58 protein-coding genes and 3 pseudogenes (2 of these 61 cut by a window edge) are annotated in these 55,216 nt (G+C 63.6%); 34 read left to right on the top strand and 27 right to left on the bottom strand.

Translation table 11 applies throughout. The features are described from left to right. Positions 1-675: pseudogene (locus NKI95_RS09150) on the top strand (GNAT family N-acetyltransferase); it begins 5 nt to the left of the window's first position. Between the two features lie 100 nt (positions 676-775). Here NKI95_RS09150 and NKI95_RS09145 read toward each other — a convergent pair. Then, positions 776-2,767: a PhoX family protein gene (locus tag NKI95_RS09145; RefSeq protein WP_352716088.1), complete on the bottom strand. Its 1,992-nt coding sequence runs from the start codon at positions 2,765-2,767 to the stop codon at positions 776-778. Between the two features lie 199 nt (positions 2,768-2,966). Here NKI95_RS09145 and NKI95_RS09140 point away from each other — a divergent pair, with 199 nt between their 5' ends. The 4 genes from NKI95_RS09140 (at position 2,967) to NKI95_RS09125 (ending at position 6,497) form a co-directional block, all read left to right on the top strand. Beyond that, positions 2,967-3,305 (top strand): hypothetical protein, encoded by a 339-nt coding sequence (locus NKI95_RS09140; RefSeq protein WP_023679017.1) that lies wholly within the window; start codon positions 2,967-2,969, stop codon positions 3,303-3,305. Between the two features lie 14 nt (positions 3,306-3,319). After that, positions 3,320-4,021, top strand: coding sequence for a phosphatase PAP2 family protein (locus NKI95_RS09135; RefSeq protein WP_352716085.1), 702 nt, complete (start codon positions 3,320-3,322; stop codon positions 4,019-4,021). Between the two features lie 312 nt (positions 4,022-4,333). Beyond that, entirely contained in the window at positions 4,334-4,603 is a 270-nt protein-coding gene (locus NKI95_RS09130) for a helix-turn-helix domain-containing protein (RefSeq protein WP_292656925.1), read from the top strand. Positions 4,604-4,784: 181 nt separating this feature from the next. Then, the gene (locus tag NKI95_RS09125; RefSeq protein ID WP_352716082.1) at positions 4,785-6,497 is read left to right on the top strand and encodes a SulP family inorganic anion transporter; all 1,713 of its coding nucleotides are present in this window, start codon (positions 4,785-4,787) and stop codon (positions 6,495-6,497) included. Positions 6,498-6,513: 16 nt separating this feature from the next. Here the strand turns inward: NKI95_RS09125 and NKI95_RS09120 are convergent, their stop codons facing one another. Then, a complete protein-coding gene (locus NKI95_RS09120) occupies positions 6,514-7,374 on the bottom strand; it encodes an SMP-30/gluconolactonase/LRE family protein (protein ID WP_352716080.1) in 861 nt (286 codons plus the stop codon). Between the two features lie 115 nt (positions 7,375-7,489). On the opposite strand from NKI95_RS09120, the gene NKI95_RS09115 reads away from it, so the two are divergent. Beyond that, on the top strand, positions 7,490-8,293 hold the full coding sequence (locus NKI95_RS09115) for a helix-turn-helix domain-containing protein (protein WP_352716077.1): 804 nt from the start codon (positions 7,490-7,492) through the stop codon (positions 8,291-8,293). A 126-nt stretch (positions 8,294-8,419) separates the two neighbouring features. Here NKI95_RS09115 and NKI95_RS09110 read toward each other — a convergent pair whose 3' ends face one another. Genes NKI95_RS09110 through NKI95_RS09100 form a run of 3 tightly spaced genes read right to left on the bottom strand, consistent with a single transcriptional unit; the run spans position 8,420 to position 10,679 of the window. After that, positions 8,420-9,220 carry a C40 family peptidase gene (locus tag NKI95_RS09110; protein WP_352716076.1) on the bottom strand — a complete coding sequence of 267 codons (801 nt, stop codon included), beginning with the start codon at positions 9,218-9,220 and terminating at the stop codon, positions 8,420-8,422. A 41-nt stretch (positions 9,221-9,261) separates the two neighbouring features. After that, positions 9,262-10,209 (bottom strand): CHAD domain-containing protein, encoded by a 948-nt coding sequence (locus NKI95_RS09105; protein WP_352716074.1) that lies wholly within the window; start codon positions 10,207-10,209, stop codon positions 9,262-9,264. Further along, entirely contained in the window at positions 10,206-10,679 is a 474-nt protein-coding gene (locus NKI95_RS09100) for a CYTH domain-containing protein (RefSeq protein WP_352716072.1), read from the bottom strand. Before NKI95_RS09100 ends, NKI95_RS09105 begins: the two co-directional genes overlap by 4 nt. A gap of 88 nt (positions 10,680-10,767) precedes the next feature. Here NKI95_RS09100 and NKI95_RS09095 point away from each other — a divergent pair, with 88 nt between their 5' ends. The 4 genes from NKI95_RS09095 to NKI95_RS09080 are packed head-to-tail and all read left to right on the top strand — an operon-like array spanning position 10,768 to position 14,496. Then, positions 10,768-11,484 carry a CerR family C-terminal domain-containing protein gene (locus NKI95_RS09095; protein ID WP_352716070.1) on the top strand — a complete coding sequence of 239 codons (717 nt, stop codon included), beginning with the start codon at positions 10,768-10,770 and terminating at the stop codon, positions 11,482-11,484. Further along, positions 11,481-12,434, top strand: coding sequence for an HlyD family secretion protein (locus NKI95_RS09090; RefSeq protein ID WP_352716068.1), 954 nt, complete (start codon positions 11,481-11,483; stop codon positions 12,432-12,434). The genes NKI95_RS09095 and NKI95_RS09090 overlap by 4 nt, the downstream gene beginning before the upstream one ends. Further along, on the top strand, positions 12,431-13,351 hold the full coding sequence (locus tag NKI95_RS09085; RefSeq protein WP_352716066.1) for an ABC transporter ATP-binding protein: 921 nt from the start codon (positions 12,431-12,433) through the stop codon (positions 13,349-13,351). The genes NKI95_RS09090 and NKI95_RS09085 overlap by 4 nt, the downstream gene beginning before the upstream one ends. Positions 13,352-13,359: 8 nt before the next feature. After that, positions 13,360-14,496 carry an ABC transporter permease gene (locus NKI95_RS09080; RefSeq protein ID WP_292656995.1) on the top strand — a complete coding sequence of 379 codons (1,137 nt, stop codon included), beginning with the start codon at positions 13,360-13,362 and terminating at the stop codon, positions 14,494-14,496. 32 nt (positions 14,497-14,528) lie between these two features. Here the strand turns inward: NKI95_RS09080 and NKI95_RS09075 are convergent, their stop codons facing one another. The 3 genes from NKI95_RS09075 to NKI95_RS09065 all read right to left on the bottom strand — a co-directional run bounded on the left by NKI95_RS09075 (position 14,529) and on the right by NKI95_RS09065 (position 16,758). Beyond that, positions 14,529-15,167, bottom strand: a complete 639-nt coding sequence (locus NKI95_RS09075) for a glutathione S-transferase family protein (protein ID WP_352716063.1) — start codon at positions 15,165-15,167, stop codon at positions 14,529-14,531. Between the two features lie 92 nt (positions 15,168-15,259). After that, positions 15,260-16,237, bottom strand: coding sequence for a threonine/serine dehydratase family protein (locus tag NKI95_RS09070; RefSeq protein WP_352716061.1), 978 nt, complete (start codon positions 16,235-16,237; stop codon positions 15,260-15,262). 203 nt (positions 16,238-16,440) lie between these two features. Beyond that, complete coding sequence (locus tag NKI95_RS09065) at positions 16,441-16,758, bottom strand: hypothetical protein (protein WP_292656954.1); 318 nt, start codon at positions 16,756-16,758, stop codon at positions 16,441-16,443. A 181-nt stretch (positions 16,759-16,939) separates the two neighbouring features. Between NKI95_RS09065 and mbfA the strand changes: the two genes are divergently transcribed. Then, positions 16,940-17,923, top strand: coding sequence for an iron exporter MbfA (gene mbfA / locus NKI95_RS09060; protein WP_352473594.1), 984 nt, complete (start codon positions 16,940-16,942; stop codon positions 17,921-17,923). A gap of 6 nt (positions 17,924-17,929) precedes the next feature. On the opposite strand, the gene NKI95_RS09055 is transcribed toward mbfA, so the two are convergent. The 3 genes from NKI95_RS09055 to NKI95_RS09045 form a co-directional block, all read right to left on the bottom strand. Then, the gene (locus NKI95_RS09055) at positions 17,930-18,274 is read right to left on the bottom strand and encodes an antibiotic biosynthesis monooxygenase family protein (protein WP_352716056.1); all 345 of its coding nucleotides are present in this window, start codon (positions 18,272-18,274) and stop codon (positions 17,930-17,932) included. After that, positions 18,271-18,603 (bottom strand): NIPSNAP family protein, encoded by a 333-nt coding sequence (locus NKI95_RS09050; protein ID WP_023679000.1) that lies wholly within the window; start codon positions 18,601-18,603, stop codon positions 18,271-18,273. The genes NKI95_RS09055 and NKI95_RS09050 overlap by 4 nt, the downstream gene beginning before the upstream one ends. 98 nt (positions 18,604-18,701) lie before the next feature. After that, positions 18,702-18,917 (bottom strand): YjiS-like domain-containing protein, encoded by a 216-nt coding sequence (locus NKI95_RS09045; protein WP_352716053.1) that lies wholly within the window; start codon positions 18,915-18,917, stop codon positions 18,702-18,704. Between the two features lie 68 nt (positions 18,918-18,985). On the opposite strand from NKI95_RS09045, the gene NKI95_RS09040 reads away from it, so the two are divergent. After that, positions 18,986-19,660, top strand: coding sequence for an ArsR/SmtB family transcription factor (locus tag NKI95_RS09040; RefSeq protein ID WP_352716050.1), 675 nt, complete (start codon positions 18,986-18,988; stop codon positions 19,658-19,660). Positions 19,661-19,882: 222 nt separating this feature from the next. Here the strand turns inward: NKI95_RS09040 and ligD are convergent, their stop codons facing one another. The 3 genes from ligD to NKI95_RS09025 form a co-directional block, all read right to left on the bottom strand. After that, positions 19,883-22,381, bottom strand: a complete 2,499-nt coding sequence (gene ligD, locus NKI95_RS09035) for a DNA ligase D (protein WP_352716047.1) — start codon at positions 22,379-22,381, stop codon at positions 19,883-19,885. A gap of 9 nt (positions 22,382-22,390) precedes the next feature. Continuing rightward, on the bottom strand, positions 22,391-23,242 hold the full coding sequence (gene ku, locus NKI95_RS09030) for a non-homologous end joining protein Ku (RefSeq protein WP_352716044.1): 852 nt from the start codon (positions 23,240-23,242) through the stop codon (positions 22,391-22,393). A 126-nt stretch (positions 23,243-23,368) separates the two neighbouring features. After that, on the bottom strand, positions 23,369-23,875 hold the full coding sequence (locus NKI95_RS09025) for a YciE/YciF ferroxidase family protein (RefSeq protein ID WP_352716042.1): 507 nt from the start codon (positions 23,873-23,875) through the stop codon (positions 23,369-23,371). Positions 23,876-24,283: 408 nt separating this feature from the next. On the opposite strand from NKI95_RS09025, the gene NKI95_RS09020 reads away from it, so the two are divergent. From NKI95_RS09020 to NKI95_RS09010, 3 genes are all read left to right on the top strand, one after another. Beyond that, entirely contained in the window at positions 24,284-24,430 is a 147-nt protein-coding gene (locus NKI95_RS09020) for a hypothetical protein (protein ID WP_023718851.1), read from the top strand. A 257-nt stretch (positions 24,431-24,687) separates the two neighbouring features. Further along, a complete protein-coding gene (locus NKI95_RS09015) occupies positions 24,688-25,068 on the top strand; it encodes a thiol-disulfide oxidoreductase DCC family protein (protein WP_352716393.1) in 381 nt (126 codons plus the stop codon). Between the two features lie 50 nt (positions 25,069-25,118). Next, positions 25,119-26,870, top strand: a complete 1,752-nt coding sequence (locus NKI95_RS09010) for a saccharopine dehydrogenase family protein (protein ID WP_352716040.1) — start codon at positions 25,119-25,121, stop codon at positions 26,868-26,870. Here the strand turns inward: NKI95_RS09010 and NKI95_RS09005 are convergent. The 3 genes and pseudogenes from NKI95_RS09005 to NKI95_RS08995 form a co-directional block, all read right to left on the bottom strand. Beyond that, on the bottom strand, positions 26,759-27,142 hold the full coding sequence (locus tag NKI95_RS09005; protein WP_352716037.1) for a DUF1850 domain-containing protein: 384 nt from the start codon (positions 27,140-27,142) through the stop codon (positions 26,759-26,761). The genes NKI95_RS09010 and NKI95_RS09005 overlap by 112 nt on opposite strands. Next, complete coding sequence (locus NKI95_RS09000) at positions 27,139-29,235, bottom strand: TRAP transporter permease (RefSeq protein ID WP_352716034.1); 2,097 nt, start codon at positions 29,233-29,235, stop codon at positions 27,139-27,141. Before NKI95_RS09000 ends, NKI95_RS09005 begins: the two co-directional genes overlap by 4 nt. 164 nt (positions 29,236-29,399) lie before the next feature. Further along, positions 29,400-30,359: pseudogene (locus NKI95_RS08995) on the bottom strand (TAXI family TRAP transporter solute-binding subunit). Positions 30,360-30,614: 255 nt separating this feature from the next. On the opposite strand from NKI95_RS08995, the gene NKI95_RS08990 reads away from it, so the two are divergent. Continuing rightward, entirely contained in the window at positions 30,615-30,968 is a 354-nt protein-coding gene (locus tag NKI95_RS08990) for a YciI family protein (protein WP_023718846.1), read from the top strand. Further along, positions 30,968-32,224, top strand: coding sequence for an RNA polymerase sigma factor (locus tag NKI95_RS08985; RefSeq protein WP_352716033.1), 1,257 nt, complete (start codon positions 30,968-30,970; stop codon positions 32,222-32,224). The genes NKI95_RS08990 and NKI95_RS08985 overlap by 1 nt, the downstream gene beginning before the upstream one ends. Positions 32,225-32,239: 15 nt before the next feature. On the opposite strand, the gene NKI95_RS08980 is transcribed toward NKI95_RS08985, so the two are convergent. The 6 genes from NKI95_RS08980 to hrcA form a co-directional block, all read right to left on the bottom strand. Next, positions 32,240-32,863, bottom strand: coding sequence for a glutathione S-transferase family protein (locus NKI95_RS08980; RefSeq protein WP_352716031.1), 624 nt, complete (start codon positions 32,861-32,863; stop codon positions 32,240-32,242). A gap of 446 nt (positions 32,864-33,309) precedes the next feature. Continuing rightward, a complete protein-coding gene (gene cysK / locus NKI95_RS08975; RefSeq protein ID WP_023718844.1) occupies positions 33,310-34,290 on the bottom strand; it encodes a cysteine synthase A in 981 nt (326 codons plus the stop codon). Between the two features lie 167 nt (positions 34,291-34,457). Next, the gene (locus NKI95_RS08970) at positions 34,458-35,075 is read right to left on the bottom strand and encodes a LysE family translocator (protein WP_352716028.1); all 618 of its coding nucleotides are present in this window, start codon (positions 35,073-35,075) and stop codon (positions 34,458-34,460) included. A gap of 87 nt (positions 35,076-35,162) precedes the next feature. Further along, positions 35,163-36,518 (bottom strand): PQQ-dependent sugar dehydrogenase, encoded by a 1,356-nt coding sequence (locus NKI95_RS08965; RefSeq protein ID WP_352716026.1) that lies wholly within the window; start codon positions 36,516-36,518, stop codon positions 35,163-35,165. A 99-nt stretch (positions 36,519-36,617) separates the two neighbouring features. After that, positions 36,618-36,815 (bottom strand): hypothetical protein, encoded by a 198-nt coding sequence (locus NKI95_RS08960; RefSeq protein ID WP_254818005.1) that lies wholly within the window; start codon positions 36,813-36,815, stop codon positions 36,618-36,620. Between the two features lie 32 nt (positions 36,816-36,847). Next, the gene (gene hrcA / locus NKI95_RS08955; RefSeq protein ID WP_502909130.1) at positions 36,848-37,960 is read right to left on the bottom strand and encodes a heat-inducible transcriptional repressor HrcA; all 1,113 of its coding nucleotides are present in this window, start codon (positions 37,958-37,960) and stop codon (positions 36,848-36,850) included. A 131-nt stretch (positions 37,961-38,091) separates the two neighbouring features. Between hrcA and rph the strand changes: the two genes are divergently transcribed. From rph to NKI95_RS08930, 5 genes are read left to right on the top strand one after another with little or no spacing between them, the layout of a single operon-like run. After that, complete coding sequence (gene rph, locus NKI95_RS08950; RefSeq protein WP_292658263.1) at positions 38,092-38,808, top strand: ribonuclease PH; 717 nt, start codon at positions 38,092-38,094, stop codon at positions 38,806-38,808. Positions 38,809-38,841: 33 nt separating this feature from the next. After that, positions 38,842-39,252 (top strand): VOC family protein, encoded by a 411-nt coding sequence (locus NKI95_RS08945; protein ID WP_352716022.1) that lies wholly within the window; start codon positions 38,842-38,844, stop codon positions 39,250-39,252. Further along, on the top strand, positions 39,252-39,914 hold the full coding sequence (gene rdgB / locus NKI95_RS08940; RefSeq protein ID WP_352716019.1) for an RdgB/HAM1 family non-canonical purine NTP pyrophosphatase: 663 nt from the start codon (positions 39,252-39,254) through the stop codon (positions 39,912-39,914). Before NKI95_RS08945 ends, rdgB begins: the two co-directional genes overlap by 1 nt. Further along, entirely contained in the window at positions 39,911-41,074 is a 1,164-nt protein-coding gene (gene hemW, locus NKI95_RS08935) for a radical SAM family heme chaperone HemW (RefSeq protein ID WP_352716017.1), read from the top strand. Before rdgB ends, hemW begins: the two co-directional genes overlap by 4 nt. A gap of 4 nt (positions 41,075-41,078) precedes the next feature. Further along, complete coding sequence (locus tag NKI95_RS08930) at positions 41,079-41,402, top strand: low molecular weight protein tyrosine phosphatase family protein (RefSeq protein ID WP_352716015.1); 324 nt, start codon at positions 41,079-41,081, stop codon at positions 41,400-41,402. Between the two features lie 72 nt (positions 41,403-41,474). On the opposite strand, the gene NKI95_RS08925 is transcribed toward NKI95_RS08930, so the two are convergent. Together NKI95_RS08925 and NKI95_RS08920 are read right to left on the bottom strand one after the other, a co-directional pair. Then, positions 41,475-41,660, bottom strand: coding sequence for a hypothetical protein (locus NKI95_RS08925; protein ID WP_352469082.1), 186 nt, complete (start codon positions 41,658-41,660; stop codon positions 41,475-41,477). A 7-nt stretch (positions 41,661-41,667) separates the two neighbouring features. Further along, complete coding sequence (locus tag NKI95_RS08920) at positions 41,668-41,853, bottom strand: hypothetical protein (protein WP_352469083.1); 186 nt, start codon at positions 41,851-41,853, stop codon at positions 41,668-41,670. Between the two features lie 174 nt (positions 41,854-42,027). Here NKI95_RS08920 and rsmI point away from each other — a divergent pair, with 174 nt between their 5' ends. From rsmI to NKI95_RS34425, 5 genes and pseudogenes are all read left to right on the top strand, one after another. Continuing rightward, on the top strand, positions 42,028-42,954 hold the full coding sequence (gene rsmI / locus NKI95_RS08915) for a 16S rRNA (cytidine(1402)-2'-O)-methyltransferase (protein ID WP_352716012.1): 927 nt from the start codon (positions 42,028-42,030) through the stop codon (positions 42,952-42,954). After that, positions 42,947-43,324, top strand: coding sequence for a YraN family protein (locus NKI95_RS08910; protein WP_352469370.1), 378 nt, complete (start codon positions 42,947-42,949; stop codon positions 43,322-43,324). Before rsmI ends, NKI95_RS08910 begins: the two co-directional genes overlap by 8 nt. Then, positions 43,276-44,625, top strand: coding sequence for a complex I NDUFA9 subunit family protein (locus NKI95_RS08905; RefSeq protein WP_352716009.1), 1,350 nt, complete (start codon positions 43,276-43,278; stop codon positions 44,623-44,625). Before NKI95_RS08910 ends, NKI95_RS08905 begins: the two co-directional genes overlap by 49 nt. 83 nt (positions 44,626-44,708) lie before the next feature. Further along, complete coding sequence (locus tag NKI95_RS08900; RefSeq protein WP_352913167.1) at positions 44,709-44,945, top strand: metallothionein; 237 nt, start codon at positions 44,709-44,711, stop codon at positions 44,943-44,945. Between the two features lie 94 nt (positions 44,946-45,039). Further along, positions 45,040-45,186: pseudogene (locus NKI95_RS34425) on the top strand (PDDEXK family nuclease); the annotation flags it as partial. Between the two features lie 67 nt (positions 45,187-45,253). Here NKI95_RS34425 and NKI95_RS08895 read toward each other — a convergent pair. Together NKI95_RS08895 and NKI95_RS08890 are read right to left on the bottom strand one after the other, a co-directional pair. After that, positions 45,254-46,504: a flavin-containing monooxygenase gene (locus tag NKI95_RS08895; protein WP_352716006.1), complete on the bottom strand. Its 1,251-nt coding sequence runs from the start codon at positions 46,502-46,504 to the stop codon at positions 45,254-45,256. 94 nt (positions 46,505-46,598) lie between these two features. Further along, positions 46,599-47,405, bottom strand: a complete 807-nt coding sequence (locus NKI95_RS08890; RefSeq protein ID WP_352716003.1) for an undecaprenyl-diphosphate phosphatase — start codon at positions 47,403-47,405, stop codon at positions 46,599-46,601. 160 nt (positions 47,406-47,565) lie between these two features. On the opposite strand from NKI95_RS08890, the gene NKI95_RS08885 reads away from it, so the two are divergent. The 7 genes from NKI95_RS08885 to dapB form a co-directional block, all read left to right on the top strand. Beyond that, the gene (locus NKI95_RS08885) at positions 47,566-48,258 is read left to right on the top strand and encodes a glutathione S-transferase family protein (protein WP_352476844.1); all 693 of its coding nucleotides are present in this window, start codon (positions 47,566-47,568) and stop codon (positions 48,256-48,258) included. Beyond that, positions 48,239-49,399, top strand: coding sequence for a tRNA epoxyqueuosine(34) reductase QueG (gene queG, locus NKI95_RS08880; RefSeq protein WP_352716000.1), 1,161 nt, complete (start codon positions 48,239-48,241; stop codon positions 49,397-49,399). The genes NKI95_RS08885 and queG overlap by 20 nt, the downstream gene beginning before the upstream one ends. Then, entirely contained in the window at positions 49,396-50,304 is a 909-nt protein-coding gene (locus NKI95_RS08875) for an SDR family oxidoreductase (RefSeq protein ID WP_352715997.1), read from the top strand. Before queG ends, NKI95_RS08875 begins: the two co-directional genes overlap by 4 nt. A gap of 56 nt (positions 50,305-50,360) precedes the next feature. Then, positions 50,361-51,455, top strand: a complete 1,095-nt coding sequence (mepA, locus tag NKI95_RS08870) for a penicillin-insensitive murein endopeptidase (protein WP_352715994.1) — start codon at positions 50,361-50,363, stop codon at positions 51,453-51,455. A gap of 121 nt (positions 51,456-51,576) precedes the next feature. After that, positions 51,577-52,602 carry a glucokinase gene (locus tag NKI95_RS08865; protein WP_352466604.1) on the top strand — a complete coding sequence of 342 codons (1,026 nt, stop codon included), beginning with the start codon at positions 51,577-51,579 and terminating at the stop codon, positions 52,600-52,602. Positions 52,603-52,720: 118 nt separating this feature from the next. Continuing rightward, a complete protein-coding gene (locus NKI95_RS08860) occupies positions 52,721-54,580 on the top strand; it encodes an ABC transporter ATP-binding protein (RefSeq protein WP_352715991.1) in 1,860 nt (619 codons plus the stop codon). Continuing rightward, positions 54,577-55,216, top strand: partial view of a 4-hydroxy-tetrahydrodipicolinate reductase gene (gene dapB / locus NKI95_RS08855; RefSeq protein WP_352715989.1) — the 5' portion only. It continues 194 nt past the right edge of the window; only the first 640 of its 834 coding nucleotides appear in the window; its start codon is at positions 54,577-54,579; its stop codon lies beyond the right edge, outside the window. Before NKI95_RS08860 ends, dapB begins: the two co-directional genes overlap by 4 nt.

Below are 55,216 nucleotides of genomic sequence, written 5' to 3'. Positions count from 1 at the left end.
GCACCTGCTTGACCGCCCTATCTGGAGCGCGCTTCAGACGCGACATCGGGCCTTCGCGGAGGGTGACAACCTCGCCATGCGATACCGGCCGTCAATCGTCCCTTTCGCCGCCACCGGGGCGGACGACGCGGATAACTTGCAGGCGCTCGGAAAGCTTGTTCCCCAGGCGAGAGTGTCATTCTGCTTCAGTCGGACGCCATTGATCTGCCCGCGGGGCTTTCCGCGACTTCGACCGCAGCCGGGGTTCAGATGATTGCCGAGCAGCCGTTGCAAACCGTGTCTGACAAACGCGTGCAACGTCTGACGCGAGACGATGCCGCTGAGATGCTCGCCCTGGCATTGCTCACCAAGCCTGGCCCATTCACGCTCGAAGCCTTGAGCCTGGGCGATTTTTGGGGTGTGAAAATCGAGGGCAGGCTTGCGGCGATGGCCGGCGAGCGCATGAAGCAACCCGGCTATACCGAACTCAGCGGGGTATGCTCACATCCGGAATTTCGGGGCGGCGGCCTGGGCAAGCTGCTGTCCCTGTTCGTGGCAAACCGGATAGTGGCGCGCGGCGAAGTTCCCTATCTCCACGCCTATGCCAGCAACGCCACGGCCATAGGACTATACAAGTCCATTGGCTTCAGGTTGCGAAGCACAATGAATGTGGCCGTGGTTCAGCGCACCGAATAATTCGTCGGCGCATGATGGGCAGCATGGATGCGTGTATCAGGAAAGGAAGGATTTCGTATCGCCGAAATCCTTCCTTGAGACTGCAAGACCTGGCTGCGCGTCAGACCGCGATCTTGCCGCCACCTTGCCTGGTGATGGCAACGACCGCCGGGCGCACCGGGATGTCCGGCTTGAAGTCGGGCCAGCGGGTCGACAAATCCTCATAATAGGATGGACGGCCGAAAGCCTCCCAGTCCTCGCCGCCGTCGCCCGGATGCTGGACGGCAACGAAGGCGGTCTGGTCGTCCGGCGCAAACAACGGGCCGCACATTTCGGCGCCTATCGGCACACGGAAGAACAGCTTTGATGTGGCCCTTGCCGGCCCTTCCGTGTCGACCGCCCACAGACCGTCGGTGCGGCCAGTGGCCTTCGGGCCCTGGCCGTCGGTAGCAACCCAGAGGCGGCCGGCCGAATCGACCGCGCAATTGTCCGGCATGCCGAACCAGCCATTGGCCGTGGTTGCGGTCGAGAAGGTGGCGCCGACAGCGGCAACCGAGGGATCACCGCATTTCAAGAGCACCTCCCACTTGCCCTTGGTGGCAGTGAAATCGCCGCCGTCCTCGACGATCTCGATGATGTGGCCAAAGGCATTTTCGGCACGCGGGTTGGCGGCGTCGACCTGATCGGCCTTGCGCTTCGAATTGTTGGTCAGCATGACATAGACCTTGCCGTTGGCGGCATTGGGCTGGATGTCTTCCGGACGGTCCATCTTGGTGGCGCCGAGCAGGTCGGCGGCGCGGCGCGTTTCGATCAGCACGTCGGCCTGGCTGGCAAAGCCGTTCTCCGCCGTCAGCGGCCCTTGGCCGAAGACGATCGGCAACCATTCGACCGAACCGTCCTCGGCAAACTTGCCGACATGCAAGGTGCCATCGTCGAGCAAATCCTTGTTTCCAGCGCGGTCGTCCGGGTTGAATTTGCCTGTGGTGACGAACTTATAGACGTAGTCGAAGCGCTCGTCGTCGCCGAGATAGAAGACGACACGGCCATCCTTGGCGACGATCGACTCGGCGCCCTCATGCTTGAAGCGGCCCATCGCGGTGCGCTTCCTCGGCACCGAAGTCGGATCCTGAACGTCGACCTCGACGATCCAGCCGAAGCGGTTCGGCTCGTTTGGCTCCTTGCCGATGTCGAAACGGTCGTAATGCGCTGCCCATTCATAGGCACCTTCGGGAATGCCGAGGCGCTTGTAATTGGCGGCTTCCTTATGGCTCTGCGGCAGCTCGCCCGAGAAATAGCCGTGGATGTTCTCCTCGGCCATGACATAGGTGCCCCATGGCGTGACGCCGCCGGCGCAGTTGTTGACAGTGCCGATGACTTTGGTGCCGCTCGGGTCGGCGCTGGTCTTGACGCGGTCGTGGCCGGCGACGGGGCCGGAGAGCTCGATCTCGGTGTTGGAGGTGATGCGGCGGTTGAGCTTGCCGTCGCGAACGACCTGCCATTTGCCTGATATCTTGCGGACCTCGACAATGGTGCCGCCATGCGCGGTCATCTCGACGTCGACTTGTTCCTTGCTGAGAGGCGCCTGCTTGGCTTTGCCGTCGACGATGGTGACGAGGCCCGAAAACATCAGGTGCGGATTGGTGTATTCGTGGTTGACCACCAGCAGGCCGTGCTCGGCCGAGCCGTCGATCGGGATATAGCCGACATAGTCGTTGTTGTAGCCGAATTGTCTGGCCTGGGCCTCCGCCGACTGTTTTGTCGGATCGAATTCCGGCGAATCGGCGAACAGCGGATCGCCCCAGCGCAGCAGCACATCGGCGTCATAGCCGGGTGCGACGTGATGCTTGTCGTCGATGCCGGCCTCGAGCTCGTCGAAAGCGAAGGCGGAGCCTTCGGCGGCGCGGGCGTTGTCGGCGGTGATCAGCGCCAGCGGGCTGACGGTAGCGGCTATGGCCGAGACGGCAAGCGAGCCCTTGAGGAAGCCGCGGCGCGAGAACCGCGCGGCGATGATTTCACCCATGGTGCGGTTGTCGGTGGGATTGGCTCCTGGCCCGTCGTTTTCCTCGAGCAGGCTGGTGCGGAAATGGGCGTCAGGGGAGCGATGTTCGGTCATAGGGGCATGCCTCTGGCTGGATGGATTGCTGGAGCGTGTTGCCTGGCCAGTCCGGTATCGCCGGCAGGTCACAGTTTGATGACATGCCGGCTAATTACCACTGCGATTTTGTATCCAGCATCGGCCCCGCTTGACCGCGACCGGCGCTTCGGAAACAAGAGCTGCGGTGGGCGTAGGACCGCATCGGGAGGAACAAAAAGTGAGTTTCTGGGGACTTGGGCAGCTCTGCGTTTCGACGGTGATCTTCCTGCTGGCGGCGATGGCTGCCAAACAGTGGGGGCTGGCGCCGAGCCTCGGCAAGATCGTGCTGACGTTGGCGCTCTATTCGCTCGGCAATCTGATCATGCTGAGGCTGATCCGTGAATTCGGCATGTCGGTGTCGTTCAGCCTGTCAGCGGTGATCCAGCTGGTGTCGGTGAATGTGGTGGCGCTGGTCTTCTTCGGCGAGCGCGTCAATGCCTTGCAGGCGACCGGCATTGTGCTTGCCATCGCAGCTGTGGCGCTGATCACGCTCGGGCCCTATCTGCAAAGGCTGTAACTGCGATCGGGCCGATGAAGAAGACCGCAAGCAGACTGCGCAACTGGCTGGAGTTCCCGGTTCTGCTGGCCGGGCTGATCATTGCCGGCGGGCTGTGGGGGTTCGAGGAGCTGATGGAGATGGCGCGGGCCACCACGCCGCATGCCTTCGATACCGAAATCCTGCTCGCCTTCCGCAAGGCCGGCCAGCCCGACAATCCGATCGGACCGGCGTGGCTGGAAGGAGCGATGCGCGACATCACCAGCCTCGGCAGCGCCAGCGTGTTGGTCCTGATTACCGCGGCAATGATCGTCTATCTGCTCCTCATACGCAGGCCAGGCGCGGCGCTTCTCATGTTCGTCGCGGTAGCGGGTGGCCAGGTCCTGTCAAGCGTGCTCAAGTTCGATATAGACCGGCCGCGCCCCGATCTGGTCTCGCATCTCGCCGACGTGGCATCGCTTTCGTTTCCGAGCGGCCACGCCATGCTGTCGGCGGTAACATATTTGACGCTGGGCAGCATGGCGGCGCGGTTTTTGCCCGGGCGGACAACGAAGATCTATGTGCTCGGGCTGGCGGTGCTGACGACGGTGGTGGTCGGCATCAGCCGCATCTATCTCGGCGTCCACTGGCCGTCCGACGTATTGGCCGGCTGGTGCGCCGGCTTTGCCTGGGCGATGCTGTGCTGGCTTGCGGCCCGGTTCCTGCAGCGACGGCTCGGGCGGGCCGGCGGCACCTGACTCATGTCAGTCGATTTGCGGTCAAATCAGCCTGTTGATCAGGCCATGGCCGCAGCCTGCCAGCAGGAAAACCATCGACAGCAAGGCTGTCGAGGTCGCCAACGCTTTGAATATCTTCACCTGCTCATCCTTTTTGAGTCGTCGCCTGTGAAATCGGGATCGCAATGGATGTCCCGCCAAACGATGTCGTAGCATGCTAGCGCATCGGCTGGCAAAGAGTGCTGCATGTTTCACATATGCAAGATGATGCTTGAACCATCATAATGAAGGTATTATACGTGATACCGCAGATTCAGACGGGGGTTTTGGCCGATGATCACTGCCGCGCAGATGCGTGCCGCGAGGGCGCTGGCCGGCATCGATCAGAAGACGCTCGCCGAGCGCGCCGGGGTTTCGCTTCCAACCATTCAGCGCATGGAAGCGAGCGACGGCGTGGTCCGGGGCGTGGTCGATACGCTGATGAAGGTCATCCAGGCCCTTGAAGAGGCCGGGGTCGAGCTGATCGGCGAGAACCAGGCGAGCGAGCGTGGCGGCAGGGGCGTTCGCCTCAAGCCTGTCACGCCGCAGAACCCGCAGGGCTGATGGTACTGCCGCATCGCCGAAAATCAAATCCGATTTTCGGATAGTCCGATGCGCCGTTCAAAAGTGTTGGAGCGTATCTGTGCGCCCATTTGGACGCACGCCGCTCCAAGTCGCGACGGCGACCGCCGACAGTCCTGCCGACGATCCCGCCGCCTCCTTGGTTTCATGGGGAAGGCACTCGATGGATCAGACCCGGCGGGCAGCGCATCAACCGGCACGCCCGACATTTTCCGAACTGTTCACGCCGAAGCTGGTGACGGTGCTGCGCGAGGGCTATACGCTCGCGCACTTCAAGGCCGATGCCATTGCCGGGCTGACTGTCGCCATCGTAGCGCTGCCGCTGTCGATGGCAATTGCCATTGCTTCAGGCGTGACGCCGGAACGCGGGCTCTACACCTCGATCATCGGCGGCTTCCTGGTCTCGGCGCTTGGCGGCAGCCGTTTCCAGATCGGCGGCCCGGCCGGCGCCTTCATTGTGCTGGTGGCTGCGACAGTGGCGCGGGTTGGCGTCGACGGCTTGCTGCTGGCGACGATGATGGCCGGCCTGTTCCTGCTTGCCATCGGCTATCTCAGGCTTGGCACCTACATCAAGTTCATCCCCTATCCAGTGACCGTCGGCTTCACCGCCGGCATCGCCGTCATCATCTTCTCCGGCCAGATCGTCGAACTGTTCGGGCTGAAGCTCGCCGGCAAGGAACCGGGGCCGCTGGTGCCGAAGCTGATGGCCATCGGCGAGGCGGCCGGAACGATCAACCTCGCCGCAACCGCGGTGGCGGCACTGACCATCATCACCATTGCGATGTTGAAGCGGTTTCGGCCGAAGTGGCCGGCCATGCTGATTGCCATCGGACTGGCATCCCTCGTCGTGGCATTGCTCGCCATGCCGGCCGAGACGATCGGCACGCGTTTCGGCGGCATCCCGCGCAGCCTGCAATGGCCGGCCTTCCCGCCGCTTAGCCTCGACAGGATAATCGACGTGCTGCCGGACGCCATCGCCTTTGCGCTGCTCGGGGCGATCGAATCGCTGCTGTCGGCCGTCGTCGCCGACGGCATGACCGGAAGGCGGCATCGCTCCAATTGCGAGTTGGTGGCGCAAGGCTTCGCCAATGTCGCCTCCGCTCTGTTCGGCGGCATCTGCACTACCGGAACCATTGCCCGCACCGCGACCAATGTGCGGGCCGGCGCGCATGGACCGGTCTCAGGCATGATGCACTCGGCCATCCTGCTTGCGCTGATGCTGGTGGCAGCACCGCTGGCCAGCTATATCCCGCTTGCAGCACTTGCCGGCGTGCTGGCGGTGGTGTGCTGGAACATGTTCGAGAAACAGGCCTTCGCCACGTTGCTGCGCGCCTCGCGCGGCGATGCGCTGGTGCTGATGGCGACGTTCCTGATCGTCATCTTCCGCGACCTGACCGAAGGCATCGTCGTCGGTTTTGCGCTGGGTTCGATCCTGTTCATCGACCGCATGGCCAAGAGCATCGCGGTGGAGGCGGATCATCAATCCTTGGTGCAGGAAGACGTCGCCGACCGCGCCAGCGCTTATGATTCCAGCGAGGCGAGCGATGCCGACACCGTCGTCTACCGGATCTCGGGCGCCTTTTTCTTCGGCGCCGCCTCGACCGTCGGCACCGTGCTGGACCGCATCGCCGACCAGCGCAAGAACTTCATCCTCGACTGTTCGGCGGTGCCGTTCTTCGATTCGACGGCGGCCAATGTCATCGAGGGCGCGGCCCACAAGGCGAGCCGCGCCGGCGTTCGCTTCATTATATCAGGCGCTTCACCGCAGACACGCCGCATGCTGATCAACCACGGCGTCAAGCGGCCGCTGGTGACTTATGCCGCCTCGATCACGGATGCGCGGGCGCAGCTGAAGAAAGCCGCGCCCGCCGTCTGAGCTGGCAGTTGCCGGCTTAGTCGAGGCCCAACGCTGCGACTTCGCCGTCATTCATCAGCGGCACGAAGATTGTCGACCTGCCGTCGGTGCCGATGTCGGCGCTGCCCGGCTTGAACGTCGCAACCACTTGCGGCGTGCCGCCGGCTTTGTAGCGGTAGAGCGTGCCGGTCATATACGCGGTGGCGTAGATGCTGCCGCCGATGGCAACGACGCCATCGAGGTTGGCAAACTTTTCCGCGCCGGGCAGTGGCGAAACGGCCTTGGTAGCAAGATCGACCGAGAGCAGGCCGCCCGGCTCCGCGGTGCTGAAGTCGGGCTTGATGCCCTTGCCCCAGGAAGCGACGATCAGCCGACCGCCATCGGCGAAGATGCCATTCGGCGAAGCGAGCGAAGCATCCTTGACGAACAGTTCCGGCCGGTCGCCGTCGATGCGATAGATCGTATCCGCAAGCATATCGGTGACGTAGATCTTGCCGGATGCATCAGCGGTCATGTCGTTGAGGAAGACGGCGTTCGGCACGTCGATCGTCGACGCTAGCTTGCCGCTAGCGAGATCGACGACGCGCACATGGGTGAGGTCGGCGACGTAGAGTTTGCCGCCGGCAATCGACATGCCCTTGGGCGCGTCCATGCCGTCGGTCCAGTGTTGCGTGAGTAGCTTGCCGTCCATCGACAGGATCGACAGATAGCCGTTGCCGTCGGCTTCGCCGGGATTACCGACGATATTCGAGACGATAACGCGCTGGCCGGCGGCGTCGAACAGCGCCGATTCAGGTTGCTCGAGGCCGCCGGCGCGCCAGAGTTCAGCGGCCTGAACTGCCGGCGCAGTCGCGATGCCGACGATGGCGAGAAGTATCGGTGTGAAGAGGCTTTTCATGGCTAGTCTCCTGTAATGGACTGGCGGAGAGCTAGGCCTTTCGATACTTTTCGGGAAGATCTATCTGGACTAGTACCGAAGGCTGATACCAAATCGTGCAAAAGAGGTGCATCCCATGAACGGCCTGATCTTCGAAGCGCTGAAGCGGACGCTTAAGGCAAAGGGCATCACCTACCGCGTCCTTGCCGAGCGCATGGGTGTTTCCGAGCCGACGGTGAAACGCATCTTTCATGAGCGCAACTGCAAGCTCGACCGGCTGATGGAGATCTGCACTGCCGCCGGCGTGGAGTTGGAGAACGTGCTCGGCTCTATGAACAGAGGACCAGGACCCGCCAACCAGATCGCGCCGGAGATCGAGCGCAAGCTCGCCGGGCGGCCGGCACTGCTGTTCGTCTTCGTCATGCTTTCCGAGAAATTCACGCCCGAAGGCATCATGCGCTCCCAAGGACTGAGCGAGGCTTCGATATTCCTCTATCTGCGCGACCTCGAGGAACTCGGCCTGGTCGCGCTCGGTCGCGGCCTATCGGCAAGGCTGCTGGTCGAGGCACCGATCCAGTGGAATTTCGACGGGCCATTGCGGCCGCTGTTCGAAATGACCAACAAGAATTTCATCGGCTGGGCCATCACCCATCTTGAGCGCGAGGCGACATTCGTCAGCTTCTCCAGGCGGATGCGGCCGGAAACGGCGGAAATGGTCAGGCGCGAGGCGGAGGAATTGGCGGAGCGCGCCAAATTGCTTGCTCATCACGACCAGCACACGACGCCCGAAGACGGACTGGTCGGCTACAAATGGACGTTTGCGTTCGGCGCAACGCCGTTCCCGGTAATCATGCCGATCGGGCCACATCCGCGCGACGCAGGCGCGCGGACGGACGATCGAGTTGCGGCCGCCGCAAACGGACGGCGTCTGCCGGCCTAGGTCAGAATGCAGAACGACCGAGTCCGGGCTGTTGGCGGCAGCCAGTCTGACTGAGCTTCTTAACCCTGAGTATCGGCCGGAAACCGGTTCTCAGAGCGTCCCTTGCCCAAACACAAGATCGAGCGGCTATTCGGCGGTCTTGTTCGCCGCCACCTTGTCATCCCAGACCATCTGCCGGTAGTCGAAGCCGTATTCCAGCGTCGGCTTGACGATACGGAAGTAGGGCGACAGGTCGAAGTCGCGCGGCGTGTAGAGCGAGTGATGGCGGATGTGCAGGATTTCCCTGCGCGAATAGCTCGACTGGGCCGAGGCACGGCCGGGCGCCCGGGTAATCTCGGGTAGGATCGGGTAGCGGATCCGGCCGTATGCCTCGGCGATCAGCGACGAGCAGATGGCGCGCGTCGGGTCGCCGGAACCGAAAGCCAGCATGCGGCGGCGCCAGCGCACCGGCACCGGCGGCGTCGGCAAGAAGTAGCGCAGCATGTCGAATATGTTCTTGAGATCGTATCTGAGACCGAGCCTGCCGATCATGAAGGCGACGACCGTGTCGCGATCTTCGGGAGCCAGGCCGCTCGCCCGGCAGATGCGGGTGTTGTAGCTGCGGTAGCGCGACAGCGGCACGGCGATGCAGCCATCGCCGAGCGTGACCTCGATCAGGCGCCGCCGCTCCGATCCGTCCTCCGGCTCCGGCAGCGCATCCCCGACATAGAAGGCGGCATGCGACCAGGTCGACTGCGTGAGGTATTTGATTGCCGCCGAGATCTTCTGGTTGCCCTTGATGAGCAGGATGTCGCCGGGTTCGAGAGTGCGGCGCAGCGTTTCGGCGTCCGACGGCGTGTAGGGCTCGTAGCCGGACGATTCCTCCTGCAGCCGGCCGGCAAGCCAGCGGCCAATTCGGTCCAGTAGCGTGTCGCCGGGCTCGGTCATGCCAGACGGCGATTACCACAGGGCGGCAAATTAGACCATGATCAGCCCACGCCAGGCGCGCCGGCGTCTTCGTGCTGCGGTGACGCTGTGAGATCGTCGCGCGCTTTACGGGCGAGCTTCCTCGTCGAGCGTTTCGGACTGTCGCCGAAAAGCTCGGCCGCCTCGGCGAGGCAGGTTTTTTTCAGGCTCTTTTCCGAGCGCTTCAGCAGCTTGGCAAGCAACCGCGTCTCCTCAGGGGGGCCAAGCGGCTGGTCCTCGGCATCGAGAAGCGCGCGCATGACGAACACATCGTGCAGTTCGCCGAGCCGCTCGCCCAATTCGTCGACGGCCTTGCGCCGGGCTTTGATCGGCGTCGGCCACAGCCGGCCGAGCAGCGACAGGTGCATGCCATGCGTCTTGGCCGCCTTGCGCAGATCGTGAAAGTCATCGGCTTCGCCGCGCGAAGCCGCCTTGTCCAGCGCTTTCCTGGCGCGGCGCAAAGTGGTGCGCGCGCCTTCGGCGAGCACGTCGGCAGCCTGCTCCGGCTGGTCGGGCAGAGCGAGCTTGTCGATCCTTGCGACACCTTCCTCGCATGCGGCGATCGCCGCGCCTATCGCGGCATCGAGGCCTGCTCCGCCATGCAGTTCATGCTGGCGCGCGACGAGCCTGTCACGCACGGCATCGAGGCCACCGCCGGCACTTTGCTCGGGAAAGCTTGCCGCCAGCCGGTCAATTGTTTCGACCAGCGCGGTCGCCTCGCGCGGACCAGCAAGCAGGGCCGCCACCTGGCGGTAGCACTGATTCTCGGTCACGCAGAATGTTTCGTCTCCGGAACGGACAAGGCGCAGCAACGCGCGGACGTTCTTCAGCCGTTTGCGGCATTTGTGCAGCCCCTGTTCGGGCCTGTCACGCGCCGCGTTCAGATGGTCGATCGCCTTGCCGATCTCATCGGCGAGGATGCGCCTGACCTCGCCGGTCAGCGACGTGCGCGGATCGATACGAAAGCTCATGCGACGATCTCCGGAATCCCCCCAAGGGCGAGCGACGCGTTGTAATATCTCGGCTCGCCGGTGACTTCACGGCCGAGCCAATCTGGCAGCATTTCGTCCGGTACATCCTCCGGCGTCTCGAGCTCGGCGATCACCAACCCCGCAAGCGTCCCGCCGAAGACATCGACTTCGTAGAGATAGCCGCGGTGTCTAACATGGTGGCGTGTCTTCTCGATGACACGTCCGATGGCAAAGGCTTGCATCTCCTGCGCCTCCGCCAAAGGCACCGGATATTCGAATTCATCGCGCTCGCGTGCCTGGCTGCCGAACTTGAGCGTCAGCTTGGCGGCGGCATCATTGCTGATGCGCACACGCACCGTACGGCTGGGTTCGGCGACAAGATAGAATTGACGGATATGAATGTCCGCCTCGACGATTGCCCGCCATTCCTCACCTGAGACCAGGAATTTACGCTCGATTTCCTTGCCCATGGTCAGGCACTAAAGCGCGCACGGCCAGAGTTGGCAAGCCGCTTGACCGCACTTGACTTTAATCATTCGATTGATTAAATTGCCGGCCATGATCAAATCGCCCAACGCCAGCGGCCTTCCTCATGAGGCGCCCAAGACCGCCGCAGATATGACGCGGACGGCACTCGTGCGCGCGGCGCTGAAGCTGTTCGGACGCCAGGGTTTCGACGGCACGTCGACGCGCCAGATCGCGGCTGAGGCCAAGGCCAATATCGGCTCGATCGCCTATCATTTCGGCGGCAAGGAAGGGCTCCGCAACGCGGCGGCCGACTACATCGTCGACACCATCCAGACCGTTGCCGGCCAGGCGATCGGCAATCTGCAGGCGCCGCCCGCGGCATTGGCGGATACCGAGGCCGCGCGGGCACATTTAGCCGTCGCGCTGGAGCGGATGGTCGCCTTCATCGCGGCAAGGCCGGAAGCCGGCGAGATTGTGCAGTTCGTCCTGCGTGAGCTGTCGCATCCAACCGCCGCGCTCGACCGTATCTATGATGGCGTGTTCGAACCGGCGCATCACCGGCTCTGCCTGATCTGGGAACAGGCGACGGGCGAGCCGGCCGAGAGCGAGCGCACAAAACTCACCGTATTCACACTGATCGGCCAGGTCGTCTACTTCCGCATCGGTCGCGAGGCGGTTATGCGCCGGATGGGCTGGCGCGAGATCGGCGATGACGAGGCCGGCAAGATCGCGGCGACAGTAACCGACAATCTCAGCGCGATTTTAGCTCGGCGCGATTTGGTTGTACGGAAGGATCGTGGATCATGAGCCTGCTCTGTTCTTTGCCGCTTGCCGCCCAGCTTTTCAGCGCCTGCGCGCCGGCAGCACCGCTCGCCGTCGGCTACGTCGAGGGCGATTATGTGCTGCTGGCGCCGATCGAGGTGGCGCAGGTCGAGACGATTGCGGTCAAGCGCGGCGACCGCGTCGCGCCCGGCACGCCGGTGGTGACGCTGGAAAACGCCGACGCCAAGATCGCCATCGCACAAGCCGAGGCGGCCCTTGCGCAGGCCCAGGCGCAACTTGCCGACCTGCAGGTCGGCAAACGGCAGGAAGAGATCGCGGTGCTCAAGGCGCAGGTCGACATGGCCAAGGCGCAAGCCGCCGACGCCAAACGCCGATACATCCGCGCCAGCGATCTGTTCAAACGCGGCACCGGCACACAGGCCGACTACGACACGGCTTCCGCGACGCTGGAGACGGCCAACGCACAGGTCGGCCAGGCGGAGGCCAATCTCGCCGTCGGCGGCCTGCCGGCACGGCCGGAGACGATCAAGGCCGCCGACAATCAGGTCAGGCAGGCGCAATCGGCCCTGGAGCAAGCGCAATGGCGGTTGTCGAAGCGCGTGCTGACGGCTCCCTCGCCCGGCCGGGTCAACGATGTCATCCGCTATCCAGGCGACACGGCCGGTCCGACCGCGCCGGTCATCTCCATGCTGCCGGACGGGGCGGTGAAGCTCAGCGTCTATGTGCCGGAAAGCGCGTTCTCGTCGGTCGAGGTCGGCACGCTGCTCAACGTCCATTGCGACGGTTGCGGATCGGGCGTGAAGGCTCGCGTCAGCTATGTGTCGCCGGATCCGGAATTCACGCCGCCGGTGATCTACTCGCTCGAGACCCGGCAAAAGCTGGTCTATCTGGTCGAAGCGCGGCCGGAGGGCGACGCCAGCGCATTGCAGCCCGGGCAGATCGTCGACGTCGATCTGGCGGACATCGGAAAATGAACGTCATCGACGTGCACGGCCTGGTCAAACGCTTCGGCGACAAGACCGTTGTCGACCATGTGACGATGACGGTGGCCGAGGGCGAGATCGTCGGCTTCCTCGGGCCGAACGGCTCAGGCAAGACGACGACCATCCGCATCATGTGCGGCTTGCTGACGCCGGATGAGGGCGAAGGCACGGTTCTGGGCTTCGACATCCGCACCGACAGCCTGCGGATCAAGCGCGAAGTCGGCTACATGACGCAGAGATTCTCGTTCTACGAAGATCTGACGATTGGCGAGAATCTCGAATTCGTGGCACGGCTGTACCGGCTGAAGCCGCTCGACGAGCATGTGGCTAAGACACTTGAGGATCTCGGCCTGACGTCGCGCAGGAACCAGCTGGCCGGCACCTTGTCCGGCGGCTGGAAGCAGCGGCTGGCGCTGGCCGCCTGCATCATGCACAAGCCGAAACTGCTGCTGCTCGACGAACCGACGGCTGGCGTCGATCCGAAGGCCAGGCGCGAATTCTGGGACGAGATCCACCGGCTGGCGAGCGGCGGGCTGACCGTGCTGGTCTCCACCCATTACATGGACGAGGCCGAGCGCTGCCATCGCATCAGCTACATCTCCTATGGCAAGATGCTGGCTACCGGCACGGTCGAGGACGTGGTGAGGAACGCTGGCCTGACCACCTTCGTCCTGCAAGGGCCGCGCCTCGACCAGGTCGCGACCGCACTCAGTGGCCGCCCCGGCGTCGATCAAGTGGCGCCGTTCGGCGCGACGCTGCATGTCGTCGGCTCCGACAGGAAGGCGCTTCAGGCAGCGCTCGCCGATGTCGAGAAAGAGCACAAGGGCGTCACGGTATCGCCTGGCGAGACCAGCCTGGAGGATGTGTTCATCCAGTTCATGTCCGGTTCGAAGGACAACATGGGATGAAAAATGGGATAAACAGCGTCTTTTCCTTTGCCAGGCTCGGCGCGCTGCTGATCAAGGAGTTCATCCAGATGCGGCGCGACCGCATCACCTTCGCCATGATGCTGGGGGTGCCGCTGATGCAGCTGGTGCTGTTCGGCTATGCCATCAACAACGACCCGAAGAGCCTGCCGGCAGCGCTGGTGGTGATGAGCAGCGATCCTTACACGCGGGCCATGGTTTCGGCGCTGCAGACCACCGGCTATTACCGCTTCGACCATGTCGCGCAAAGTGCCGCCGAAGCCGAATTCCTGATGGCGCGCGGCGACGTCGCCTTCGTCGTCACCATTCCCGCCGATTTTGCCCGACGGGTCGAGCGCGGCGATAGTCCGCAGATCCTGATCGAGGCGGATGCGACCGACCCGGCCGTCGCCAGCGGCGCCATCTCGACGCTCGGCACAGTTGCCAACCAGGCGCTGCTCAGGGCACGCGGCATGCAGGAGACGGCGGCCGAAGCTGCCCGGGGCCAGCTCCAGGTGGTGGTGCACCGGCGCTATAATCCGGAAGCCGTCTCGCAATACAACATCGTGCCCGGCCTGCTGGGCGTCATCCTGCAAATGACGATGGTGATGATGACCTCGATCGCGCTGACGCGCGAGACCGAGCGCGGCACAATGGAGAACCTTCTGGCGATGCCGTCCAGCCCGCTCGAGATCATGCTGGGCAAGGTGCTGCCCTATCTGGCGGTCGGCGCCGTGCAGGTGCTGGTGGTGCTGGCGGCCTCGAAGCTTCTGTTTGCCATCCCCTTCACCGGGTCGATGTCGCTGCTATTGACGGCGGTCCTGATCTTCGTCTTGGCGCTGGTGCTGCTCGGCTACACGATCTCGACGATCGCCCGCACGCAAATGCAGGCCCTGCAGCTCACCTTCTTCTTCTTCCTGCCGTCGATCATGCTGTCCGGCTTCATGTTCCCCTATCGCGGCATGCCGGACTGGGCGCAGGTCTTCGGCGAGGTGCTGCCGCTGACGCATTTCCTGCGCATCATCCGCGCAGTGATGCTGAAGGGCGCCGAGCTGCCGGCGGTGGCAACGGAAATCGGCTGGCTGGTGGTGTTCGTGGCGCTGTTCGCCGGCATTGCGCTGGTGCGATTCCGCCGGACGCTGGATTAGGGTCAAATGATCGAGATTCACACGGCCTTGGCCTAGCCCGGGACCGGTGTCAATTCAGGTGCATTGAGCCCTTCGAATGGATCGCGCCAGGCGTCGATTTCTTCAAGCTGCCGATACCAGCGGCCGACAGAAGGATAATCATCGAGAGGCAATCGGGCGACGTCGTTGAAGGGCAGAAACGTCGCCATTCGAAAGTCGGCGTAGGAGACCGAATTTCCGACCAGCCATTCTCGCTGGGAAAGCTCGGCATCAAGTATTACAGCGGCGGTACTGAAGTCCCTCAGGCCCTCCTCAACCCGCGCCTGATCGATCGGGCCGAGCCCATAGCGCTGTTTGGTCCCGCGCTCGAAATGCACGACATCGCAGGCTCTTGCGAAGTTCTCTTTCCCCCAACTCAGCCATCTGATCATCTCGGGCTCGTCGTCGCCGGTGCGCCAGAAATGCGAATGCGTGTCGCGTGAAAGCCGGCAGGCTATGGCGTCGGCCTCCCAGAGGCTTTTTCCCAGGCCTACAAGGATGGGCAATGAAAGATTTGGATTGAGCGGCCGAAAGCGCTTGGCCTGCCCCGGAGCGAAGGGAGAGGCGAATTCGAACTCTACCTTGGCTTTGAGATACCGTGCCACCGCGACCGCGAGGCGAGGATTGGGATTGCGGCTGAAGAACAGTTTCATCGATCTCAGTCTTTGGAGGGTACCGGTTCGACCGGGCGCAACGGACGCTCAAGCACCTCGAACCGGCACATGACCTGGAACTGGTCGCTATCTTAGCCGGCAGCAATGATCTCGGCATAGGTGCTGAGATCGACATTGCCGCCGGAGAGCACCACGGCAATGGATTTCCCGGCAAGGTCGATCTCGGCTGACGACAGCGCGGCCAAGCCGACGCAACCGCCAGGTTCGACCACCAGCTTCAGGCAAGCCATCGCATCGCGCATCGCCTGTGCCACCGCCTTGTCGGAAACGGCGATGGCGCCGGCAAGATTCTTGCGGTTAATCTCGAAAGTGATCGCGCCCGGCTCGGCGACGAGAAGGGCATCGCAGATCGAGGTGTGGCCGGGCGCGTTCGACACCCTGGCGCCTTTGATCAGCGAGCGGCGTGTGTCGTCGAAATGCTCGGGTTCCACCGCCCAGACGGCGGTGCCCGGCGAGGCGTCCTTGACCGCGATCGAAATGCCGCTGCTCAAGCCGCCACCGCCACAGGGAACCACCACCGCATCGAGGCTGACGCCAAGCGCTTTTGCTTGGCGTATCAATTCGAGGCCGATCGTGCCCTGGCCGGCGATGATGGCTGGATCGTCGTAGGGCGGCACCAGGACCATGCCCTTTTCCACGTAAGAACGGAGGACGGCAGTGCGATCGTCGCGGACCCGGTCGAAGGTGATCACTTCCGCGCCCATCTTCCTGACATTGCCGACTTTCATCGCCGGCGCATCGGTGGGCATGGCGATGACGGCCTTGACGCCGAACATCGCCGCTGCGGCGGCAACGCCTTGCGCGTGATTACCCGAGGAGAAGGCGACGACGCCGCGGGCGCGTTCTTCCGCCGAGAGCGGGGAGAGCTTGTTGTATGCACCGCGGAACTTGAACGAGCCGGTGCGCTGCAACGTCTCCGGCTTGAACAGGATCCTGGCGCCGAAGCGCTTGTTTAACTCCGGCGATTCGATCAGCGGCGTTTCGACGATCAGTCCGGACAATCGCACTGCTGCGCTGTGAATATCGGCGATGCCGGGAGGGGTGGTCATGGCTAGGTCCTGCAAGAGATGAGACCGCCTATGGTGCACGGAAAGGGAGGCCGCGCACCAATGAAAAAATGTGACGGTTACAATTCGTCCTGGAGGCAGGAGTAGGGCGTGACTGTCACCGACCGCCTCCTCGGCCCTCCGCCATGCATTCGTCGCTTCAATCGACAAATCGTTGCCGATTGACCGGCCTGGCCGGCCGCTCCTCACCCCAACAGCGTCTTTTGCCGTTTGGAGCCGCCCATCTTGCGCCAGGTGTTGAAGCGGTGGGTGGCGGCGGCGAAGGAGATCTTCATCTGTTGGGCGACCGAATAGCGCGACTTGCCCTCGTCGAACAGCCGGTAGCAGCACTCGACGCCCTCCTCGGTCAACTTGCCGTCGGGAGCCTTGTTGTGCGGATTGGCGGGATCGAATTTTTCGACCTGCTGCTCGACCAGACCTTTCAGGCGCTGCAGATCCGCCTCAATATTAGCGATCAGGTCGAGAACCGGTTTGGGATCAAACGGCTGCTGTTTTTCCGGCATCTGCGGGTTCCTCTCTCTTGGTTGAGATTCGGTTATATAAGTGAACGTTTGCCGATAGCAAACGGCAACCTGTTCGGGATTTTGAAGCCTGTACCTTTTGAGCATGAGTGGAGCGCACACGATTGACCGGCGACGTGCAAGATCATAGTTTAGAACTATTCTAAACTAGGGTGAATTTCTCATGCTTTCCCGCGTTTTCGGCTTCGGCCGCCGTCCCTTTGAATCGCTCTCGGAACAGGAGATCCTGGCGCTCGCCATCTCCTCCGAGGAGGATGACGGGCGCATCTATCGCGCCTATGCCGACGGGCTGGCGGAGAGCTTTCCGCAATCGGCCAAGGTGTTCGAGGAGATGGCGGAGGAGGAGGACGGCCATCGCGATTCACTGATCGAGCTTTACCGCAAGCGTTTCGGCGAGCGCATACCGCTGATCCGGCGCGAACATGTGAAGGGCTATTACGAGCGCAAGCCGGACTGGCTGGTGAGGCCGCTCGGCATCGATCATGTGCGCAGCCAAGCCGAGGCCATGGAGCGGCAGGCCTACCTGTTCTATATCGAGGCGGCCAAACGCACAGGCGATGCGTCGACGCGAAAGCTGCTCGACGACCTGGCAATCGCAGAACAGGGCCACGAGACACTGGCGCAGCGGCTGGAGCAAAAGCATGTGCCTGGCGCGGTCAAGGACGAAGAGGCGGCAGCCGAGCAGCGCCAGTTCATCCTGACCTACGTGCAACCGGGGCTGGCCGGGCTGATGGATGGGTCGGTGTCGACGCTGGCGCCGATCTTTGCCGCCGCCTTTGCCACGCATGATACGTTCCAGACCTTTCTGGTCGGGCTTGCCGCTTCGATCGGCGCTGGCATCTCGATGGGTTTCACCGAGGTGGCTTCCGACGACGGCAAATTATCGGGCCGCGGCTCGCCGGCAAAACGCGGGCTGACCGTCGGCGTCATGACGACGCTGGGCGGGCTCGGCCATGCGCTGCCCTATCTCATCCCGCTTTTCTGGACGGCGACCATTGTCGCCGCCGTGGTGGTTTTCTTCGAGCTGTGGGCGATCGCCTTCGTGCAGAACCGCTATATGCAGACGCCGTTCTGGCGCGCCGCCTTCCAGGTGGTGCTGGGTGGCGCACTGGTGTTTGCGGCAGGGGTGCTGATCGGGAATGCATAGCAGTCCCTATCCGATCACTACCCGGCTATCTGCTGGCGCCTCGGCGCGTTCGGTCAGGCCGTAATCGCGCACGACATGGGCGATGCGCAAACGATAGTCCGCAAAGATACCGCCGCGCCCGGCCTTCTGCGCCTGCCGATGTTCCTGCGTGTTGCGCCAGGCCTTCACCGCGTCCTCGTCGCGCCAGAAGGACAGCGACAGGATGCGGTTCGGATCGGCAAGGCTCTGGAAGCGCTCGATCGACAGGAAACCGTCGATGCCGTCGAGCAGCGGCCGCAGGTCGGCGGCGATGCTGAGATAGGCATCGCGCATGCCCGCCGCCGGCTCAACCTCGAAGATGACGGCGATCATGGCTTCACCAAAGGAGCATGCGGCCCAGAGGCTAGCTTGAGGAAGATGCGGTCCTCCTTCAGGATGAATTTTTCCCGCCGGGCGAACTCGTAATTCGCCTTGCCGGCGGGATCGGCGGCGAGCCGGGCGCGGTAGGCTTCGTAGGCCGCAAGACTGTCGATGTTGTAGGCGGCATAAGCTGTGGTGGCCGAGCCTTCGTGCGGCGCGAAATAGCCGATCAGATCGGCGCCGCAGCGCGGGATCGCCTGCCCCCAATTGCGGGCATATTCCTCGAACGCAGCCTTGCCGAACGGATCGATCTCGTAGCGGATGAAGCAGGTGATGGTCATTTTTCGCCTCCTTGGCGGTAGATGTTTTCTTGCGGTCACAGTTCGAGCCAGGTCGAAACGTTCCGAAGATCGATATGCTAGGCAAATTCGCTGGCCGGTCAGGTTTGCCAGAAGGATTTCGCGCATTCGCGGCGGACGTCTTCGGGTGTCAGGCCAAGGTCATCCAGCAGATGATCGTCGATCTCGGCGAGGTCGAGACGCTGCAAATGGCGGTCGTACCACCGCGCCAGGAGCCGCAGCCGCAAGCGGCGCAAGACAATGAACGGGAACGGCCGGCGAGCAGGCGCGGCGCTGAGAATGGTGCTTGCAGGCATCGTTGTCTCCTTGATTTGCATCGAGATTAATGCTTATCTGACGAGGATGCTTCGATGAGGAACGAACTATGCGCGAAGGCCCCGACATAGCCCGCATTGCCAGCCTGGTGGGCGATCCGGCGCGGGCAAACATGCTGTCCGCACTGATGGGCGGCACGGCACTGACGGCGAGCGAACTGGCACTGGAAGCCGGCGTGTCGCTTCCAACAGCGAGCTCCCATCTGTCGAAGCTGATGGAAGGCGGGCTGCTGACGCTGGCGAGCCAGGGGCGGCACCGCTATTACGGCCTCGCCGGCCCGCAGGTGGCTGGAATGATCGAGGCGATCACCGGCGTCGCTGCTGCTGTCGGGCCGCAGCGGGTGCGACCCGGCCCTCGCGACGCGGCCATGCGCGTGGCGCGGGTCTGCTACGACCACCTCGCCGGCGAGCAGGCGGTGGCGATGCTGGACCGTCTTGTCGCTCGACAAGTGCTCCTGCGTGACGACAAGGAGATCCAGCTTGGGCTGTCGGCCGCCTCGCATTTCGCCGCGATCGGCATCGACATCCATACCAAAGCGCGGCGGCCGGTGTGCCGTGCCTGCCTCGACTGGAGCGTGCGGCGTTCGCACCTCGCCGGCACGCTGGGCGCCGCCATTCTCGACAAGATCCTCGCCGAGAAATGGGCACGGCGCGAGAAGGACAGCCGTGCCGTGATCTTTTCACCGATAGGCAAGCAGGCCTTCGAGAAGACGTTTCTCGCCTGACGGCGCGCTTCGATGCGCTGGAAGGGTCAGCGTTTCACGGAAACGCCGAACCACTCTATCTTTTTGTTTTGACGCAATTCCGGACGGAAAACCGTTTCACACTTTTCCTGGAATTGCTCTAAAGCGCGTCGCGTTCGACCGGCCTCATGCGACGCGCTTTAGGTTCTTGTTTTGATGCATGTCGTCATCGCAAAACCGCTGCACACTTTTGCGCGACATGCATTAGCCGCGCTTGAGCGGCTTGGCCTGCTTGAAAAAATCCGCCCAGGGATCGGCTTGCCCGAGCCGCTTCAGCGTCGTCTTGTCGCCGATCGGAAAGGCGTTCGGCGGCAATCCGGCCTCGATTTCCGCCCAGGTCACCGGCATCGAAACTGTGGCGCCTTTCTTGGCGCGCGACGAATAAGGTGCAACCGTGGTGGCGCCGCGGCCATTGCGCAGATAGTCGACGAAAATCTTGCCCGTGCGCGCCTTCTTCGACAGCGTCGCCGTGTATCGGTCGGGTGCCGCCTGTTCGAGCGCTCGGGCGAACTCATGGGCGAAGCCTTTGACTTCGTCCCAGTCCGCCGACGGCTTCAGCGGCACGAGGACATGATAGCCCTTGCCGCCCGAGGTCTTGACGAAATTCGGCAGGGACAGTTCGTCGAGCCGGCTGCGGATATCGAGCGCCGCGGCACGCACCGCCTTCACGTCGACACCCTCGTCGGGATCGAGATCGAAGATGATCTGGTCGGGTTTTTCCAGCTCGTCCGTGGTCGAGCCCCAGATGTGGATCTCGACGACGCCGAGCTGCACCAGGGCCACGACACCGTCGAAATCGCGGATGAACAATATCTCCTCGCCGTCGGTGGGATCCTTCATCACGGCGATCTTGTCGTGCATGCCGGCCGAGGCATGTTTTTGGAAGAACCGTTGGCCGCCGACCCCGTCCGGCGCCCGCACGAGGCTGAGCGGCCGGTTTATGACGAATTGCTTCATGCGCGGCCAGACCAGCGCGTAGTGATCGACCAGATGCTGCTTCGAGACGTTCTCCTCGGGCCACAGAAGCTTGTCCGGGCGGGACAGTGTAACCGCGCTTTTCGCCGCGCCTGCGGGTTTGGCGGGCTTTGGCTTCGGCTCTGCCGTGGCTGAGCGTGCTTTCGGTTTCTCCTGCACGACTTCCTCCGCCGGCTTGTCCTCGCGCAATCCCTGGAACGAGGCGTGGCGTATTATACGGTCCGACGTCCAACTGCGAAACTCCACTTCGCCGACAAGTTCGGGCTTGACCCAGACCAGCCCCTTGCCCCTTGGCACCGCCCTGTCGAAGGGCGAGGTTGTCGTCTTCAGCGCATCAAGCCTCTTCTTCAGTTCGTTGGTGCTTTTGGCCGTGAAGCCGGTGCCGACGCGGCCGGCATAGCGCAGCTTGCCGCCCTCGTGATAGCCGACCAGCAGCGAGCGCAGGCCGCGCCCGGTCTTGTCCGACGGCATGTAGCCGCCGATGACGAATTCCTGGCGTGCCGTGCATTTCGACTTCACCCACGAGGGAACACGGCCGCTGCGGTAGGGCGCATCGGCGCGCTTGGAGACGACGCCTTCGAGGCCCAGGCGGCAAGCGTGCTCCAGCATGATCTTGCCGGGCTCGGCAAAGTGGTCGCTGAAGCGCACGGCCTGATCCTCGGCCTGTCCGGCGAGCAAGGTGCGCAGCCTTTCCTTGCGCTCGACCAGCGGCTCGGAACGGATATCCTCACCGTTGAGACGCAACAGGTCGAAGACATAGTAGATGAAACGGTCCGTACGGCCCGCCGACAGATCTTGCTGCAGCAGCGAGAATGACGAGACACCGTTATCCGCCAGCACGACGATTTCGCCGTCGATGATCGCATCGGTGCATTTCAGGCCGCCAAGTGCCGCGACAATTGCGCCACCGAATTTGTCGGTCCAGTCGAGGCCGGTGCGTGTCAAAAGCCGCACCTCGGTGCCGGCAAGCTGCGCCTGCATGCGATAGCCGTCGAACTTCACCTCATGCAGCCAGTCCTTGCCGGGCGGAGCGTCCCGCTCCAGCGTTGCGAGCGCCGGTTCGATGAATTCGAGCCGCCTTGCCGCGACTGCCTTCTTGCCGGTAGCCGGCCTGTCGGACTGCCAGACCCTTGGCTTCTTGCCGTCGGCGGTCTTGCCTTCGCCGACCTCCTCGATGGTCAGGCCGGATTTCACCGATTGCGGCGCCTCCTGCAAAATGTCCTCGCCCGGACGCGCGGCGGCATCGTCGGATTTGATCAGCAACCAGTTGTCACGCTTTTCGCCCGGACGCGGCTTCAGCCGCACCAGATGCCAGGCGCCATGCAATTTGTGGCCGTGCAATTCGAAGTTGATGTGGCCTTTCTTCATTGCCTTTGCCGGGTCGCCATCGGGGACCCAAGTTCCCTCGTCCCAGACGATGACCGAGCCGCCGCCATATTGGCCCTTGGGGATAGTGCCTTCAAACGGCGCATAGTCGATCGGGTGGTCCTCGACGTGGACGGCGAGCCGCTTTTCGTGCGGGTCGAGGCTCGGGCCTCGCGTCACCGCCCAGCTCCACAGCACACCGCCATGCTCAAGGCGCAGGTCGTAGTGGAGCCGGGTGGCGGCATGCTTGTGGATGACGAAAATGCCACCCGGCTCGGCTTTCTTGCCGCGCGAGAGCTTGCCGGCCGGTTCGGCGGTCTTCTTGAAATTGCGCTTGGCGTGATACTGCTCGAGGCTGGCCATGGTCTGATCCTAAGCAGATTTGCGCCGAGCGGCTTTGGGCTTGGCGCCTTTTGCCGGGCGTCCGGTCTTTGTCGGCGCACCGGCTTCCGACGAAAGGCTCTTCTTCAGTGCATCGAAGAGATTGACGACGTTGGAGGGCCGTGGTTCTGCCTTTGTCTTCGGTGCCTTCTTGCCGGCCTTCTTGGCGCGGACCAGCTCGATCAGCGCGTTTTCGTATTTGTCCTCGAATTCGGAAGGATCGAACTTCGCCTGTTTCTCATTGACGATGTGTTCGGCCAGCCTGATCATCTCGGCGTCGGTCTTCACCGGCTTGATGTCGCCGAACACCATCTCGGGCCTGCGAACCGTATCGCCATAGCGTAGGGTCGTCAGCAGCAGACCCTTGCCCAACGGCTCGATGACCACCGGACGTTCGCGGCGATAGAGCACGATGCGGGCTAGCCCCGCCGTCTTCTTGGCGGCCATGGCCTCGCGGATGACTGCGAAGGCCTCTTCCGAGACCTCGTCCGCAGGCGTCAAATAATAGGGGGTATCGAGATAGATCTGCTGAATCGAGGATTTTTCGATGAAACCATCGAGGCTCATCGTATGCGAGGATTCGATCTGCACGGCTTCGATCTCCTCCTCCTCGATTTGGACGAAGTCGCCGTCGCCGATCTCGTAGCCTTTGATCTCGTCGCCTTCATCGAGCGGCTTGCCGCTTGCCGAATCGACATAGACGCGCTTGACGGTATTGCCGGTCTTGCGGTTGAGCACGCGGAACGAGACTTTCTCGGCCTGGGTGACGACATTGGTCAGTTCGACGGCGCAAGTGACCAGCGAAAGCTTGAGATACCCTCTCCAGGCCGGGCGCGGCGCCATGACAAACTCCCTGCGCGACAATGTTCAACCGAGAACGGGCAAAGTCTGTTCCGGTTCCGGCGGCGCAAAAGGCAAGTCCGGGCTTTCGGCCCAGCCTTGCCTTGAAGTCAATTCTCTATCGCTGCCCTACTCGGCGGCTTGCAGGTTGATTTTGCTTTCCGCCATCTCTGTAAGCTTGCGGTCGGTTGCCTGCTCCTCCTTGAGGTTGTTGGCCAACACATTGGCGCAGTCGCTGCGGCCCAGTTGCTTGGCCCAAGCAATCAAGGTGCCGTAACGGGTCATCTCATAATGCTCGACCGCCTGGGCGGAGGCGATCAGCGCAGCGTCGAGGACCTCCTTGTCGGCGATGTCGCCGCTGACGTCGTCGGCCTCTTCGAGAATGCCGTCGATGGCCGGGCAGTCGATTTGCTTGGCCTTCACGCCGTGCAGTTCGAACACCTGCTCGACACGCTGGATATGACCCTTGGTCTGGGCGAGATGTTTCTCAAAGCCGGCTTTCAGCTGCGGATCACTCGCTTTGTCGATCATCTTCGGCAGCGATTTCTCGATCTGTTTTTCAGCGTAATAGATGTCGCGCAGCGTGTGCACGAACAGATCGTCGAGTGTTTTGATATCCTTCGAAAAGAAGCCCATGGCCTTTGCCTTTCCATTGCTCTTGCAGTTTCGGATTTTTGGCTGCGGCCCAACCCGAGCACCACAGCTTGCGGAACCGGTTCGTCCCGGCACTGGGAAATCAACGTGTGGCTGACGGGCCGGTTCCTGGTTTTTCAACCACGTGCACGGAAATTTCGCGGTCCAGTAAGAACCTGAAACAAAACCGCGCTTCCGCGACATTCAGGCGAAACATATGTGATGCAAAAGTCACACTGGACGAAATGCCGACGGACTGCATGGAAACACCGCGAATCAGCCGCATTCCAGCCATGAACAAAGGCATTTTCGACCAGAGATTAACATCGCGTTCACCGACTATTCACGCCTGGACGCTATGATCCCCGCAATTCGGAAGGGACATCCGAAACGGGACAGGGACCGAGTAAAATGAGCTTCTGGAATCAAATCGCCGGCTATGCCGCCGCCATCCGCGAATTCGTCGCGCCGACCTATCGACCCGAGCGCTATTACATGCGCGGCCCAGGTCCCGCCTGCGCGCGCCGTGGCAACACGCTTGGGATCAGCGTGCACTGATGATGAGCTTGGAGAGCCGCCACGACAGCCAAATCTGCCGGCCCGACGCCGACTATCGGTCAACGACCTATCGCGCCGAGCGCCCTGCGCTGACCGACAGACGGCGTGCGACGACGCCAAGCCTCTAGCATTCCGGGCTTTGATCCAGCCGCCGGCAGGCCTAGTGTCGCCTGACACCAGCTGCCGGGCGCCACGTGATCGTCAAGCCGAACCATTCTCCTGAGCCGCCAGAATTCGAATCAAGTCGCCCGTTGATCGTGTTCGACGGTATTTGCGTGTTGTGCTCGGGCTTTGTGCGCATGGTGGTGAAGCTCGACCGCAAGGGCCGCTTCCATTTCGTAACGGCCCAGTCGCCCTTCGGCGAGATGCTGTTCAAGAAATATGGGCTGCGGACGGATCGCTACGAGACCAATCTCGTCATCGTCGATGGCGCCGCTTTCACCCGCCTGGACAGTTTCGTTGCCATTATGGCCGAACTCGGCTGGCCGTGGCGGGCGGCGCGGATCCTGCTGCTGTTGCCGCGCCCGCTTCGCGACTGGCTCTACGACCGCATCGCAAAGAACCGCTACGCCCTGTTCGGCAAGAAGGACAATTGTGAAATCCCTTCCGCCGAGGTGAGGGCAAGATTGATCGGCTAGGCTCATTGCCGTAGCCGGGAGCGGCGCTGGGCATTTTGGGGGAACTGCGGATGAAGGTTCTTGTCGTCGGCGGCTATGGCACCTTTGGCGGTCGCACCGTCGAGCTTTTGGAGGGCGAGCCGCATCTGATCCTCTTTGTCGCCGGGCGCTCGCTCGCCAAGGCTGACGCGTATTGCAAGAAGCGCGCCCCGACAGCAGCCCAGCTGGTGCCGGCACTGTTCGACCGTGACGGCAATCTTGCCGCGCAACTCGCTGCATTTGAGCCCGATATTGTAGTCGACGCGAGCGGTCCGTTCCAGGCCTATGGCGATGGACGGTACCGCCTGATCGAGGCCTGCATCGCCCGGCGCATCAACTATCTCGATCTAGCCGACGGCTCGGACTTCGTCGCCGGTGTCTCTGCGTTCGACGAGGCGGCGCGAAACGCCGGCGTCTTCGTGCTGTCCGGCTTCTCGAGCTTTCCGGTGCTGACGGCGGCGGTGGTGCGCCGCCTGTCTTCGGACCTGACGCGGGTCGACGGCATTCGCGGCGGCATCGCGCCGTCGCCCTTTGCCAGTGTCGGCGGAAACGTCATTCGCGCCATCGCCGGTTATGCCGGTCAGCCGGTGCGGCTTGTTCGCAACGGCCGTCCCGAACAAGGCCGTCCGTTCACCGAACAACTGCGCTACACTATCGCGCCGCCGGGCCGGCTGCCGCTTCGAAACACGCTGTTTTCGCTGGTCGACGTTCCCGACCTGCGCACCTTGGCCGAACTTTGGCCTGAGGCGGGGACCATCTGGATGGGAGCCGGGCCGGTACCCGAAGTGCTTCACCGCGCCCTGATCGGCCTCGCCTGGCTGGTGCGCGCCGGATTGATCGGTTCGCTTTTGCCGCTGGCGCCGCTGATGCATCAGGCAACGAACCGACTGCGCTGGGGCGAGCATCGCGGCGGCATGTTCGTCGAGGTGGAGGGATCGGACCGGGCGGGCGCCATCGTCAAGCGCTCGTGGCATCTCTTGGCCGAGGGCAATGACGGGCCGCTGATCCCGTCGATGGCGGTCGAAGCGCTGGTCCACAAAGCGCTGGCCGGACAACAGCCGGCGCCGGGCGCACGGGCGGCGGTGCGCGATCTTGAGCTCCGGGACTATGAGGCCCTGTTTGCCGGGCGGACGATCTACACCGGCTTCAGGAACGGGGTCGCGGACGAGGACAAGCCGCTTTATGCCGAGCTGCTCGGTGCCGCCTGGCAAGGCCTTCCCGAGGCAATACGGTCAATGCATGACCGTACGATCACGGCCGCAGGCCGCGCGCGCGTCGAACGCGGGCGCAATGTTCTTGGCCGGCTAATGGCCTGGATGGTCGGCTTCCCCGGGGCAAGCGAGGACATACCGGTTCATGTCCGCTTCGACACCGACAAGGACGGCGAGACCTGGACGCGGACATTCGGCAAGCACAGTTTTTCGAGCCTACAGTCCGCAGGCCGGGGTCGATCGCAGCGCCTGCTGTGCGAACGCTTCGGCCCGCTGACCTTCGCGATGGCGCTGGTTGCCGAAGACGGCCGGCTGGCGCTGGTCTTGCGCCGCTGGAGCCTTTTTGGCCTGCCGCTGCCGATGTGGCTCGGTCCACGCTCGACTTCCCACGAAACGGTGGAGGATGGCCGCTTCCGCTTCCATGTCGATATCTCGCATCCGCTTGCCGGCATGATCGCCCGCTACCGCGGTTGGCTGGAGCCCTCCGGTGCGCACGGCTCCAGCGAGATCGTGTCGCCTGCCACCTTGGCCAATTCGCGGCAGTCCTGCGCCGTGCACAGTGTCCAGCCCTGACCCGTAGCGCCCGAGGCGGCGAGCACGAGGCGCCGCTTTGGCCCGACCTTGGGCGCATAGACCCACCAGCCGTCGCGCAGCGCCGAGCCTTGCGGCGGCTCCATCCCGGCGCCCGATCCCTTGATGCGGGCCTCGACCAGCTCCAGGCTGAACGGCAGCACCTTCCAGTCTTCCTGCCACTGGGTCTTCTCCACCGAATGCACCCAGGAGAGCGTGAAGGCAGCGACCGCGAGCGTCACCGTCTTGCCGGCCGCGACGATGCAGAGGCTCATGCTGAATTGGCCAGCGAAGCCTGCCGCGCGCGCCAGCAGTGCCAGCCGATCCAGGCAAGGGACAGCGCCCAGCCCGCCTCGTCGGTGAGCGGCAGCGCCGCAACCAGCAGCACGCCGGCGGCGAACGCGACGAGGCGTTCCCACCAGGCCATGCGCCGGGCGAGAAATCCGACGGCCGCGGCGCCCCACAGGACGATACCCATGCAGGCTTTGATGACGATATAAGCGACCTCGACGGGATAGCCGAACTGGGCGGCGATCGGGCCGGGATCCTGCAGCATCAGCGCCGGGGTATAGACCGCCATGAACGGCACCACGAAGCCGGCAATGGCAAGCTTGGTTGCCTGGATGCCGATCTTGAGACCGCTTTCCTTGGCCATGGGTGCGGCGGCGAAGGCGGCCAGCGCCACAGGCGGGGTGAGATCGGCCATGATGCCGAAATAGAAGACGAACATATGGCTGACCACCAACGGCACGCCGAGCGACAGCAGCGCTGGCCCGGCCAGCGACGAAGTGATGATGTAGTTGGGAATGGTCGGTATGCCCATGCCGAGCACCAGGCAGGTGAGCATGGTCAAAAGCAGCGACAGGAACAGATTGTTCTCGCCGATCGAGATGATCCAGCCGATGAAGGTCGAGGCGATGCCGGTAAGCGTCAACGTGCCAATGACGATGCCGACAATGGCGCAGGCAATGCCGACCGGCAGCGCGTTCTTTGCTCCCTCGGCAAGGGAATCCACGCATATGCGCAGCGTCTCGCGCCCGCCCTTGAAGGTGAGGCAGGCGACGACCAGCACGGCGATGACCACGCTGAGGATGTTGACGCCGAATTTCATGAAGGAAGCCGCGGCAAGCCCGAGCGCCAGCCAGAAGACGACGCGGAAGGCGAGCGGCCCGATCGATGCTGCCAGCGGCGTGCCGAGGATGAGCACAATGGTCAACGCCAGGCCCATGGTGCCGGCGAAGACCGGTGTGTAGCCGGCAAACAGCAGGTAGATCAGTGCGGCGAGAGGCAGTACCAGCGGCCAATGTTGTCTCACTGCATCCCACGGATTGGGCAGGTCGGCCTTGGCCATGCCGTGCAGGCCGGCCTTGCCGGCTTCCAGGTGCACCTGCCAGAAACACGCGCCGAAATAGAGCAGCGCCGGAATGATCGCCGCCTTGACCACCGCGGCATAGGGGATGTTCAGCGTCTCGGCCATGATGAAGGCAACCGCTCCCATCACCGGCGGCATGATCTGGCCGCCCATCGACGAGGTCGCCTCGACAGCTCCGGCGAAGGCCGAGCGGAAGCCAAAGCGCTTCATCAGCGGGATGGTGAACTGGCCACTGGCCACCACATTGGCGACGCCAGAGCCGGAAATGGTGCCCATCAGCGCCGAGGACAGCACGCAGACCTGCGCCGGGCCGCCGCGCCATGAGCCGACCAGGCCAAGCGCAAAATCGTTGAACAGCGCGATCATGCCGGCGCGCTCAAGAAAGGCGGCGAAGACGACGAAGATGAAGATGTAGGCGGCCGAGACATAGATCGGCGTGCCGTAGATGCCTTCGGTGCCATAGGCGAAGGTGTCGACGAGCTGGGCGAAATCATAGCCGCGATGGATGAAAGGCGGCGGCAGATGATTGCCGGCAAATGCGTAGGCGAGAAAGATGAAGGCAATGACGGCGAGCGGCAGCCCCATCAATCGCCGCGCCGCCTCGAAGACCAGCACGACCAGCACCGCGCCGACGATCAGGTCAGGCGTGGTGAGAAAGCCGGAGCGGCGGATGAGGTCGGCATAGAACACCCAATTGTACAGACCGGTGGCGAAGCCAAGCACGCCGAGCGTCCAGAACACTGCTTTCGCCGGGACGCTTTTGGCGCGCAGATTGGCGATTAGGGCAAAGCCGAGCAGCAGCAGGAAGCCGACATGCATGGCGCGTACGACCTGGCTCGGCAGGCTGCCATAGGCGGCGATGTATATCTGGAAGATGGAGAAGGCGACGGCGATAAAAAAAGCCGCCTTGCCGGCGATGCCTTCGCCGAAGCCCGGCGGCAATCCTTCGACAGGGATTTCGGCGGTGGGGGAAGGAATCGTCGGGGTTTCGGTCATTAGCGGGGTTCCTGGCGGGGCGCTCCCCTCCCCCTTGGGGGGAGGGTGCCGAGCGAAGCGAGGCGGGTGGGGTCGGTGCGGCAGTGCGCGGCCTCAACCGACCCCACCCGTCCATCCGCCTTCGGCGGCTGTCCACCCTCCCCTCAAGGGGGAGGGATGGCTCCTTACTTCACCAATCCCTTTTCCTTGTAATACCTCTCGGCGCCTGGATGCAGCGGCACCGGCATGCCGTCGAGCGCCTTGGCCGGGTCGATCGCCTTGGCGGCGGCGTGGGCAGCGGTGAGCTGGTCGAGATGCTCGAACAGCAGTTTGGTCATCTGGTAGGCGGTCTCGTCGGAGACATCGGCGCTGGTGATCAGGAAATTGCCGACGGCGGCGGTCGCGACATCCTCGGTCTGGCCCTCATAGGTGCCCTTGGGGATGACCACGGAAAGATAGGGCGAGCCGATCTTGGCGACGTCCTCCGCCGGCACGGCAACGATGTTTACCGGCACTGAGGTGGCGAGGTCACGGATCGACGCGACCCCAAGGCCAGCCGATTGCAGCGTGGCGTCGAGCTGGCGGTTCTTGATCAGTTCCACCGATTCGGCGAAGGGCAGATATTCGATCCGCCCGAGGTCTTCGTATTTCAGCCCGGCAGCGGCAAATATCGTGCGGGCGTTGAGCTCGGTGCCCGAGGCCGGCGCGCCGACAGATTAGCTCTTGCCCTTGAGATCGGCGAGCGTCTTGATGCCGGATTCCTTGCTGGCGACGATCTGGATGTAGTTGGGATAGATGGCGGCGATGCCGCGCAGCTTATCGAGCTTGCCTGGGAAGCCGGCTTCGGTATTGCCTTCGGCGGCCAGCTTGACAGAATCGCCCAGCGCGAAAGCGATCTCGCCCTTGCCCTGCTGCAAGAGATTGAGGTTTTCGACCGAGGCCTTCGTCGCCTGCACCTGGGTGCGCGCGCCTTCGATGCCCTTGCCGTAGATTTCCGACAGCGCGACGCCGAGCGGATAGTAGACGCCGGACGTGCCGCCGGTCAGCACGTTGATGAATTCCTGTGCCTTGACTGATACCGCGCCAACGCCAAGCGACAGCGCCAGCACGCCCGCCGCAATAAATTTCGTCCTGAAATTGGGCATGCGATTTCCTCCCTGAAAATTCGGCCCGTGCCCTCCTCTGCGGCACGAAGCGAGGCGAGTTTAGACAGCGGGCGGGAAATGCCAACCCGCAATAGCAGCGATTAGACGAACGGCTAAGCAGTGCCCCAGCACATCGGCGCTTGCGCGAGGTCGCATCGCGGCCGAAAGATTTTTCCAGCGCCTGTCGAAATCGGGCAGGGCCGCGCGACATACGTCCGGCTCGCAACGATGCGGCCTTAGAAACGGGAGAAGACCATGCGATATATGCTTTTGATCTACGGAAACGAAGCGGGGATGGCAGCCGCGCCGGCAGACGCGGTGACACAGATGTCGAGCGCCTATGTCGCCTATACCGAAGCGTTGAAGAAATCTGGCGCCTGGCTCGCCGGCGACCGGCTGAAGCCGACGCAATCCGCTACCTCGGTGCGGATGGCCAATGGCAAGACCAACGTGCTCGACGGCCCCTATGCCGACACCAAGGAGCAGCTTGCCGGCTTCTATATGATCGAAGCGGAGGACGTCGACGCGGCCATTGCCTGGGCGGCGCGCTGCCCGGGCGCCAGCACCGGCACCGTAGAGGTGCGGCCGATCTGGGAACTCACCATGTGATGCCGGAACTGCCCGATACCGCGCGGGCGGCGGCGGAAGCGGCCGCCCGGCAAAGCTACGGCAAGCTGGTCGCCTATCTCGCCGCACGCACGCGCGACGTGGCCGCTGCCGAGGACGCATTGGCTGATGCCTTTGCAGCGGCGCTCGAGCGTTGGCCAAAGGCGGGGGTGCCCGACAAGCCGGAAGCCTGGCTGCTGGCGGTGGCGCGCAGGCGCCGCGTCGACGCGGTCAGACGGCGGCTGACAAGCGAGGCGGGCCGCGACCACCTCAGGCTGATCGCCGAGGAGATGGAGGCACGCATGGCCGAGGAAGACCTGCCGGACGAGCGGCTCAGGCTGATGTTTGCCTGCGCCCATCCGGCGATCGAGGCCGGCGTCCGCGCGCCGCTGATCCTGCAGACGGTCCTGGGCTTCGACGCAGCGACGATCGCCTCGGCTTTTCTGGTATCGCCAGCCACGATGAGCCAGCGCCTGGTGCGCGCCAAGACGCGAATTCGCGAGACAGGCATTCCGTTCCGCGTGCCGGAGCGGGCCGAGCTCGGTGAGCGGTTGGGCACCGTTCTGGAAGCAATCTACGCGGCGTTTGCCGAAGGTTGGTCCGACCCGGCCGGCACCGAAACGCGGCGCCGCAATCTCGCGACCGAAGCCATCTGGCTCGGCCGTCTGATGGCCACGCTGATGCCGGACGAGCCGGAGGCGCTCGGCCTGCTGGCGCTGATGCTGTTCGCCGAGGCGCGGCGTGCAGCCCGGCGCAATGCGGCGGGTGATTACGTACCGCTGGCCGAGCAGGATCTTGCACTGTGGGATGACACAATGATCGATGAAGCGGAGACGCTGCTCAGGCGCGCCGCAGCCGAAGGCGTTGTCGGCCGCTACCAGCTCGAGGCCGCCGTGCAGTCTGCCCATACGACACGGCGGCTGACCGGTTCTACCGACTGGGTCGCGATCAAGGAGCTCTATGACGCGCTGTCGGTAATCGCCGGCTCGCCGGTGGTGTCGATCAATCGCGCGGTGGCCATTGCCGAGGCCGAAGGTGCTTCGGCAGGATTGAGCGCGCTTGATCAATTCAGCGGCGACAAACGGCTGTACGACTATCAACCTTACTGGGCCGCCCGCGCGGGCCTGCTGGCCAGACTCGGCAACATTCGGGAGGCGAGCGAGGCCTATGACCGGGCTATCGGCCTCGAACGCGATCCGGCCGTGCGTCGGTTCCTGCAGGAACGACGGGCAGGGCTCGGCCGCGCGGAAAGACACTGAGACAAGGCGGAGTGCTTAGGCCGGCCACATGTCGTGGGAAGCATTCAGCCTCTTCATCACCCGATGTTCCCGCAAATTGGCCCATAGGCGTTCGATGTTCGGCCAAGCGGTTGGAACCTTCGCGACCTCCGGATGCCAGGCCACCAACATGACGAGATAGATGTCGGCCAGCGAGAGCCGGTCGCCGGCCAGCCAGTCACGGCCTTCGAGGGCGGCATCGAGAATGGCGAAGCTGCGATCCATTTCCGAGACCGCCGCCTGTTTGACAGCGTCCACGCCGCGGGGATCGGTCGTGTAGCGATGAGCGTAGAAGAACCGCAGGTCAGCCGAATAGGTGACGGAGGACATGAAAAACATCCAGCGCAGGAAGTCGGCACGGTCAGGCGAGCTTGCTGCGGGTGCCAGTCCTGCTTCCGGGTGGCGCTCGGCCAGCAGGATGCAGATCGCCGCCGATTCGGTCATCGAGCGTCCGTCCGGCAAGATCAGGACCGGCACCTGGTTCAAGGGGCTGATGTCTAAAAAGGCCTGATTGAGTCGGCCCTTCGGAACGTCGATCTGGTCGAAAGGCACACCCGCCAAAGCGAGCGCCGCCTCGACGACGAAGCCGCCGGTATTGGCACGCGTATAGAGCTTGTACATGAAGTCCTCCGCCAGCCGGTGCAAGGCCGGCGACGATCTGAACCGAAGCGCCGCCTTACTCAAGCGAGCGGCAGCCGCCACAGGTGTTTTTTCAGCGGGCCAGTGCTGTTATCTGGGTCGTCGGCGCACGGGTTGGAGCCTGTTGCCCTAGATGAACTAGTCTAGCGCAAACCTTCGAGATTGGCTGAAGCCCACCTACCTTCGTCATGTATGGGGCGGAGCAGGAGCGAAGCGACGTCGCCGAGACCCTGGTCCATGCCGTAACTTCTGAGCGTCGCGACGGTGCAGAGCCTTTAGATGTCGGAGGACAGCGTGCATGCTGCCGATGTTGCAACGGCTTTCACATCTGCACCGCGGTATTCGTTGGCCACGCTCACGGAATGGATCCCAGGGTCTGCGCTCCGCTTCGCGTTCGCTCCGCCCTGGGATGACGAGGTGTCCAGACTCTAAGCCCCCAATCCCTCGAACAGGATCGTCGAGAGATAGCGCTCGGCGAAGGAGGGGATGACGACGACGAGGTTCTTGCCCTTGTTCTCGGGCCGCGAGCCGACGACGATTGCCGCTTGCAGGGCGGCACCCGACGAGATGCCGACCGGCACACCTTCGAGCCGAGCGACGAGCCGTGCATTGGCAACCGAATCCTCGTTCGAGACCTTGACGATCTCGTCATAGATCGTCGTGTCGAGGATTTTTGGCGCGAAGCCGGCGCCAATGCCCTGGATCTTGTGCGGGCCTGGCTGGCCGCCCGACAGCACCGGCGAGGCTTCCGGTTCGACGGCGACGACATGCACCGAGGGCTTGCGCTTCTTCAGCACCTGGCCGACGCCGGTGATGGTGCCGCCGGTTCCGATGCCGGCAACGAAGATATCGACTTCGCCATGGGTGTCGTTCCAGATTTCCTCGGCCGTAGTGCGGCGATGGATTTCCGGATTGGCCGGATTCTCGAATTGCTGCGGAATGACGGCGTCGGGCAGCGTTGCCGCCAGCTCGTCGGCCTTGGCGATGGCGCCCTTCATGCCTTTCGGCCCTTCGGTCAACACCAGTTCGGCACCGAGCAGCGCCAGCATCTTGCGGCGTTCGACGGACATGGTTTCCGGCATGGTCAGGATCAGCTTGTAGCCCTTGGCGGCGGCGGCAAAGGCGAGCGCGATGCCGGTATTGCCCGAGGTCGGCTCGATCAGCGTGGTCTTGCCGGGCGTAATCCTGCCCGAAGCCTCCAATGCCTCGATCATCGACACGCCGATGCGGTCCTTGACCGAGGCGATCGGGTTGAAGAATTCGAGTTTGGCCAGCAGATTGGCGACGACACCCTTCTCCCTGGCGAATTTATCAAGCCGCACCAGCGGCGTGTCGCCGATCGTCTCGGTGATCGAATTGTAGATGCGGCCGCGGCCGGGCACGTGTGTGGGGGTGGCGGGCTTGTTCATTGATTTTCCTCCCAGAGGTCAAGCGGCAAGAGTCGGGGCGGGCATAGGATAGAGCCATCCACCGCGCAAGATAGGCTGTCGATCGAAAAATATGCGAGTGAAGTTCGTGCTGAATACCCCCGCCCTTGCAAGGCGTGACAATCCCTGGGCGGATTGGCGAAAGAGGTCTATTGGCGGGCGGCAATTGCCGCCGCCGCACCGACCATGAATCCGGCGGCGGTGCGGTTGAGTGCCCTCAGCGCCCGCGGCGACTTCAGGAACCAGCGCGCCTTGGCCGCCAGCGCCAGATAGGGCACCAGCACCACGAGCAGGACGACGATGGTGAGCGCGACAAGGATCGCGTAGTCGACCAGCGTGATCGCCTTCAGATCGACGATGGTCGGGGTGATGGCAAGATAGAAGATCATCGTCTTCGGATTGCCGAGTGTGACGGCGAGACCGGCTACAAAGCTGGATGCCAAGCCGCCCTTGCCTTTCTTCGCCTCTACCGTTTCGGGCGTGATGCCGCTCGTCCAGAAACGCCAGCCAAGAAAAGCGAGGTAGGCGACGCCCAGCCATTTGATGGCCAGGAAGACCATGCCGAAAGTTTGTGCGACGAAAGCCAGGCCGAGCACCACGGCAGTCAAATAGGTCAGGTCGCCGAGCATCAGCCCGAACGACATGGCCAGCGACGAGCGGAAGCCGGAACCCAGCGCACGCGCAACGAGCGCGGTGACGCCTGGGCCGGGGATGGCTGCGGCGATGCCGAGGGCGGCGCTATAGGCGAGGAACCCGGTGAGCGTCATGATTCGCGCTTGTCGCACGATGTTGAAGTTGGGTGAATTCCCTCGGGCCGAATTCGATTGCGCCAGCGCAGCAGGCGACACCGCCGTTCAGGAGCGGCCGTCTTCGTAGGTAACGCGCCAGATGGTGCCGTTACCGTCCTCTGTGACGATCAGCGAGCCGTCCTTGGCCATCGCGACACCGACCGGGCGGCCCCAGACGGCGTCGTTCGAGATGACGAAGCCGGTCATGAAGTCCTCATACTCGCCGGTCGGCTTGCCATCCCTGAATTTGAGCCTCACCACCTTGTAGCCGGTCCTGGCGCCACGGTTCCACGAACCATGCATGGTGACGAAGGCGTCACCCTGATAATCCGCCGGGAAGTTCTTGCCGTCGTAGAAGGCTATGTTCATCGGCGCCGAATGCGCCTGCATCAATACATCGGGGACAGTGGCCTTGCCGGCCAGGTCTGGCCGCTCGCCCTGATGGCGCGGATCCTCGTTATTGCCGATGTAGTACCAAGGCCAACCATAGAATCCGCCGTCCTTGACCGCAGTTGCAAATTCGAACGGCACGTTGTCGCCGAGTTCGTCCCGCTCATTGACGACGCACCACAATGCGCCGGTGGCGGGCTGCACCGTCATGCCCGTGCAGTTGCGCAGGCCGGTGGCGACAGTTCGGGGATTTTTCCCATCCGGGTCAAAGGCGAGCACATCTGCACGGCCTTCCTCGGAGCCCCACGTTGCACCGAGCGGCTTTGATTTCGCCCACGCGTCGACGCCGCCATCGGGTTGCTTGTCCATGTCCTCGGCGACATTCGAGTCCGAGCCAACCGATAAAAAAAGCGTCTTGCCGTCAGGCGAGAAGGCGATGTCACGGGTCGAGTGACCGCCCGACGGGATTTTGGCGACAATGGTTTCTGGTTTACCGGACGCCTTTAGGTCACCGTCGCGATAGGGGAAGCGGACGATGCTGTCGCTGTTTGCGACATAGACCCATTGCGGCTTGTCCCCTGGCGGATAGAAGGCGATGCCATATGGATAGTTGAGGCCCTTGGCGAAAATCGCTTTCTCGATGGGTTTGGCGCGGCCCTCGGCCAGACGGTAGACACGTATTTGGTCGGCATGGCCGTTGGCGATGAACAGGTCGCCGTTCGGAGCGGCGCGAACGACGCGCGGATTATAGAGTCCGGAGGCGATCATTTCGGCCGAAAAGCCCGGAGGCAATTCTGGCTTGGCGCTTTCGGGCCGCTCCGCCACGCCGGCGCCGTTCGAAGCGGATTGAGCGGGGTCGGCTGCCGGCATGTCTTGCGGCCCGATCAGGCGGCGGACGCCAGGCCTGTCGGCGTGCCAATCGCCAAAAGCCGCTTCGCCTTTGAGCACCTTCTGATCCGACTGCTGGGCGGATGCCGGTGTCGCGACAAGGAGAGCAGCGGCAATGGCCGCAAGGCCGTCAGATCGGGTCATCAACGTCCTCCGGGATTCGCCTCGAAGAGGGCAAACGGCATGAGGCATTGGTCGTTCCAAGCGGTCGTCCGGAACACGAGGATTTGAAGCCGAACCCCTTCAGTTGCCAGAGGCGTAGAAATCGTCATCAAGGCGCTTTTCCAGCGCGACCAGATCGGCCGGCAGCGGCAGGCCCATGGCCCGCATCTCTTGCAGCTTCTCACGCAACTGCTCTTGCACCTCGTGCTGATCCTCAGGCTGATTGACCATTTCCTCGAGCAGCAGGCTAATCTGGGCCTTGAACGATTCCAGCGCCATTTTTTTCTCCTTGCGGCAGGCCGCGGCGGCTCCTAGCGCAGCATGCGCGAAATCAGCTGCGCGGTATAGTCGACCATCGGTACTATGCGGGCATAGTTCAACCGCGTCGGCCCGATGACGCCGAGCGCACCAACGACGCGCGCGTCCTTGTCGCGATAGGGTGCCACCACCAGCGAGGAGCCAGACAGCGAAAACAGCTTGTTTTCCGAACCGATGAATATGCGCACGCCTGGGCCTTCCTCGGCGAGATCGAGGAGCTGGATCAGCCCATCCTGCGTCTCCAGATCCTCGAACAGATGCCGCAGCAATTCTATGTCGGCCTGGGCAGTGACGTTTTCCAGGAGATTGGCGCGGCCGCGCACGATAAGCCGCCCAGGCACGCCGCTTTCGGCGCCTGCCCAGACCGCCAGGCCCTTCTCGACCAGATCCTGCGACAGCGTGTCGAGGGCTGCCCTGGTCTCTTCCTTGATGCGGGCGATCTCGACCCGCGCCTCGGCCAGGGTGCGGCCGCGGATATGGGCGTTGAGGAAGTTGGAGGCTTCGTGCAATTGCGAGACGGTGATGCCGGCGGGCAGATCGATGACGCGATTTTCGACGTCGCCGTTCTGCGAGACCAGCACGGCCAGCGCCTTGGTCGGCTCGAGCTGGATGAATTCGATGTGCTTCAGCGCCACCTCGTTCTTGGCGGCGAGCACGAGGCCGGCGCCGCGCGACATGCCGGACAGCATCTGGCTGGCCTCGGTCAGCATATGCTCCAGCGTCGCGCCCGAGCCGGAGGCGCGCACCTGCGCCTCAATGGTGCGGCGCTCCTCGTCGGAGAGGTCACCCAGTTCCATGAAAGCATCGACAAAGAAGCGCAGGCCGGCCTGGGTCGGCAGCCGGCCGGCCGAAATGTGCGGCGCATAGATCAGGCCGAGATGCTCAAGGTCACTCATCACGTTGCGGATGGTGGCCGGCGACAGCGACGACGGCAGGATGCGCGACAGGCTGCGCGAACCGACCGGCTCGCCATCCCTCAAATAGGAATCGACGATGCGCCGGAAGATGTCGCGCGAACGCATGTCGAGCGATTGAAGCGCGGGCGATTGCAGCGCGTGCGACGGGAGCACGTGCGACTGCGAGCCGGTATCGACTGCCTTTGTCATTTCGAGCCAAAACCTCCGCCCCGAAGATATAGACTTCCGCGGCGGCGGCGCAACCGGTCCATTTTCCTTTGCGCCTCACGCCCCGTGCGGCTACAAGCCGGCCAAGATTCCGAAGAAAGAAAGAAGCCTGAATGCGCCCTTCCAAACGCCAATTCGACGAAATGCGCCCCATCTCCTTCGAGCGCGGCGTCTCCAAGCATGCGGAAGGCTCGTGCCTGGTGAAGTTCGGCGACACGCATGTGCTGTGTACGGCCAGCCTGGAGGAAAAGGTGCCGGGCTGGATGCGCAACTCCGGCAAGGGCTGGGTGACGGCGGAATACGGCATGCTGCCGCGTTCGACCGGCGAGCGCATGCGCCGCGAGGCTTCGGCCGGCAAACAAGGCGGCCGCACGCTGGAGATCCAGCGGCTGATCGGCCGCTCCCTGCGCGCCGTGGTCGATCTGCAGGCGCTCGGCGAGCAGCAGATCACCGTCGACTGCGACGTGATCCAGGCCGACGGCGGCACGCGCACCGCTTCGATCACCGGCGGCTGGGTGGCGCTTTACGATTGCCTGCGCTGGATGGAAGTCCGCCAGATGGCGAGCCTTGGCAAGGTGCTGAAGGATCACGTTGCGGCGATCTCCTGCGGCATCCATGATGGCCAGCCGGTCATCGATCTCGACTACATCGAGGATTCCTCGGCCGGCACCGACGCCAATTTCGTCATGACCGGCAAGGGCGGTATCGTCGAGATCCAGGGCACGGCCGAGGGCGAGCCGTTCTCGGAAGAGCAGTTCGCGGCGCTGATGGTATTGGCCAAGAAGGGCATTCAGCGCCTGGTCAGCCTGCAGCAGATGGCCGTGGACTGATCTTCAGTTTATGACGATGAGGTTGACGATCCTGTGACCCCTTCCGCAATCCTGGAATCAGCACTCTACGTGACGGATCTTGCTGCCGCGGAACAGTTCTATTCGGGCGTGCTCGGGCTCGATCCGCTCGGCAGGGTCGACGGCAGGCATCTCTTCTTCCGCTGCGGCGACGGCGTGCTGCTCATCTTCAATGCCGAGGCGACCAAGGTGCCGCCGGCGTCCGATGCCAAGCTCAAAGTGCCGCCGCATGGCGCCGTCGGCGAGGGGCATCTTTGCTTCGCCGCAAGCGCGGATGAAATCCCGCGCTGGAAAGCCCATCTTGAGGCGAAGAAAATCGCCATCGAAAGCGAGTTCGAATGGCCGCAGGGCGGCCGCTCGATCTATATTCGCGACCCGTCGGGCAATTCGATCGAATTCGCCGAGCCAAAAATCTGGGGCATCTGATGCATTCGCCAACTGTTCACTCGCTTGACGGGCATAAGATCGTCGTCGCCAGCCACAACGCTGGCAAATTGCGGGAATTCGCCGATCTGATGGCGCCGTTCGGCATAGAAGCGAAGTCCGCCAAGGAATACGGCCTGCCGGAACCGGACGAGACCGGCACCACCTTCGAGGAGAACGCCCTCATAAAAGCCTTGGCCGCCGCCAAGGCCACTGGATTGCCGGCGCTGTCGGACGATTCCGGCCTATGTGTCGATGCGCTCGACGGCGCACCCGGCGTCTACACCGCCAACTGGGCCGAGACGCCGGACGGCTCCCGCGACTTCGGCATGGCCATGCAGCGCACGGAAGTGGCTTTGCAGGAAGTTGGCGCGATCACGCCTGCTCAGCGCAAGGGCCACTTTGTCGCGGTGATCTGCCTGGCCTTTCCCGACGGCCAGGCGGAATATTTTCGCGGTGAGGTCGAGGGCAGGCTGGTATGGCCGCCGCGCGGCGAGCTCGGCTTCGGCTACGATCCGGTGTTCTTGCCCAACGGATTCGAAAAGACCTTCGGCGAGATGAGCGCGGAGGAAAAGCATGGCTGGAAGCCCGGCCAGTCAACCGCACTGTCACACCGTGCCCGCGCCTTTCAGAAATTCGCCCAAGCCCGATTGGCCGCCGCATGACCATGCTGCTCGACCGCAGCCCTGGTTTCGGCGTCTACGTCCACTGGCCGTTCTGCGCGGCCAAATGCCCCTATTGCGACTTCAACAGCCATGTCCGCCACCAGCCGGTCGACCAGGAGCGTTTTGCCCGCGCCTTCGAGACCGAGCTGGCGACCATGCGCGGCCGCACGGGACCGCGCGAGGTGACAAGCATCTTTCTTGGCGGCGGCACGCCGTCGCTGATGACGCCGCAGACCGTGGCGGCGGTGCTGGATGCAGTGGCGAAGAACTGGACGGTGCCTGATGGCATCGAGGTGACGCTGGAGGCCAATCCTTCCTCCGTCGAGGCTGAGCGCTTTCGCGGCTATCGCGCGGCGGGCATCAACCGGGTGTCGCTTGGCGTGCAGGCGCTGAACGACAAGGATCTGCGCTTTCTCGGCCGTTTGCACAATGTCGATGAGGCCCTGCATGCGATCGGCCTGGCGCGCGAGATATTCCCACGGCTGTCGTTCGACCTGATCTACGCGCGACCCGGCCAGACGCCTGAGGCGTGGCAGACGGAGCTCGAGCAGGCGATCGGCCACGCCGCAGACCATCTGTCGCTCTATCAGCTGACCATCGAGGAAGGCACGCCGTTCCATGCACTGCATGCGGCAAGGAAATTCATCATTCCAGACAATGAGCTTGCCGCCGATCTCTACGCGTTGACACAGGAGATCACCGCCGCGCGCGGACTGCCGGCCTACGAGATTTCCAACCACGCCAGGCCCGGCGCCGAAAGCCGGCACAATCTCACCTATTGGCGCTATGGCGAATATGTCGGCGTCGGTCCCGGTGCGCATGGCCGCTTCGTCGAGAGCGGGCGGCGCGTGGTGACGATCACCGAGAAAATGCCGGAGACCTGGGCCAATCTGGTCGAGGCCAAGGGCCATGGCGTTACCGGCGGCGAGATCCTGACGCGGTCCGAAGAGGCCGACGAGTTCCTGCTGATGGGGCTGAGGCTGGCGGAAGGCATCGACCTTTCCCGCTACGAGGCATTTTCAGGGCGCGGCCTGTCGACGGCACGGCTGTCGGTGCTGCAGGACGAAGGCCTGGTGGCGCCGATCGGCAATGCCCGCCTGCGCGCCACGCCGGCCGGCATGATCGTGCTCGATGCGGTCGTGGCGGATCTGGCCAGATAGCACGTTGAAGAACGTTCTCTTCGTCTGCAGCCAGAATCGCTTGCGCAGCCCGACGGCGGAGCAGCTGTTTTCCAAGCGGCGGGACGTCGAGGTCGCATCAGCGGGCACCAATCACGATGCCGACACTCCGTTGACGCATGAACTCGTCGCCTGGGCCGACATCATCTTCGTGATGGAAAAAACGCACCGCGCCAAACTGCAGCAGAAATTCAAGACAAGCCTGAAAAAGGCTCGAGTAATCTGCCTCGATATTCCCGACGACTATGAATTCATGGACCCGGCTCTGGTCGGCCTGCTGGAGGCGCGAGTCTCGAAGTATCTGGGCTGAACGATACATCGCGGAGCATGCGCAACCGCGCTTTCGAGCGCTGTCTCGACCAATCGCGAAGGTCTGCGGTGGTCAAGCCTCGTGCTTGTGGCGGTGTTTGGCGCGATCTTTTTCGCTGGTCTCTCCGGAGCGCGCCGGCTTGATCTCGCTTTTGTCGCGCGAGGCACGGTGCTGGTCGGCTGTGGGATGTGATGCTGCGCCATCGCGGGCGCTTTTTGTTTCGAGGCGGGTGATGAAAATGTCGAAGCGATTGGGCATCGTCCGGTCAGTGCTCCATCGTGCGGTCGGTTTCGGTTGCGGGCTTGCTCTCTGCCGATCGCTGGCGTGCAAGCGGCTTCTTGGCTCTGCCATCTGCGGCTTCGGCAGGCAGGCTCTTGTCGCATGGCGCGGCGAAGCGCTTGCGGCCGGCATAGTAGGGTTCGAAAACGTCCTGTATCGTCAGGCTGTCCATCCTGCTCCTCCCGAGATCAGGGGTAAAATTCGCCGGCAACGGTTTCGTTCCCTACTATGGCGAAGGCATGGCGGCTGGTTCACGTCGGCATCCCTTTTGGAACCCGGGCTTTGCAACCCAAGCTTTGCAACCAAGCGTAAGCCGTGCCAAACAGGGTCGAACGGAGTTGTGCAGGTGACCGGCGAATTGGCCAAACGCAGTTATGTGGTCGGGCAGATCGAGATTGCCGCCCGGCCGCTCGAGCCGGCGCTCTATCTGGTGGCGACGCCGATCGGCAATCTCGCCGACATCACGCTGCGCGCGCTGGAAACGCTCGCCGCCGCTGATATCGTCGCCTGCGAGGACACACGTGTCAGCCGCGTGCTGCTCGACCGCTACGGCATCCGCCGCCGCACCACCGCCTACCACGAGCACAATGCCGGCGAGGCCGGGCCGAAGCTGATCGCGGCACTGCTGGCCGGGCAGAGCGTAGCGCTGATCTCGGATGCCGGCACGCCGCTCATCTCCGACCCCGGCTACCGGCTGGTCGGCGAGGCGCTGGAACGCGGCATTCGTGTCGTGCCGATCCCCGGACCGTCGGCGCCACTTGCCGCTCTGACGGCATCCGGCCTGCCCTCGGACGCCTTTCTGTTTGCCGGCTTCCTGCCGGTGAAGACCGGGCAGCGGCTGACGCGGCTGGAAGCGTTGAAGGCGGTGCCGGCAACGTTGATCTTCTTCGAATCGCCGCGCCGGCTGGCCGAGACGCTCAATGCCATGGTCGAGGCACTGGGCGGTGCCCGCAAGGCGGCCGTCGGCCGCGAGCTGACCAAGACTTTCGAGGAGATGCGGACCGGCACCCTGCAATCGCTCGCCAGCCATTATGCGGGAGCCGATACGCCCAAGGGTGAAATCGTCATCTGCGTCGGCCCGGCCGATGCGGTCGCTGATGAGCCTGAAGACATCGACCGGCTTCTGCTTTCGCTCGCCGCCGAGATGCCGGCCTCCAAGGCGGCGGCGGAAGCCGCCAAGATGACGGGTGGTCAGAAACAGGCGCTCTACCGGCGGCTGCTCGACCTCAGGAATGCCGGAAGAGACGGGGCCGGCGGAGACGGCGATGGCTGAACGGCCGAGCGCCAGCCGGCAAAAGGCCTACCGGCGCGGCCATCACGGCGAATGGCTGGCGGCGGCGGCGCTGATGCTGAAAGGCTACCGAATTCTTGCCCGCCGCCACCGCACCAGGTTCGGTGAGATCGACCTGATCGCGCGGCGCGGCGATCTGGTGCTGATCGTCGAGGTCAAGGCGCGCCGCACCCTGATGGAGGCAATGGAAGCAGTCGGCCGCGAATCGGAGCGCCGCATCGAAGGCGCCGCCGATTTCTGGCTGTCGCGCCAATCCGACTACGGAAAATTATCGGTGCGCTTCGACATGGTGGCGGTACTGCCGTGGCGCTGGCCGGTGCATGTCGAGAACGTTTTCTACGGGCGGAGCTAGGCTATTCCCGAAGTGGGGTCGGTTTTGCTGCGATCTCCAGTTCAGATTATGTTGCCTGTCGTCTCGTCGATGGGAACAAGGAAGTCGCGCCATTTGCTGACCTTCGATGCGCCGCGCAAAAGCGGACGTCCGGTAGGAGGCATTCGGGGTTTTTCGTCGGCAGCCTCGATCATGTGCCGGCGCTCACCTGCGTTCGCTCAATCGTTCGGTTTGTCTATCTGACTGGAACAAAAGCGTTCCTGCGTTGTTCTCCAATCGTCCTGATGTTCGACGGGCTGGTTCAAATGCCAGCCAGGGCAGTCCTCGTCGCAGCTACGCGAGGACTAGGGATGGCGAGGCAAATGGATCCTGACGATCTCAACCCGGAACGGATCGTCACCGTGTTCGGCGGAACCGGCTTTCTCGGGCGCAGGATCGTGAAGCGGCTCCTGGAAAGGGGTTTCACGGTCCGTGCCGCATCTCGCCATCCGGCTCGCGTGGCCCTGGTCTTTTCCTCGAGTACAAGGATGCCCGAAGCAGTCGAGGCGGATATATTGGATGCGTCCTCGATCGGGTCGGCCATTACCGGATCACAGGTGATCGTGAATGCTGTCAGTCTTTACGTCGAGCAGGGCGTCCAGACCTTTGAACGCGTCCATGTGAAAGCCGCGGCCGATCTCGCTGCCGCGTCGCGCAACGGCGAGATCGATCAGTTCGTCCAGATTTCAGGGATCGGCTCCGATCCTCAATCGGATTCGAATTATATAAGGGCACGTGGACGCGGAGAAGTTGCCGTGGAAAGCGCATTTCCCGGCGCTTTCATTGTGCGTCCCGCCGTCATGACAGGACCTGACGACGCTTTCCTCACGACCATTGTGAGGATGATACGCCTCCTGCCGGTTTATCCGCTGTTCGGCGATGGTGGCACACGGCTTCAGCCGGTCTATGTGGCAGACGTCGCGGAAGCAGTGAGCCGGCTGATCGACGGGCGGAGCCACATGGGTTCATCCATATTCGAATTCGGTGGCCCGCGTATCTATACCTATAAGGAACTGCTTCGGGAGATCGCCCGACAGCTCGATACGCACGTCAAGCTGATGCCGGTGCCGTTTGCGGTATGGAACGCCTTGGCTGGCGTCGCGGAACTCCTCCCGGCTGCCCCCATAACGCGCAACCAGATCGATCTTATGCGTCAGGATAATGTGGCAGCAAATGACGCGCCGGGCCTGAAGGAACTCGACATCGAGCCGCGGGATATCGACGAGGTGATCCGCGTGATCGAACAGCGCCGTGGCGTAGGCTCGCGCTCGTCTCCGCCTTAGGACGGCCCCCTGATCCCGGCGGGAACCTATCGCCGCGCGACAGGTTGGTCGAGCTTGAAGCCAATGAAAGAAGGAAAAGAACTATGGCCAGATGCGATCAATGCGGGAATGACTACGACAAGGCTTTCAAAGTGACGATGGCCGACGAGACCTACACGTTCGACAGCTTCGAATGCGCGGTCCAGAAACTTGCTCCGACGTGTCCGCATTGCGGATGCCGGATCATCGGACATGGCGTCGAACAGGATGACATCATCTACTGCTGCGCACATTGCGCCGCGGAGGAAGGTGCGAGCGCGCTGACCGATCGCGCGCCTTGATGCACCTCCTTTGGCGTCTCCAGGGCGACCATTCCGAATGACTGCGCCGGCTCACCCCAGATGGCCAGTGCTGTCAGCCCGAAGACGACCAGCCGAGGTCAAGGCGCACCGCACGCTGATGGAGGCAATGGATGCAGTCGGCCGCGAATCGGAGCGCCGCATCGAAGGCGCCGCCGATTTCTGGCTGTCGCGCCAATCCGATTGCGGAAAATTATCGGTGCGCTTCGACAAAGGCAGCGTGCGTCGTCTTGATCGCGCCAGAGCTGTCATGTTCTTGCACGTTCAACAACCCGCGCTCGACGGATCGGTTAGACGTCGTTCCGTGGCAAGTCGGCTCCACCTTGGACAAGTCGCTCCACAACGGCGGCCGCCTCCTCTGGAATGGCTGGTATGGTGCCCGACTTCCGCGTCGATCCGAAATCGAGGCCGGCGAAAAAGAGGCCTGGAACAGCGCTGACGCCATCCTCGTGGACGGGCTGGCCGGCTGCATCGAGCGCGCCGGGAAGCCGAACCCATGAGAAATCGCCGGTGAAGCCCGTGCACCAGACCACCGATCTGATGCCGCTCGCCGTCCAGTCGAGGGAGCGGATCGGCGGATCGGGCAGGCGCGGTTCGATCGTCTCATCCTGATCGTCCTCGGCCAGTGGCGCATCGAGGCCGGCGCGCTCTATGTACTCGTCAACCAGGCGCTTGGCATCCGCCGAAACCTCGTCGGCAAATCGCATATGGTCGTCGAGCTCGTCGCCGAAGACGAGGTTGCCATTCTCCACACCCCTGAAGCGGCCTAGCAGCACCACGCCCTGCGCGCTCAGCGATTGCAGGCTGATAGTATGGGTCGCGCCGACCAGCGCGCGGGCCTGCAGCTTGCCGGAGGGAAGGACGAGTTCCTTGCGCGGGACGTCGAGAAACCCGGACAGCGTCAGCCATTTAAGTATGTTGCCCCCGCGGTAACGCCGCACCCAACGGCCGTTGCGGCTGGTCGCCAAAAAGACCACACGTCCGGCCAGCGCCAGATCCTCGGCGATCTGGCCGCCCGACTGGCCGCTGCCTACCACCAGCACCGCGCCACTCTCGAACTCGGCCGGGTTGCGATAAGCCGAGGAATCGACTTGGCGAATTGCGGTTGGCAAGTCGGTCGATCCTGGTGGCCGAACCTGCCGATTTTGGTCGCCCGTGGCGATCACCACATTGCGCGCCAGAAACGCCCCGTCCGTCGTGGTGATGCGAAAGATCCCATCGTCTCTCGTCAGCTCTTGTACTGGAGTTTGGGTGCTTACCGGCAGACGGTGCCGCTCGGCATAGCCTTCGAGGTACGCGACGAACGCGTGGTGGGTTATCGCGCCCCACGGCTTGGGCCCCTCGTAGGAATCACCGGGTAAGATGGAGCGAATGGTCGGCGAATTCAGTCGAAACGAGTTCCATCGCTGCGTTCGCCACGTTTCGCCGATCCGGCCTCGATCGAGCACACGGTGGTCGCGGCCCCGCCGTTTCAAGAAATAGCTGACGCCGAGCCCCGCCGGCCCGGCGCCAATAACGAGGGCGTCAAGAACTTCGCTCATGCATTCCCCCTGCCAACCATACGTCCACAAGATCGTATGGCTCGGCTTGGGGCAAGAATAGAGTTCCGGCTGGGATTGCGCTATCCGCGCCGGCTCACCCCCAGATGGCCAGCCCCGTCAGGCCGACGATGCCGACGACCAGCCGCCACCAGCCGAACAGCGCATAGCCGTGGCGCGAGACGTAGTCGAGCAGGAAGCGCACGACGATTAGCGCGGTGACGAAGGCGGCGACGAAGCCGACGGCGATTATGGGCAGGTCGGCGCTGCTCAGTACATTGCGGTTCTTGAACAGGTCGAAGGCGAAAGCGCCGACCATCGTCGGGATGGCAAGGAAGAAGGAGAATTCCGCCGCCGCCCGTTTGTCGACGCCGAGCAGCAGCGCGCCGACGATCGTCGAGCCCGAGCGCGACGTGCCGGGGATCAGCGACAAGCACTGAAACAGCCCGATCTGCAGATAAAGCCTGGTCGGAAACCGCTCGACATCGTGGTAATACGGCTTCGGCTTCATGCGATCGACCAGCAACAGGATGACACCGCCGATGATCAGCATGATGCAGATCAGCCGCGGCGATTCGAACAGCACCGTCTTGATGAAATCATGCGCCAGCGCGCCTATGATTGCCGCCGGCAGGAATGCGATGAGGATGCCAAGGACGAAATGCCGCGTCAGCCGGTCGTAGGGCAGCTCGAGCAGCATCTTCCAGAGACGGCGGAAGTAGACGCTGAGGATCGCCAATATGGCGCCGAGCTGGATCAGGATTTCGAAGGCCTTTCCGGTCGAATGAAAGCCGAGGAAATGGCCGGCGAGCAGGATATGACCGGTCGAAGACACCGGAATAAACTCGGTCAGGCCCTCGAGCATGCCGAGCAGCAGCGCTTCGACGACGGTCTGGCTTTCCATGGCTACCTCGGCGTTGGAGTGAGGTCTTGAGAAACGGCTTGCTTGTCACGGCGCGGAACTCCCCCTATAGGTCCCAGCACCCTGACAGCCCCTGAATCGGGCGGCCAAGACTTACCGGCGCAGCCGGCGATTTGCCAGTGCGCTTTATTATCGCGGGACCATGCTGACGCTTTTCCACCATCCGATGTTCGCCAGCTGCCGCTTCGTCCGCCTCGCCTTTGGCGAGTATGGCGAGGAACTGGCGCTGATCGAAGAGAAGCCGTGGACGCGGCGCAAGGAGTTCCTGGCACTGAACCCGGCCGGCACGCTGCCGATCCTGCTCGCCGAAGGCGACGTGCCGATCGTCGGCGCGATGGTCATTGCCGAATATCTCGACGAGACGCGCGGCGTACTCAAGCGCGACAAGCGGCTGTTCGCCGAGGATCCGATGGAGCGCGCCGAAATCCGCCGGCTGACCGACTGGTACCTCAACAAGGCGGAAAGCGAGGTTACCCGGCATCTGGTGCGCGAGCGCGTTCTGAAGCCGGTCATGCCGGAAACGGCAGGCGGCGGCTCGCCCGATTCGGCGGCGATCCGCGCCGCCCGCGCCAATATCCGCCAGCACATGAAATACACCAACTGGCTGGCCGGAACCCGTCATTGGCTGGCCGGCAACAAGGTCACCTATGCCGATCTCGCGGCGGCAGCAGCACTGTCGGTGCTCGACTATCTCGGCGAGATCGACTGGCGCGAACACAGCGCCGCGCGCGAATGGTATACAAGGGTGAAATCACGGCCTTCGTTCCGGCCGCTTCTGTCCGACCGGGTGCGTGGCCTGTCGCCGGTGTCACACTATGCGGACCTCGATTTCTGATACGGCAAAGCTGCGCGCGCTGATCGACCGCGAGGCGCGGAACGCCGGCTTTGACGCCGTTGCCGTCACAACGCCCGATGCGATTCCGCAGGCGCTGAAACGGCTGGCCGAATTCGTTGCCGACGGCTTTCACGGCTCGATGGGCTGGATTGCCGAAACACTCGAGCGGCGAGGCAAACCGACGACGCTTTGGCCGGAGGTCCGCTCGATCATCGTGCTGGCGATGAATTACGGCCCCGACCACGATCCACGCGAGGTGCTGGCGAAGCGCGACCGCGGCGCGATCTCGGCCTATGCGCAGAACCGCGACTACCATGACGTGATGAAAGGCCGACTGAAGGAGATCGCCGGCAAGATCGTGGCGCGCGCCGGCGGTGACGTGAAAGTGTTTGTCGACACCGCGCCGGTGATGGAAAAGCCGCTGGCCGAGGCGGCCGGCCTCGGCTGGCAAGGCAAGCACACCAACCTGGTCAGCCGCGCGCATGGCTCCTGGCTGTTCCTCGGCACCATCTTCACGACGGCCGAACTGGTGCCGGACGCGGCGGAGGACGATCATTGCGGCTCCTGCCGGGCCTGCCTCGACGCCTGCCCGACCGATGCCTTTCCGGCGCCCTATCGGCTCGATGCGCGGCGCTGCATTTCCTACCTCACCATCGAGAACAAAGGGCCGATCCCACATGAGTTCCGGGAAAAGATCGGCAATCGCATCTATGGCTGCGACGACTGCCTGGCCGCCTGTCCGTGGAACAAGTTCGCCCAAGCTGCTTCGGAGGCAAAGCTTGCCGCCCGCGCGGACTTGCGCGAACCGTCGCTCGCCGAGTTGCTGCGCCTCGACGACGCTGCCTTCCGCGCGCTTTTTTCGGGCTCGCCGATCAAGCGCATCGGTCGCGATCGTTTCATCCGCAACGTGCTGATCGCCGCCGGCAATTCTCAGGATTTGTCGCTTGCCGGCGCCGTCCGCGCGCTGCTCGACGACGCCTCGCCCCTGGTTCGCGGAGCCGCGGTATGGGCGCTATCGCGGCTGGTGCCGGGTCGGGAGTTTGCCGAACGTGCCGCAACCGCTTTGCAAGCAGAAGATGACGAGGCTGTGAGAGGCGAATGGCTTCTGGCCCTGCCAAAGCCGATCGAGGCGCATACATGACCAAAAAGCAGGTTTTCATCTTCGGCGCCGGTTATTCGGGCAAGGCCTTCGCCCGCGCCAACAGGGATGCCGACACAACGATCTTCGGTACAACACGGTCGCCGGAAAAATTCGCGGCGCTGCGGCAAGCCGGTATCGTGCCGCTGCGTTTCGATGGCACGCTGACCTCCGAAATCGGCGATGCGCTTGGGAAGACAACCCATCTCGTCGTTTCGGTCGCGCCGGACGAGGCCGGCGACCCGGTGCTGGGCGCGGCTCGCGAGGTGATCGCAGCCAACATGCCGGAGCTCGAATGGATCGCCTATCTCTCCACCGTCGGCGTCTATGGCGACCATGGCGGCAATTGGGTGGACGAGGCCGCCGAATGCCGGCCAGTATCGAAGCGATCAGTGATGAGGGTTGCCGCCGAGCAGGATTGGCTGAAACTGGGCCACGACGTCGGCCGGCCGGTGGCGATCCTGCGGCTTTCCGGCATTTATGGGCCAGGCCGCAACGCCCTGGTCAATCTGGAAAACGGCACCGCCAGGCGGTTGGTCAAGCCGGGCCAGGTGTTCAACCGCATCCATTGCGACGATATTGCCGGCACGCTCTGGCATCTCGCCGAAGGCAATCGCGGCGGCATCTTCAACGTCACCGACGACCTGCCGGCGCCGCCGCAGAACGTCGTCGCCTATGCCGCCAGGTTGATGGGCATCGAGCCGCCACCCGAAATTCCGTTCGAGACCGCCCAACTTTCGCCCATGGCGCGGTCCTTCTATGGCGAAAACAAGCGTGTCGCCAATGCAGCGATCAAGGCGGCCGGCTATGGCTTTCGCTTCCCCGACTACCGCTCGGCTCTCGACGCCATGTGGGCGAGCGGCGACTGGCGCGACGGCGAGGCGCGCAGCCCGATGAAACGGTCGTGATCGATATGTTGCGCGGGGCGTAGTATGATGCGGTTCAAATCGCGGAGGGGTCCAGCTTGGGGAAGACGTTAAAGCGAGCGTTGCCCGGCAAAACGCTGCTGCTTTCGGCAGCACTGGCCGTCGCCGGCTTGACGGCGCTTGCAGCGCAGACGACGAGCGCCGAGGAACGAGCAAAAGACCTGTTCGGCGCCAAAAAGCTGCCGGCACTCGCAGCAGCGCAATCGATCGGCTTTTATTCCAAAGGCTGTTTTTCCGGCGGCGTCGCCCTGCCCCTGGACGGCCGGCATTGGGAGGTGATGCGGCCGTCGCGCAATCGCCGCTGGGGCCATCCGGCAATGATCGCGCTGATCGAGAAACTGTCGCGCGATGCCGCGGCCGACGGCTGGCCGGGCCTGCTGATCGGCGACATCTCGCAACCGCGCGGCGGTCCGATGCTGACCGGCCATGCCTCGCACCAGATCGGCCTCGACGCCGACATCTGGCTGACGCCGATGCCCGACCGCAAGCTTTCTACCGAAGAGCGCGAAAACATCAGCGCTACCTTGATGGTCGATGAAAAGACCCATCTGGTGAAGGACGGGCTGTGGACGCCGATGCATACGCGGCTGTTGAAGCGCGCTGCGAGCTATCCTGAAGTAGAGCGCATCCTGGTCAATCCAGGGATCAAGAAGAAGCTCTGCGACACGGTCAAAGGCGACCGCAGCTGGTTGCGCAAGGTCAGGCCGTTCTGGGGCCACGACTACCACTTCCACATTCGCATCGGCTGCCAGGCTGGATCACCCGACTGCAAGGCGCAGGAAGCGACGGTGCCGGGCGATGGCTGCGACCAGGCGCTGGCGTGGTGGTTCACCGAGGAGCCGTGGCGCCCCAACAAGAACCCGGACAAGCCGAAGGCACGCGACGTGATGACGATGGCGAACCTGCCCAGGCAATGCCAGTTCGTGCTCGACGCGCCGGCTCCGGCCTCGGCGGAAGCAGTCACCTACCATGGCGACGGCGTGCCGATCGCGGCCGTACCTGCTCCCGCGACAGAGCCTTCGCCGCCGCCGACGGTCGCAGCCGGCGCGGCAGCGCTTCCGGCCTCGGCGAACGCCTTTGTGGCGACCCCCGAGATCCGCATTCCACTGCCGCGTCCACGACCGGGGCACTGATGGGGGCGGCGTGCTCGCTGTCTGCATCCGTGCATCTCCACTTCGAAAACCGATTTCCCTTTTTGCGGTCATGCGCTAGTCAACGAGAGAACGGCGATACGCGTCGGGAACGGACGAGAGCATGCCAGGCGTAAGCGACGACGACACTCTGTTGCGATTTCCGATCCTGATCGGCGACATAGGCGGCACCAATGCGCGCTTCTCGATCGTGCTTGACGCGAATTCCGAAGCCGGCGAGCCGACGATCGTCCAGACCGCCAACTTCAATACGATAGACGAGGCGATCCAGTCGGCCGTGCTCGACCGCTCGTCGGTCCGGCCGAATTCGGCTGTGCTGGCGGTAGCCGGTCCTGTCGAAAGCGACGAGATCCCGCTTACCAATTGCCCATGGATCGTCAAGCCGAGACAGATGTTCGCCAGTCTCGGTCTCAGCGACGTCGTGGTGCTCAACGACTTCGAGGCGCAGGCGCTGGCCGTCGTCGCGCTCGGCGAAGAGCATATGGAAAAGATCGGCGGCGACGCGCCGGAACCGAATTCCGGGCGGGTAGTGCTCGGCCCGGGAACCGGGCTCGGCGTCGCCGGGCTGGTTTATGCGCTGCATCACTGGATACCGGTGCCCGGCGAGGGCGGCCATATGGATATCGGCCCGCGCTCGCCGCGCGATTTCCAGGTGTTTCCGCATATCGAGAAGCTCGAGGGCCGCATCTCCGGCGAACAGATCCTGTCCGGGCGCGGCCTGGTCAACGCCTACCGGGCGGTGGCCAAGGCGGACGGCAAGCCGTCGCCCTTCACCACGCCTGCCGAGGTCACCGCCGCGGCGCTGGCAAAGAACGATCCGGTGGCCGAAGAGGCGCTGTCGATCTTCGTCACCTGCCTGGGGCGCACCGCCGGCGATCTCGCTCTGGTGTTCATGAGCCGCGGCGGCGTGTTTCTCACCGGCGGCATCGCGCAAAAAATCCTGCCGGCACTGCGCACCGGCAATTTCCGCGCCGCCTTTGAGGACAAGGCGCCGCACAGCGCCCTGATGCGCAGCATGCCGGTCTATGTCATCACCCATCCGCTGGCGGCGCTTTTAGGACTGGCCGCCTATGCCAGAAATCCGTCGCTGTTCGGCGTGCAGACGGCGGGGCGGCGCTGGCGGGTCTAGGACATAAGCTGCGCCGCGACGAAGTTTCGCCGTCCCGGCCATAGGCAAGCCGCCATTGGAGCGTTAAGAGGTTGCCGAATTGCAGCCCGGCCGAACCGAAACCACAAAGCGCTCCAACTTGACACTTCCAGCACCAACCAAAGGGAAAGTCCGTCCCAGCGAGATCGTGGCGGTGATCCGCCGCATCATCGCCGAGAACAGCCGCGATTATCGCTGGTACTATGCTCTTGCCGTGCTGTGCCTGGTGACGATCGCGGTGACGACCGCCTTCACAGCCTGGATCATGAAGGATGTCATCGATCAGATCTTCTACCAACAGCGCGGCGATCTTATCGCGCTGATCAGCGTGTCGATCCTGGCCGCCTTCATGCTTCGCGGGCTGGCCAGCTACGGCCAGGCAGTGACGCTGGCCAAAATCGGCAACAATCTGGTGGCGCGCTATCAACGCCGCATCTTCGACCATCTGATGAAGCTCGGCGTCAGCTTCTTCAACGACACCCGTTCGGGCCGGCTCGCCGCGCAGATCAACGAGAACGTCAACGGCATCCGCGATCTCCTGTCGATGACGCTGACATCGCTGGCGCGCGATGCCGTGTCGCTTGTCGCGCTGGTCGGCGTCATGATCTGGCAGGACCCGATGCTCTCGGCGATGTCGCTGCTGATCGGCCCGCCCTTGATCTACAGTGTCACCTATCTGATGCGCCGGGTGCGTCGCATCACCCGTGAATCGGTGCAGATCAACTCGCGGCTGATCGGCGCCATGCAGGAAGCAACCCAGGGCATCGCCATCGTCAAGGCCTTCACCCTGGAAGACGAGCTGTCGCGCCGCATCGGCGGCCTCGTCGCGGGCGCCGAGCAGCGGGCAAACAAGATCGCCCGCGTCTCGGAACGGCTGACGCCGATCTCCGAGATGCTGGCCGGCTTCGCCGTCGCCGGCGTCATCGCCTATTCCGGCTACCGGGCGACCGTCGGCGGCCAGCCGCCGGGCGCGGTGTTTGCCTTCATCACCGCCCTGCTGCTTGCCTATGACCCCGCCAGGCGGCTGGCGCGCATGCAGGTCGGCATGGAAAAGTCGCTGGTCAATGCGCGCATGATTTACGAGCTTCTCGACCTCGAGCCGCAGCAGGGTGACGTGCCGGCAGCCGCCGAGGCGAAATTCACCTCTGGCGAAGTGCGCTTCAACAATGTGTCCTTCCGCTACGTCGAGGAGGCGCCGGTCCTGCAGGATCTGAGCTTTGTCGCCGCCGCCGGCAAGGTGACCGCCATCGTCGGCGCCTCGGGCGCCGGCAAGACGACGCTGGTTGCGCTGCTGCAGCGCTTCTACGACGTCGAGTCGGGGAGCATCGAAATCGACGGCCAGGACATTTCAAAGGTCACCAAGCATTCGCTGCGCGGCTCGATTGCCTATGTATCGCAGCAGCCTTATCTGTTCGAAGGCACCATCCGCGACAACATCCGCTACGGGCGACTGAGCGCCACCGACGCCGAGATTGAACGCGCCGCGCAACAGGCCGCGGCAGACGATTTCATCCGCCAGCAGCCGCAAGGCTATGACACGCCCGTCGGCGAGAACGGCGTGACGCTGTCGGGCGGCCAGCGCCAGCGCGTATCGATTGCCCGCGCCATCGTGCGGCAGGCGCCGATCCTGCTGCTCGACGAAGCCACCTCGGCGCTCGACAACGAGGCCGAGGCCCGCGTCCAGCAGGCGCTGACCCGTGTCATGGAAGGGCGCACCACCATCGTCATCGCGCACCGGCTGTCGACGGTGGTCAATGCCGATCATATCATCGTGCTGGAGCAGGGCCGGCTGGTCGAACAGGGCACGCATGCCTCGTTGATGGCCGACCCGCACAGCGTCTATGCGCGGTTCCACCGGGTGCAAGGCAGGAAAGGGCTGGGGCTTGTCGATGACGCCAAGCCAATCCAGACTGCGGCGCAAAATGGTCACGCGAAAAAGGCGGCCGGGAGACATTCATGAGTAACACGCCGACCGTTAGTGAAATGGGCCTGGTGGTGGTGGGCGCGGCCGGCCGCATGGGCCAGGCGCTGATCCGCGCCATCCACACGATACCGGGCGCCCGCGTCGCCGGCGCGATCGAGCGGGCCGGTTCGCCCCATATCGGCAAGGATGCCGGCGAGCTGGCCGGCGTCGGCAGGCTCGAGGTGGCGATCGGCGACGATCCGCTGCCGGCCTTCGCCAAGGCCGACGGCGTGCTCGATTTCACTACGCCGGCAGCAACTGTCGAATTCGCGGGCTATGCCGCGCAGGCACGCATCGTCCATGTCATCGGCACCACCGGCTGCTCGGCCGAAGACAATGCCAGGATCGCGGCGGCGGCGCGCCACGCGACGGTGGTCAAGTCAGGCAATATGAGCCTCGGCGTCAATCTGCTGGCGGTGCTGGTTGAGCAGGCCGCGCGCGCGCTCGATGCCGACGATTTCGACATCGAGATCCTCGAAATGCACCACCGGCACAAGGTCGATGCGCCGTCGGGCACGGCGCTGCTGCTCGGCGAAGCCGCCGCTGCCGGGCGCGGCGTAGCACTTGCCGGCAACGATGTTCGCGTGCGCGACGGCCATACCGGCGTGCGCAAGAGCGGCTCGATCGGTTTCG

Source organism: Mesorhizobium sp. M0306, from assembly GCF_040321655.1.
Taxonomy (GTDB): Bacteria; Pseudomonadota; Alphaproteobacteria; order Rhizobiales; family Rhizobiaceae; genus Mesorhizobium.
The sequence above is the reverse complement of the archived record's forward strand: the minus strand, read 5'-3'. Positions and strand labels throughout refer to the sequence as shown.

Coding starts and splice junctions, on each gene's coding strand:
- NKI95_RS09145 (WP_352716088.1), bottom strand. CDS start 2,767: ATGACCGAACATCGCTCCCCTGACGCCCATTTCCGCACCAGCCTGCTC.
- NKI95_RS09135 (WP_352716085.1), top strand. CDS start 3,320: ATGAAGAAGACCGCAAGCAGACTGCGCAACTGGCTGGAGTTCCCGGTT.
- NKI95_RS09130 (WP_292656925.1), top strand. CDS start 4,334: ATGATCACTGCCGCGCAGATGCGTGCCGCGAGGGCGCTGGCCGGCATC.
- NKI95_RS09125 (WP_352716082.1), top strand. CDS start 4,785: ATGGATCAGACCCGGCGGGCAGCGCATCAACCGGCACGCCCGACATTT.
- NKI95_RS09120 (WP_352716080.1), bottom strand. CDS start 7,374: ATGAAAAGCCTCTTCACACCGATACTTCTCGCCATCGTCGGCATCGCG.
- NKI95_RS09115 (WP_352716077.1), top strand. CDS start 7,490: ATGAACGGCCTGATCTTCGAAGCGCTGAAGCGGACGCTTAAGGCAAAG.
- NKI95_RS09110 (WP_352716076.1), bottom strand. CDS start 9,220: ATGACCGAGCCCGGCGACACGCTACTGGACCGAATTGGCCGCTGGCTT.
- NKI95_RS09105 (WP_352716074.1), bottom strand. CDS start 10,209: ATGAGCTTTCGTATCGATCCGCGCACGTCGCTGACCGGCGAGGTCAGG.
- NKI95_RS09100 (WP_352716072.1), bottom strand. CDS start 10,679: ATGGGCAAGGAAATCGAGCGTAAATTCCTGGTCTCAGGTGAGGAATGG.
- NKI95_RS09095 (WP_352716070.1), top strand. CDS start 10,768: ATGATCAAATCGCCCAACGCCAGCGGCCTTCCTCATGAGGCGCCCAAG.
- NKI95_RS09090 (WP_352716068.1), top strand. CDS start 11,481: ATGAGCCTGCTCTGTTCTTTGCCGCTTGCCGCCCAGCTTTTCAGCGCC.
- NKI95_RS09085 (WP_352716066.1), top strand. CDS start 12,431: ATGAACGTCATCGACGTGCACGGCCTGGTCAAACGCTTCGGCGACAAG.
- NKI95_RS09075 (WP_352716063.1), bottom strand. CDS start 15,167: ATGAAACTGTTCTTCAGCCGCAATCCCAATCCTCGCCTCGCGGTCGCG.
- NKI95_RS09070 (WP_352716061.1), bottom strand. CDS start 16,237: ATGACCACCCCTCCCGGCATCGCCGATATTCACAGCGCAGCAGTGCGA.
- NKI95_RS09065 (WP_292656954.1), bottom strand. CDS start 16,758: ATGCCGGAAAAACAGCAGCCGTTTGATCCCAAACCGGTTCTCGACCTG.
- mbfA (WP_352473594.1), top strand. CDS start 16,940: ATGCTTTCCCGCGTTTTCGGCTTCGGCCGCCGTCCCTTTGAATCGCTC.
- NKI95_RS09055 (WP_352716056.1), bottom strand. CDS start 18,274: ATGATCGCCGTCATCTTCGAGGTTGAGCCGGCGGCGGGCATGCGCGAT.
- NKI95_RS09050 (WP_023679000.1), bottom strand. CDS start 18,603: ATGACCATCACCTGCTTCATCCGCTACGAGATCGATCCGTTCGGCAAG.
- NKI95_RS09045 (WP_352716053.1), bottom strand. CDS start 18,917: ATGCCTGCAAGCACCATTCTCAGCGCCGCGCCTGCTCGCCGGCCGTTC.
- NKI95_RS09040 (WP_352716050.1), top strand. CDS start 18,986: ATGCGCGAAGGCCCCGACATAGCCCGCATTGCCAGCCTGGTGGGCGAT.
- ligD (WP_352716047.1), bottom strand. CDS start 22,381: ATGGCCAGCCTCGAGCAGTATCACGCCAAGCGCAATTTCAAGAAGACC.
- ku (WP_352716044.1), bottom strand. CDS start 23,242: ATGGCGCCGCGCCCGGCCTGGAGAGGGTATCTCAAGCTTTCGCTGGTC.
- NKI95_RS09025 (WP_352716042.1), bottom strand. CDS start 23,875: ATGGGCTTCTTTTCGAAGGATATCAAAACACTCGACGATCTGTTCGTG.
- NKI95_RS09020 (WP_023718851.1), top strand. CDS start 24,284: ATGAGCTTCTGGAATCAAATCGCCGGCTATGCCGCCGCCATCCGCGAA.
- NKI95_RS09010 (WP_352716040.1), top strand. CDS start 25,119: ATGAAGGTTCTTGTCGTCGGCGGCTATGGCACCTTTGGCGGTCGCACC.
- NKI95_RS09005 (WP_352716037.1), bottom strand. CDS start 27,142: ATGAGCCTCTGCATCGTCGCGGCCGGCAAGACGGTGACGCTCGCGGTC.
- NKI95_RS09000 (WP_352716034.1), bottom strand. CDS start 29,235: ATGACCGAAACCCCGACGATTCCTTCCCCCACCGCCGAAATCCCTGTC.
- NKI95_RS08990 (WP_023718846.1), top strand. CDS start 30,615: ATGCGATATATGCTTTTGATCTACGGAAACGAAGCGGGGATGGCAGCC.
- NKI95_RS08985 (WP_352716033.1), top strand. CDS start 30,968: ATGCCGGAACTGCCCGATACCGCGCGGGCGGCGGCGGAAGCGGCCGCC.
- NKI95_RS08980 (WP_352716031.1), bottom strand. CDS start 32,863: ATGTACAAGCTCTATACGCGTGCCAATACCGGCGGCTTCGTCGTCGAG.
- cysK (WP_023718844.1), bottom strand. CDS start 34,290: ATGAACAAGCCCGCCACCCCCACACACGTGCCCGGCCGCGGCCGCATC.
- NKI95_RS08970 (WP_352716028.1), bottom strand. CDS start 35,075: ATGACGCTCACCGGGTTCCTCGCCTATAGCGCCGCCCTCGGCATCGCC.
- NKI95_RS08965 (WP_352716026.1), bottom strand. CDS start 36,518: ATGACCCGATCTGACGGCCTTGCGGCCATTGCCGCTGCTCTCCTTGTC.
- NKI95_RS08960 (WP_254818005.1), bottom strand. CDS start 36,815: ATGGCGCTGGAATCGTTCAAGGCCCAGATTAGCCTGCTGCTCGAGGAA.
- hrcA (WP_502909130.1), bottom strand. CDS start 37,960: ATGACAAAGGCAGTCGATACCGGCTCGCAGTCGCACGTGCTCCCGTCG.
- rph (WP_292658263.1), top strand. CDS start 38,092: ATGCGCCCTTCCAAACGCCAATTCGACGAAATGCGCCCCATCTCCTTC.
- rdgB (WP_352716019.1), top strand. CDS start 39,252: ATGCATTCGCCAACTGTTCACTCGCTTGACGGGCATAAGATCGTCGTC.
- hemW (WP_352716017.1), top strand. CDS start 39,911: ATGACCATGCTGCTCGACCGCAGCCCTGGTTTCGGCGTCTACGTCCAC.
- NKI95_RS08925 (WP_352469082.1), bottom strand. CDS start 41,660: ATGCCCAATCGCTTCGACATTTTCATCACCCGCCTCGAAACAAAAAGC.
- NKI95_RS08920 (WP_352469083.1), bottom strand. CDS start 41,853: ATGGACAGCCTGACGATACAGGACGTTTTCGAACCCTACTATGCCGGC.
- NKI95_RS08910 (WP_352469370.1), top strand. CDS start 42,947: ATGGCTGAACGGCCGAGCGCCAGCCGGCAAAAGGCCTACCGGCGCGGC.
- NKI95_RS08900 (WP_352913167.1), top strand. CDS start 44,709: ATGGCCAGATGCGATCAATGCGGGAATGACTACGACAAGGCTTTCAAA.
- NKI95_RS08895 (WP_352716006.1), bottom strand. CDS start 46,504: ATGAGCGAAGTTCTTGACGCCCTCGTTATTGGCGCCGGGCCGGCGGGG.
- NKI95_RS08890 (WP_352716003.1), bottom strand. CDS start 47,405: ATGGAAAGCCAGACCGTCGTCGAAGCGCTGCTGCTCGGCATGCTCGAG.
- NKI95_RS08885 (WP_352476844.1), top strand. CDS start 47,566: ATGCTGACGCTTTTCCACCATCCGATGTTCGCCAGCTGCCGCTTCGTC.
- queG (WP_352716000.1), top strand. CDS start 48,239: ATGCGGACCTCGATTTCTGATACGGCAAAGCTGCGCGCGCTGATCGAC.
- NKI95_RS08875 (WP_352715997.1), top strand. CDS start 49,396: ATGACCAAAAAGCAGGTTTTCATCTTCGGCGCCGGTTATTCGGGCAAG.
- NKI95_RS08865 (WP_352466604.1), top strand. CDS start 51,577: ATGCCAGGCGTAAGCGACGACGACACTCTGTTGCGATTTCCGATCCTG.